This is a genomic window from Sphingobacteriia bacterium, assembly GCA_017304685.1.
GTDB lineage: Bacteria > Pseudomonadota > Alphaproteobacteria > Rickettsiales > 33-17 > JAFKLR01.
Genome location: JAFKLR010000003.1, coordinates 1,037,136 through 1,094,806 on the forward strand (window position 1 = coordinate 1,037,136; position 57,671 = coordinate 1,094,806).

Here is a 57,671-nt window from a genome sequence, read left to right on the forward strand (position 1 = left end):
TTTTCTTTAGTTATATTAAATGTATTATTAACATAATCTTCAATAAAAGGAATTTCCGCTCTTAATATAACTAAATCATTATATAATTTATAAGCTTCTTCATTTTCGTCTGCATAAATAATATTTTTCTTAACTAAATCAAACCAATCTAAAGGTCGGTGATGGCCTAAGTATTGTTCTAAATTTCTATTTTTGTAAGCGAAATAAATAGCACCATTTTTATGTTTTATATCTAAAAAAGGTATAATATTATTTGAAAACAGTTCCCAAAGCTTATTTTTTAAACTCTCTTCAATTATACCTTCGTTAATTACCTCAATATTATTATTATATTTAATAACCCTACCAGATAAATATATACCTGGAAGCTCTCCTAACATATTTTCTAATGGGTTATAACTTGTAATATCTCTACCTGTATTAATAACGGTAATGATGCTTGGGTTAAATTTTAATTTAGATAGTACAGTAATAACTTCATCACTAACAAAATGTGAAGATATAGCTCTATTAACTATTGTTCTATCACAATCTAAAGAAAATATGATACGATTATTTGGCTTAAAACCCTTTTCTAATAGATAGGATTTTAACTCATCTATTGAAATATTTTCTATTAGTTTGTTTTTTATATTCATTCCATTTTTCAATAAAATTTAAATAACTATCAATAACACAATATAAAACGATTTCAAATGTTTCTGGATAATGATGTAAATGTCTTTTTAATGTGGAAAGATTTACAATATATTCGGCAGCAGCACTTCTAATTTCAATTAAATATTTGTCTTCTTTTGTAATTTCAGCAAATTTTTCAATTGCTTTATCATTTATGTATTTTATCACATTAGGTTTAACGTATGAATCACTTACAAAAAATTTATTATCTTTAAAGTTCACCCTAATATTTTCTTTTAAATGGTTATAGTTTTCATTGCTAGAATATTTGTCACTTCTTAATTTTACAACCCAATGAAACCTTTTTATAAAATTGAGCCATTTACCTAAATCCCATGAAGGATCTTCATTATATTTGATATCCGATAAATCAATTAATTTAATATTATAGTTAATATCCATTGTTATATTAGGTGGGTGGAAGTCTCCATGAATCACTCTTTTATTATTAACTTCTGGCAGATCGTTTAGTATTGAAATAACATTTTTGGTCATTTTTTCAATAGAAGGAATGTAATTATGATGATTATAAATTATGTCTGTTTCCACTATTTCCTTAAGTGAAAGGCCCAATTTATGTATGGTATTATCCTTTATTAAATCTTTTATCCTTTCTTCTGCTCTATCTTTAAACATTCGTGTTTTAGAACTCTTGTTATTAACTTGAATGTCATATAGTTCCTTTAAAGCTAAAAAAACTTTTTCCTGAAATTCTATAAATTCATTGAGATTAAAATCATTATACAGTTTATTCACCGCATCATTTCCTGCATGTGGGTAATTTAAATATTCTGAAATTAATATATTATGTGATGATTCTTTATACATTAATGGTATAGAAGTTAAATTAAATGGCTGTAATAAATTTAAATTTTTTACTTCCAAATCAACTTTTTCACCGGTTTTAATAAATTTTTTCTTACCATCTGCATATTCAGCTATAAAATAAGAGCATTCAGTTGCTCCAAGCGTACTTACAGGAATTATAGTAAACTCTTTTTCCCCATTTTCTTTAAAATAACTAACTATTTGATTTTTATTTAATGGTTTATTATGCGCAAATGCATTAAAAGTTAATAATAATAGGAAATTAATAATCAGTAAAAGTGTTTTAAATGGCATCTAAAAACCTTTCAGTAAAAGGAATATTCTTATTATTTTCTGTAGTTCCTATCACTTTATAAATTAAACCAAGTAGTTTAACTTGATCATTTGGTTCCATTTCAGTTAAATTATAAACACCTAATAATCTTAATAAAAAGCAAGACTTTAGGTATTCCTCAATTTCATTTCTAATACTTAAACCATATTTTGCTTCTGCTAATTTTATCACTTTTTCCAAATATAGTTTTATATGTAAATTGGCTATTTCCTTTCTTACTTTATTTGTTCCAAATTTGTTTACATTATCCATATAAACATATTTTTCGCTAACTATAACCGCTGGATGGATTTCTTTATTACTAAAAGTTTTCATAGCAAAATTAATTGCTTTATTTCTTTTATTTAAATAATTGGAATAATATTTTGGATTAATATAATCAGCTAAAATGCTATTATATACTAAATAAATAACTGAATCTCCTAAAATGCTATTTTCTCCAAATGTTTCCAGATCTATATAATAAAAATTTAACTTATTATTATCTAAAATATCAGTAATAATATTCATTTCATGCCAATCGCCATGAGATAATGCAATCAATCTTTTATTAGCTGGATTTAGGTTATTATGTGCTTTTAATATCAGGTCCTCTAAAGTTTCTTTATAAGCGACTCCGTCAATAACCCATTTCTTTTTTACTAATTTATGCCAATTAATAATTTCATTATCTAATTTAACCTTACTCATGGTGTAAAAGCTTTCTAATCTACCTTCTACATTATCGAGCTTTTGTGTTTGAACCCTGTGAAAATAAAATTCATCATTCTTAGCTTTAGCTATTTTATAATGTAGTGTTTTAGTGGTTAAACCATACATTTGTTCAAATATTTTTTTAAAAAGCGGATAATAAGATTCTTTTTTATTTTCATTATTTTCAATCTCAGCTATTACGTCAATTAATACACCTTTATCTTTTTTAATTTCCTCAATATATGGCTGTACTAATAACGATATATCATCAGACAATACTAAAGCTTCCGACTGAATAACTGGTAGATAATGACTTGCTCTACTGCCATTAAAAAATTCATTTTTTCCTGCTTCTTTTTCAACTAACTTAATAAATTTTTTGCCTTTATTAGTAGTTATAATTGCGCTTATTCCACGTTGCTTAAATATTACTTTATAATTATTTTTACTATATGTGTAACCTGCTCGCTTTAGCATAGCATAAATTAAGTTTCTTACTGTAATCTCATCTTGTTGAATTTGTTTGAAAGAAGAGTCATTACTAAAATGAAATATTGCTGATGGACTTGAGTTAGCATTAATAAATATTAATAGAAAAATAATTAAAATATAACTGCATTTCCTTACATCAATCATTAGAAGCGTCCCGAATAAATAATATATTTTATTAATCTATATTAATATATTATTAAGTGATTTGAATTATATCAACACTTTATTTAAATAATCAGAAAATCTTTATTTTAACTTATATTATTGAATTTTAGTTTTCTGAGTAATCTCAAAATCCATTTCACCTTCATACCACAACATGTTTAACACTTTATCATTTAGAGGCTTCATACAAATTGAATCAATATTTTTTATAAAACATTCAGGATTTCCATCACATTCACGAATAAATTGTTTAACCTTGTTTATATTAAGAACTAAAAACTCTACAATTTCTTTATTTTTAAAATTAAATATGAAGTCTTTTGAAATTTTACAATCTTTTAAAAGTGTTTCTATAGCAATTGATTTGCTAATTAAATAATTTACATATTCTTTTTCTGATTTATTAAAGATATATTCAAATTCAATACCGCAATCAATAAGTAAAGTAACATCAAAGGAATGATCAATTAAAAATCTCATTTCTTCTTTACTATGTCGTTCGATTAAGAAAGCTGGTGAAACACCACATTTATTTATTAGGATTTTAACTTTATATGCTTTTAAAAGTAAAAGATGAAGTTTATCTTTATTTTCTAATGCATAAAAATATCTTATAGGAAAATTACAGTCAAATATTAAGGTTTCAAAATTACTGATATTGTGTAAAATTAGTTCTTTAATTTCTGGCACAATTTTTTGCCATTTTTGTTTGGAAACGAGCCTTATCGCTATTTCTTCTCTGTAAGATTTTTGTTCTTCTAAACTTTCAATTTTTCTAGTTAGCTTTTTGTTAAAGATATTTAAAGATTCAATTACTTGAGTAACTCCATTTTTTTCCCAACCTATTTCGTTAATGTGTATATCAAGTTTATTTATTACCTCATTAATTACCTGATCAATATATTCAATTATTTCTTTTCTAAGCTCTATAATGTTATTTACAGGAGCTGTAATAAAAACCTGAGGCTGTAGAATTATTTTAGCAGTTAAAAAATTTGGATTACGCTTAATATTAAGAATGTTATTTACAAACTGTTTAATTGCTAAAATAATATCCTCTTTATTTTTAGCCTGCTCTAAGCTTATATCACTTACAAGCGCTTTATGGATCTCTCGCTTTTGAAGAACGTTTAGGGTCATATAAACTCCTTCATTTAAAACTTTATAAAAAATCAATAAGTTATAAATATTTAATTATTTTTATTATATACATAGTCATTATAAGCATAAGGTATGCCAATTACAGACACTCCTATATAAGTCGTTGAGATATAATAAATAATAATTTTACTTGACCTTTTGAGCTTTTTTTTACATTATATAGGCAAAATTTATACCAATTTAGGGGAACTGTAATGGGAAAAGCAAAAACAGCTAGTAAAAACGACCCGACAACAAGGGAAAAAGCAAAAGATATTTTTTATAATGGCAAAAAAGTGAAACCTGTAAGATTCGTAAGTGAATCAGGAAGCTTTATGGCTGCTGAAGATGAAAGCGGAAATGTTATGACTGATGAAGAAGGCAACCCAATTCCTTGGTCAAATATTACAGCTTAATAGTTATTCTTTTAAGAATAATAAAAAACCCCACTCTAAGTGGGGTTTTTTATTATCAATTACTTGAGTAAATCTATTTTTCTAAATGAGCAACCTGACATATCGGGTTATAGCTTTTATGCCTATGGTCTTCCTCAATTGTTAAAGGAGCTTGTACAATTTCTCTAAATTGCACCTCTTTAGTTCTATATTTTTCCTTAGGATGCAGATCAGTTCTAGCATTTATAAGAGCTTGATATTCTTGAGCGCTAATATATTCATTCTCACAAATATAATTAATTAACTTATGATTAGAATTCCTAATTGCAACCCTTACTAGTCGATTCAAGTTACTTTTATCTTGAAGCTCAAAAAACTGATCTGCAGCTTCTTGAAGAAATTCATAAAAATGATTACTTTTAGCAAAATCATCAATTTTTTCTATTTTTTCTAACTGAACCCATGTTTTTTCGCAAAACTTTACTTCATTTTTCACTAACCACCACGCTTTGTCATAAGCTTCAAAGCTAAGAGCATAAGCTAAAAGAGAAAAACTAGTATCACTTACATTAAAGGAAAGCCTACGTAAGTTTTTTAAATGCTGCAAATGTTCTTTAGTACCAAATCTAATAATAGTTTTTAGGGTTTCTGGCTCAGGTGAAAGCTTTCCATTGATAATAGATTCACAAATTCTTTTAACATATTCAGCACTATTTTCTCTATTAAAAGAAGTAGTAACTTTTTGTTGGTCAATTTTAATAGACCTATTAAGTAATTCATCTATGTGTTTATCTTTTGCAGTCGCGGAAACATGCAAATTAGCTTGTAAAGGGTGTTTTCTTTCAAAGAAAACACTAGTGGAAGGCTTAATAAATTTCGAATCAAATACTTTTTTCGTAGCTTGCTTAAAAAGATTACTTAGCATAGAAACTCCTGAAAATTAGAAAAACAATAAATTTTAATTGAAAAACTTTTAGCACCCAATTGGAAGATCATGCTTAATATTCTTGTTATTAGCTTGATCATCTAATTTACTACGTTTTGACTTACTAAATTCTTTTTTATTAGTCATTTCACTGATTAATTTATCAACTAGATTACGTATATATCCTGGTATAATATATTTAGGAATTTCACCATTACCTTTTGTACACTCGTTTAAAGTATAATTTTCTATATATCTCCAATATAAAATTCTAGGCATACTATTAATTTTGAAATTAAAATCTGTATGAGCAATTTTATTAAATTTTTCTACAGATAGATTTTTAAAAGCTAATGTTAATATATTATAAGCTTTATCATTATTAACTTGCTGCTTACTTACATAATACACTAATTCATGTAAAACAGACATTCCTTGCTTATCCACAATAGCAGAATCTAATCCTAATTTTAAAAAATCTTCAACATATTCAGGCTTTAAAGCTTCTTGACCGTGATTAATCAAATGCCCTACACTCCTACCATCTACTCTAAAATTTATAACTTCCTTTAATAATTCTTTAGAAGAATTATTAAACAGATAATCTAATAATTCATAATGGCGTTTATTAAGTGTTATCTGAGTAATAGCAGCAAGAATTTCAATATCATTATTGACTCTGCTTTTTATTAATAACTCATTTAAAAAATTCTTAAAATATGAATCGTTCATATCTAAGTTACTAATATTTTTAAATATAGTTGTAATAGAATATCTTTCAATACGTGGGTCAATCATATCATGTTTTAACATCAACCATAAAACATCATATCTTTTATTAACAGAAGCTTTTAAAATAAGTGAAATTGAGGAATCCCTTGTTCGAGTTAATTTAAAGAGCTTTTCAAATTGTACTACTTCCCCTTTTTTACATAATAGATAATCAATAGTTTGCTCAGCTGCTTGTTCTTCAATTTCCCTTGCAATCATTGAATCCATTAGTTTACGACTTTTTGATGAAATGAAATCTTTTAAACCAAGGTTAGGTTTAGTTGTATGAAAAGCTATTTTTTGCATAGTTACAGGGAAAACAGTAGGCATAGAAGCACTATTAGATGCGAAAGTTTTTTCTACTAGTCTAGCAAATATTCTTTTCCCAATTTTACTTAACATGCTACCTCACAACTTAATTACATTACTTAAAATTTATAAAATTAATAATTTAGTACGTCAATTAAATTGTAATCAAAAGTTAAGTAATGAATTAATTTTGTGACTTATTTTTTAATAAAGTTGTTCCTAAAAGAGCGGTAATAATTAAACCTGATCCGAGAAATTGCTGGTTACTAGGGATTTCATTAAAAAAGATAAAACCAATTATTACACCAAACACTAATTCAAGATATTGAGAAGCAATCCCAAATTTTGGTAATATTCTTAATGATAATGAGAACAATAAAACTGCAAGCGGTGACATTATGCCTATAAATATTATTGGTATAAGGGATACTTTCCAATTTAAATTTAAATCTGAACCACTTAGTAAAAATAAGGTAACCGCACCAATTAAGTTACAGGTATTTAAAATATATGCGATTTCAAAATCATTATATACTTTTTGAAAATATATAATAAGTCGCGTGATAATGACCCAACTCATTATACTTACAAATAAAAATACTAAACCCATTTTACTTTGTAATTGCACAATATCTTCAGGATTTAAAAATACATAAGTTCCATATATAGCTAATAAAAAGCAGGCATAAAATCCTTTGTTTTTAGAGCCGGGTAATAACATATAAGTTAAAATAGGTGCGCATGAAAAAAATATTATATACCATGAGACCGGAATTTCTTTTAAACACAAAGCTTGTGTTAAGTTATGCGTTGTAATTGTAAAGAATATAGCGCACCAAATCCATAAAGGGATTTGATTAAATTTTCTAAAAGTTCTACGAGTTAAGTAGAATAGTGTAGAAAAGGCTACAATATAGCGCAATAAAAGGAATTGATTTATATTTGTTCCGCTTAAAGCTATTTTACAGAGCGTTGGAAGAAAAGCCCATAAAAAAGTAGCAGTTATACCTGCTGTAACACCTTTAAAAACACTCATTTACGCTTCAACTAAAAGTTTTTTTGGTAGCTTAAATTTAGTATTCTCAATTACACCTTCCATTGTAGAAACGGAAATAGTACCAGAAATTTCTTTTATACGCTCAATTACTTGTTCGACCAATATTTCAGGAGCAGAAGCACCTGCGGTTATACCTACAGCTTTTTTAACATTGCTAAACCATTCAGAAACTATACTTTCAGGACCTGAAATTAAATAGCTTCTAACCCCCATTTCTTCTCCTAGATCGCGAAGTCTATTAGAATTTGAGCTATTTTTAGCTCCTATTACAAGAATCAAATCCACCATATTTGACAAATCTTTTACTGCATTTTGGCGGTTTTGAGTAGCGTAACAAATGTCTTTTAAATTAGGGCCAATTATATTTGGAAACTTGTTTTTTAAAGCTTCAATAATTTCTTTTGTCTCATCAACACTTAAGGTAGTTTGAGTTACATAACCAACTTTATTGGGATCATTAATTTGAATTTTTTCCACATCACTTACTGACGATACAAGGGTAACAGGTTTATTTACTCTACCTGCAGTACCTATCACTTCAGGATGACCTTCATGACCGATAAGGATAATATCATACCCTTTAGCTTCTAAATTTTGAGCTTCTCTATGTACTTTGGTTACCAAAGGGCAAGTTGCATCTATAACATCAAGGTTACGAATTTCAGCGCCATTTTCAACTTCTTCAGCTACACCATGGGCACTAAAAATTGTTACAGCGCCTTCAGGAATTTCTGCCAATTCATCGACAAATATTGCTCCTTTTGAACGTAAACTTTCCACAACATATTTATTGTGAACAATCTCGTGTCTAACATAAACTGGAGGTCCATATTTTTTTAAAGCTTGTTCAACAATATCAATTGCTCTTTCAACACCTGCGCAAAAACCTCTAGGCTGCGCCAATATTACTTTCATTTTACGCTCCTTTTAAAAAATCAGAAGCCGAATTTTTCTTAATATAACTTTCTGATTGCATTTCGTTAAGCCTTGAAATAGTCCTTTGGAATTCAAAAGCCCCTTTTCCATCTAAATAAAGCTCTTCAGGCTTTGTATAAGCATTACAAATTAATAGCACATTATGATTATACATTTGATCAATAAGCATCATAAATCTTTTAGCTTCATTGTGCATTTCTAAGGACATTTTAGGGATATTATTAATAATTATCAAGGCAAATTTCTTACAAATTTCTATATAATCTAGCTGTGATAACGGATTTTCACATAATTCTTTGAAATCTGTTAAAAGAATATTTTTATATGTTTTTCTTAATTTAAGTTCTCTACCCATAACTTCTATAGCTACCGGTTCAAATTCTAAATCTTTAAATACATTTGCAACAATATCATTTAATTTAGTTTCATTTTGTACAAAATATACTTCTTTTAAGGCTTTTATCTTATTCATTCTATAATCTTCAGGACTTGTAAGATTATATACTTCCATTTTCATAAGTAATTGCTCAATAAAATTCCGAAAATGCTCTTTTCCATAGTCTTGCTTGTATAAATCTTCTGGTTCACGGTTAGACGTTACTACGAAAACCATACCTAATTTATAGAATTCTGCAAAAACTCTTGAAAGTATCATGGCGTCAGAAACATCTAAAAGATGCAATTCATCTAAGCAAATTATATCAAAATCTTTACAAAATTTCTCGGCTAAAGCTTGTATAGGATCTGTGATTCCGGTATTTCTATCTTTACTCTTATTTCTAATTACATGAAGGTTTTCATGAATAATTTTTATAAAATCATGAAAATGTATAAATAACTTTCTGTCAGTCTTTACAGATTCAAAAAAAAGCTTCATTAAAAAGGTCTTACCTTTACCTACTCCTCCATAAATATATAGACCCTTAGGAGATTCAATGCTTACGCTAAAAACTTTTCCTAAAATTTTATTAGTAATGCTTGTTTTTCTTTTTTGAAAATGGTCAAAGCGTTTTAGGAGATTATCTAAGGCAATGCTTAGATTTTCCTGCTCTTTATCAAAATTATAATTATTTTGTTTTAAATAATTTTTATATAAATTTCTAATTAATTCTGGCATTTTTATGATTTATTGTACAATATATTCTTCACTCCAATTAATAATATATTTAAAGTAAATCACCAATGCAAATTTTAGGTCATAAACAACAAATTGATTTAGTTTTAAACAGAATTACTGGCGAAAGACCTATTAATAGCTGGCTATTTACAGGCCCAAAGGGTATTGGAAAAGCTACAGCAGCAAAGTTTATTGCAACTAAAGTTTTAAAAACTACCAATATAATTCACCCTGAAATTCTCATTATAGATTCTGATTCTATTCAAAATAAACTTATACCTATTGAAAAAGTAAGAGAAGTTGGGGAGTTTGTGAAACTTACTAGTACAAACTCTGGATTCAAAATTATTATTATTGATGACATTGATTCAATAAGTATAAATGCTGCTAATGCACTTTTAAAGGTAGTGGAAGAACCAAAAACTAACGTTTTTATTTTTCTCATAAGCCATAATGTGCATAAAGTAATTAAAACTATTAAATCACGTTGTGCGATTATAAAATTTTTAGGACTTTCTTCTGATTTATGTACTCAGGTTTTAGACTCAACCCCAAATCTTCCTTCTAGTAATGAAATTATTGATTTAATGACTATAACCGATAATTGTCCGGGTAAAGTTGTAGAATTCATTAATACAAAAGCTTTAGATTTTTATTACAAATTAATTAGTATTATTCTAAATAATTCAAAAATTTTAGATATTAAATCGCTTCCAGAAATAAAACATGAAACTGGCTGGTTTTTAATTACAAGATTAATTAATATTTGTTTAAAATTACATTTAAATGTTCCAGTTACTCTTACCCATTTTGAGGAAGAAAATTTACCGAAAATAGCTAGTAACCTTGATAAATTTAATTTATTTAATTTATCTAATGAAGCTAATATATTACTAAATGATTTACAAAGAATTAATATGGATTATAATCAAGTTATTTTCTTAGTAACAAAGATGTTTGAAAGGAAACAATAGATATGTCGAATACCTTTTATATTACTACTCCAATTTATTACGTTAATGACGTTCCACATATTGGACATGCTTATACAAGTATAGCTGCAGATGTAATGGCCAGATACCACAGATTAAATGATGAGAAAGTATATTTTCTTACAGGTACAGACGAACATGGTCAAAAAGTTGCGAGCTCAAGCCAAAAAAATAATATGACCCCTCAAGAATTTACTGATTTTTATTCAGGTAAATTTCGTGAAATGTCAGGAAAATTAAATCTTTCAAATGATGATTTTATTAGAACTACTGAAAGCAGACATAAAAAAGCTGCGCAAGCCTTTTGGAATAAATTAAAAGATAATGGTCATATTTACCTTGGATCATACGCTGGCTGGTATGCAATAAGAGATGAAGCTTTTTATCAAGAGTCTGAACTTGTTGACGGTAAAGCTCCAACAGGTGCTCCTGTTGAATGGGTAGAAGAGCCAAGCTATTTCTTCTCATTATCAAAATTCCAAGACAAGTTACTTAAATTTTATGAAGAAAATCCTAATTTTATTTGGCCAAAATCTAGAAGAAATGAAGTAATAAGTTTTGTTAAATCTGGTTTAAAAGATCTTTCGGTTTCTCGTACAAGCTTTTCTTGGGGAGTACCTGTTCCTAATGACGAAAAACATGTAATGTATGTTTGGCTTGATGCTTTAACTAATTATATTTCTGCGCTTGGTTACCCTGATGAGAGTTCAGATCTTTATAAAAATTTCTGGGATAAAGCAGTGCATTTAGTAGGGAAAGATATTTTAAGATTCCATGCTGTATACTGGCCTGCTTTCTTAATGGCAGCTGACCTTCCTTTACCAAAACAAATTATAGCCCACGGATGGTGGACAAATGAAGGACAAAAAATTTCTAAATCTCTTGGCAATGTTATTAATCCATATGATTTAGTTAATTTTTTTGGCTTAGATCAAACCCGTTATTTTTTACTTCGTGAAGTACCATTTGGAAATGATGGAAATTATGCAAAGCTAAATGCTATTAGAAGAATTAATAGCGAATTATCAAATAACATAGGTAACTTAAGCCAACGCACCTTATCTTTCCTAAATAAAAATTGTGGCGGAATAATTCCAAATAAACGTGATGAAGATAATTTAAGTAACGAAGTTAAAAAACTAGTTGAAGAATATCACAAAAATTTTCTTAACCATGAATTCAGTGAAGCATTAGAAACAATAATTAACATTGGTAACCTTGCAAATGCATATATTGATGAAAAAGCTCCATGGAAATTAAAAAAAGAAAATCCAGAACTTATGGAACATTCACTTTACCATTTAATTTTCTCTATTAAAGTTATTGGTATTTTGCTTATTCCTTTCATGCCAAGCCTTGCAACTAATATGCTTGATTTACTTTCAATTCCAGAAAATGAAAGAAATTTCAAAAATATTTTCAACGAATTACAAACTGGTATCATCTTACCAGAACCTAAAGTAATTTTCCCTAAATTAGAAGAGCAAGAAGCAGTTATTTAACTGCTTCTTCGTCAACAAAAAATTTAAAATATCTTTTACATAAATTTTATTTTTACTTTTTATAAAATGAATTGTAATATTAATTATATAATTGATATTAAAGGTATTTTAACCATTAAATCATTATAAATATATAAAATTTCTTTTGCCTTATTTTAGAAATTTACTCGCCTTACTGTATAAATTAAATTTTACTTGGAGGGTTTATCATGAGTAACAGAACTAACAATTTAACTTTAGAAATAAGTTTAGATCAACAATTTCACAAAAAAAATGATGATGAAACGCATCAATATAAAATGCCTCTACATTCACATTTGTTAGATACGCCAGAGGATGATGAAAAAGCTGGTCGTATAGATGATTCCACACCTTATGCACCTGGCGCAGGTGGCGAAGTTGGTATCGGTAATAAAAGATAAGGAAATTATCTTTATAATAATTTATTTAATAATGGAGATTATTTATGAAATCTATATTTAAACGTTCCTTTTATGTAGCTTTAACATTAATTACTTTAAATGGTTTAGCTTCAGATTCAATAGCGCAACCTGCAAATAATGAAGATGTGGCAAAACATTTACAAACACTAACTCAATATGAAATTGATGGCTCATTTATTTTAAGTCAAGCTATCGATAACGTTAAAAATAAAGCATTAAAAGAAAAACTCACAAAAATGAAAGTTGAATGTGAGAGAAATATAAAAGACTTAGCAGCTTTAACTCATGAATATGGTAGAGAAGCACCTATTCATTCACGTGATTTTAAAGGATTCTTTATGCAAGGCTATGCAGCAATGCGTGGACTTGTTAGTGACAAAGGTGTAATGAGTGCTTTACATACTAATTCAAAATTAATTTTAAATGCTTTTGAGGAAGCTTTAAATTCTGATTTACCAGACCATGTAAAAACTAGATTACAAAGAATTTATAATACTAAAAAATCCCATTTAGATTACTTTGCAAGCCAAATGTAACTAAATAAATTAAAATAGGCTGGTAATTCTAACTAGCCTATTTTAATTTATTTATTAGCTAAAATCTTTTCAACCTCAGTATAACAATATTCAAAATTGAAAGCATCACCAGGCGATTGTCGTAAAAAATCTTCAAATAAAGGTTGAAGTTTAATTGATAAATCAACTTCGGGGTCGCTTCCTTTTTTATAAGCACCAATTCTTATAATTTCATTCATATCATTATAAGTTGCCATAATTTGACGTGATTTTTGAACTAGCGCATATTCTTCTTTAGTATTACATCCAGGCATTGTACGAGAAATACTTTTAAGAACGTTTATTGCTGGAAATCTTCCTCTTTCTGCTATTTCTCTATCTAATATAATATGCCCATCTAATATACCTCTAACAGCATCGGAGATAGGCTCATTCGTATCATCCCCTTCGACAAGTACACTAAATAATCCTGTAATATTACCTTGTTCTGAAGTTCCAGGCCCTGCTCTTTCTAATAATTTTGGTAATTCAGAGAATACTGTTGGCGTATAACCTTTTGTAGCTGGGGGCTCACCACATGATAAACCTATTTCTCTTTGAGCCATCGCAAACCTGGTTACACTATCCATCATAAGCAAAACTTCTTTTCCTTGATCTCTAAAATATTCAGCAACCGACATACTTAAAAACGCTGCTTGCTTTCTAAGTAATGGAGATTCATCACTAGTTGCAACTATTACTACAGCATTTTTTAAACCTTCAGGCCCTAAGTATTCTTCTATAAATTCCTTAAGCTCTCTTCCTCTTTCTCCAATGAGTCCAATTACCTTAACATCCGCTTTAGAATATTTCGTAATCATTGCAAGTAGCATTGATTTTCCAACACCAGATCCTGCAAAAATACCCATCCTTTGGCCATAGCAACAGGTTGTAAAAGTATTTAGTGATTTAATTCCTAAATCTAATTTTCCTTCAACTCTCCTTCTTTTATGCGAAGAAGGTGGATGAGCTTTTAAATTATAAGCAAGATTACCAAATTTAATTCCACCTAATTCATCAATTGGTTCTGCATTTGCATTAAGAATTCTACCAAGCCATGAATCATGTGGAAAACAATTACCTTGCTCAGATAAAAATTCAATTTTATTACCAGCGGCAATTCCTTGAACATCTTCATAAGGAATAAGCTTAACTTTATTATTTTCAATACCTACAACTTCACAAAGTATTTTATGATTTTGATGCGCTTCAATTAAGCACCTTGCACCAATTCCTGCAATTCCAGCAAGTCCTTCTCCTTCAATTAAAAGCCCTTTAACTGAAGTAACAAGTCCATATATTTTATAATTTGGAATGCTATTAATATCACTGCCAAGCTGGGTGAAATCAACCATTTATTACTCTTTAAAATTATTTATCAAAAATAAATTTATTCTAAAATGAGTAAAATTAAAAGAAGTTTTAATATTTATAAAAAGAGTTTTGCATAAATATTATATACAAAACTCTTTAAAGATCATGTAGTTTCAAGCTGTTGAACTACTTTGAAATCAATTTTATAAACGTCAAATAAACCTGAAGTGTAGAAAATAATTATTAGAATTATCCCCACAATTTTTAGTAAAAATCCTGCCTTTGCCATATCTTTACCATTCAAATGGTCATTGATAAATACAAATGAATTTGGAGGAGTTGCAATTGCAAGCATAAATGAAAGAGATAGAGTAAAGGTCGCAATTAACGATACAATTAATGGATTAAAACCAAGCGCAATACATAAAGCTGCCATAATTGGTATTACAGAAACTGATAAAGCCGTATTATTTATAAACTCAGTGATAATAGCTATAACAATTACGGAAATTAATATAAAACTTAATTGTGTAATTTTACCATTAGCTTTTACAAAATTGCCGATAACTTTGAAAATTTCTAAGTAATTTATTGCACTACTAATTGCTATACCACCACCAAATAATAATAAAATTCCCCAGGGTAGTTTTTCAGTATCTTTCCATTCTAAGAGAAATTTACCTTTCGTTAAATTAATAGGCGTTACAAATAATAACAATCCACAGAATACAGCAATAATTTCATCATTTATTTCAAAAGTTGTGGCATTAGCTAAAAACGGCCTTACAATCCAAAGAAAAATTGTAAATAAGAAAATAACTAATACTTTTACTTGGCTATTAGTTAAAAAATATTCTGCAAATTCTTCTTTAATGTAATGATCTAATGAATCGAATCTAAATTTTGAGCGAAAAAGTATTTTCGTTAGAATTATCCAACCTGCAAATAGCATTATTACTGAAAATGGGATACCAAAATATAACCATTTAACAAAACTTATATCTACTTCAAAAGATTCAGCAAAAAAACTTGCAAGAATAATATTTGGTGGACTACCTATTACAGTTGCAGTTCCTCCAATAGTAGCCGCATATGGAATACTAAGTAATAAACTTGTAATAAAATTAGTTTTATATTTATTGTCTTCAACAGTATTTCCAAGCATATTTATTATACTAATAGCAATTGGAAGCATCATCATACAAGCTGCTGTATTACTCATCCACATACTTAAAAAATACGTAGCAGACATCATACCTAATACTACTTTACTTGGATCAAAACCTATTACTTTTATAGCTCTGTATGCAATAAAACTATGAAGATTATGCTTTTCTAGCGCAATAGCTATAAAGAAACCTCCCATGAATAAAAATATATAAGGGTTACCATAAGCGCTAAAAGTATCGTATGAACTTAACACACCTGTTACAGGATAAAGTACTGCTGGTAAAAGAGCAGTCACAGCGTATGGTACCGGCTCAAATACCCACCAAATAATCATAAAGCTCGTACAAGCAAGAAATTTCCATACGGGTAGTGGAATTATATCTGGATTTGGAGTTAACATAAGGCTTGTAAAAACTAATGGACCTAAGAATAAACCAATTAGCTTAGTATAAGAAATGTATTTTTGCATTTTAACCAGTGAATAATATTTACACTTATTAAAATTTAAATACATTTTTCAAATTATTACAAGGAATTTATTTTAAAGTTCTACTTTCATAAGGTAAGTTTTATAAATCAATTTTTTGATTTCTAACTAGACATTATTTGTTATATAAGCTATCCTAAATTACATAATTCTTAATAATTTAACTAACTATGACTAACAAAACTCCTCTTAAATCTCTTATTATTGGAGCTATAGGTATCGTCTATGGTGATATTGGTACTAGCCCTTTATATGCTTTAAAAAATTGCTTTTTAATAGGTAATTTGCCCGTAAATGACATGAATATACTTGGACTAATTAGTATGTTTATTTGGACGTTATTTTTAGTCGTAACGATAAAATATGTTTGCTTAATTTTAACTATAAATAATCAAGGTGAAGGTGGAACATTAGTCATATCCTCACTTTGCCGCAAATTAAAAATAGGAAAATATCGAATTTTTCCTCTTGCTCTTGGAATAATTGCAACTTCTTTATTTTTTGGCGAAGGAATTATTACCCCTGCCATTTCTGTTTTAAGTGCGCTTGAAGGAATAGAGGTAATTTCTCCATCACTTGAACCTTATATAATGCCGTTTTCCTTAGTTATTCTAACTCTTCTTTTCTTTTTTCAAAAACACGGCACTGGAAAAATAGGTTTATTTTTTGGTCCTATAATGGTTTTATGGTTTATTACTTTAAGTATTTTAGGTATCTATAACATCTTTCAAATGCCAGAAATATTAAAAGCTTTCAATCCATATTATATTGTTAATTTTATGATCAATAATGGTTTCACCGGTCTTTTAACTATTGGTGGAATTATATTAGTTATTACAGGTGTAGAAGCGTTATATGCTGACCTTGGTCATTTTGATAGATTTTCCATCTCTCTTTCATGGCACCTTTTTATTTTTCCTGCTCTTATTTTAAATTACTTAGGTCAAGGCGCTCTCTTATTAAACTCACCTGAAGCAATAACAAACCCATTTTATCATTTAGTGCCAGAAACACTTTTATACCCCTTAATTATATTCGCCTCTATTGCCACAATAATTGCTTCTCAATCGGTTATTTCAGGAGTATTTTCAATTGCGTGGCAAGCAACTTTAAGAAATTATTTGCCGAAAATGAAGGTAGTTTTTACCTCTTCTAAAATGGGGCAAGTTTATCTTCCAGTTGTAAATTATATACTTTATTTCCTGACTATAGGCGCTGTACTTAAATTTAAAACTTCGGAAAACTTAGCGGTTGCTTACGGTTTAAGTGTAGCTGGGGTTATGCTAATTAGTACAATTTTAGCATTCCTTCTTGCTTGGAAAGAATGGAAATGGAATAAATTTAAACTAGGTTGTCTTTTTATTCCTTTATTTTTCTTAGACACTACATTTGTTTTAACCAATTTTATTAAATTGTTTGAGGGTGCGTGGTATACAGTTTTAATAAGCGCAATAGTAACTTACACTATAACAGTTTGGATTAAAGGTAATGCCTTAATAAAATATAAAAACTTACTTATCAATAAACATTTAGATACATATTTACCAAATTACCAACAAGGATTTCCTATTCATTTACCGCACACTGCAATATTTATGAGTAAATTTATTCATAAAATACCTAATTCCTTACTAATACATTTAAAACATAATAAATTATTACATAATAAAATTATTTTTATTTCAATTTGTCCTCAAAGCGTTCCACGTGTCTCTCTAGAAAAAAAATTTACTGTAGAGAGAATTAATATTAATTGGTTTAGAATATTAGTAAACGTTGGCTTTAAAGAGATCATTGATTTCGATAAAATGATTGAAGTTGCAAGAGAACATCATATTTTAGGTGAGCAGGAAGAAGTTTCAATTTTCTTTAGTCGTAGTATTCCTATCTCTTCTACATCAGGAACTTTAAATGGGTTTTCAGAAAGATTTTACATTTTCTTATATAATAACGCTCTTTCACCTCATGAGTTTTATAAAATCCCACACGATCAAGTAGTAGAACTTGGGGTCAGATTTCAAATATAATTTTTGAAACGTAAGATTTAAACTATATTAAATAATTCTTTAAAATTCTTTGTAGTAATTTCTGCCACTTCATTTACATCAACTTCTTTTAATCCAGCTAAAAATTCGACTACATGTTTTGTATACCCAGGTTCATTACGTTTGCCACGATGAGGCGTTGGCGCAAGATATGGAGCATCAGTTTCAACTAATAAATTTTTAAGAGAAACGTTTTTTATTGTTGCTTGTAATTCTTTAGCATTTTTAAAAGTTATAATACCTGAAACAGAGATATAAATACCTAATTCTAAAGCAGCTTCACATAAATTTTGAGTACCTGTAAAGCAATGAAGAAGCCCTTTAAACTTCCCTTTTTTCATTTCTTCTCTAAGTATATTTATTGTATCCTCTTCAGCATCACGCGTATGAATAATCACCGGCTTACCAGTTAAACGCGCTGCTTCAATATGATTTTTAAAACTTTGAATTTGTTTATCTTTATCAAAAGGTTCATGGTAGTAATCAAGCCCTGTTTCTCCAAAACCTATTACCTTTGAATGATTAGATAGTTCTAATAATTTTTCAACGCTTACAATTTCTGCTTCTATTACATTACAAGGATGAACTCCAACCGAACAATAAATATTACTATATTTTTCGGCTATCTGTTTAATTTCCTCAAACTCCGAAAGACGAGTGCAAATTGTTTGCATTATTTTTACACCGTTTTCTTCAGCTCTATTTAAAACTTCAGAAAAATCATTTGCAAAATCATCAAAATTTAAGTGGCAATGGGAATCAACTATGAACATATCTTATTAATGTAATTAATTATTTTTTAGGGATTATATAGTGGGGCAATTAAGCTGTAAATATAATGATATAATTACTTATATAAAATCATTTAACATATTGAATACTCATAAAAATTAAGAGTAATTTGACAGAAAATTTTTGATTTGTTAATTTAGGCTTATGTATAAACTTTTACTGGAATTTGAGTTTATACATATCTTACTAATAATATCTGCGCAGATAAAACATAAGATTTTAATTTAATTAAAATAGGCTAGCCTATGCCAAAATCACTTCATGATTTATGGTTATTTTCTAACCCCAAGCGCTTTTTCTTCGAGTTTTTTCACTTCATCTCTTAGACGAGCAGCTTTTTCGAATTCAAGATCAGATGCAAGTTGTAACATTTCTTTGCGTTTTTTATCAATAAGTTTACCAAGTTCATCGATATTAATTTCATCATCTTTAGATCTGGTAAAGTTAGAATGTTCTGAAATATATTTGCTAATAGATGCAGGATTAATACCATGTGTTTTATTGTATTCCATCTGTAATTCTCTTCGCCTTTTGGTTTCACTAACCGCTTTGTCAATCGATTTAGTAATATTATCGGCGTAAAGAATTACTCTACCATTAAGATTTCTAGCAGCGCGTCCAATCGTCTGAATAAGAGAAGTTTCTGACCTTAAGAAACCTTCTTTATCAGCATCGAGGATGGCAACCAATGCGCATTCCGGTATATCAAGCCCTTCTCTAAGAAGGTTAATACCTACAATTATATCGACGTCCCCTCTTCTTAAATTATTTATAATCTCAACTCTTTCTAAAGTTTGAATATCAGAATGTAAATATGACACTTTAAGGCCTATATTACTTAAATAACCTGTTAAATCCTCAGCCATTTTTTTAGTTAAAGTTGTGACTAAAACTCTTTCGCCTTTTTGTACAGCATCATGGCATTCTTTAAGCAAATCATCAACTTGGTGAGTTGCAGGTTTAATAATACAAAGTGGGTCAATAAGTCCTGTTGGGCGAATAACTTGCTCAACATATTTTCCACCTGTTAGTTCAAGTTCATATTTACCAGGTGTTGCTGAAACAAAAACAGTAGTTCCTCTTAATTCATTCCATTCTTCAAATTTAAGTGGCCTGTTATCTAGTGCTGAAGGTAATCTAAACCCATGCTCTACAAGCGTTGTTTTACGCGATCTATCACCATTATACATCCCTCCGATTTGTGAAACTGTAACATGGCTTTCATCAATAAAATATAGTGTATCTTTTGGTAAATATTCAAACAACGTCGGTGGTGGGTCACCCGGTCTTCTACCTGAAAGGAATCTTGAATAGTTTTCAATACCCTTACAACTACCTGTTTCAATCATCATTTCAATATCAAACTGAGTTCTTTGCTCTAACCTTTGCGCTTCAAGTAATTTTTGAATTGTTCTAAAATGATCTAACCTATCTACTAGCTCATGCTTAATATTTGTAATTGCTCTTTGCATTGTATCAACTGGTGTAACATAATGCGAACTTGAATAAATTACTGCTTGTTTAAGCTTAGCTTCTTTTTTACCAGTAATAATGTCAAATTCAGCGATATAATCTATCTCATCACCAAAGAAACAAATTGACCAACCTTTCTCAGAATAGTGAGCGGGAATAACATCGACATTTTCTCCTCTTACTCTAAAAGTACCGCGCTTAGCTTCAAAATCATTACGGTTATATTGAAGTGCAACTAATCTTTTTATAAATTCTTCTCTATTTAACTTTTCACCTTGCTTAATGTGCACGGCCATACCTGAATAAAGGTCGGGCGAGCCAAGACCATAAATACAAGAAACAGAAGAAACTATAATACAATCTCTTCTTTCAAGAGCGGAGCGTGTGGCCGAATGTCGCATAAGATCAATCTGCTCATTTATTTGCGCAGTTTTTTCAATATAAACATCTGATCTTGGAATATAAGCCTCTGGCTGATAATAGTCATAATATGAAACGAAATATTCAACTGCATTATGAGAAAAAAAGGTTTTCATTTCATTATATAATTGAGCAGCAAGTGTTTTATTATGCGCCATTATAAGAGCTGGACGTTGTAACCTTTCAATAACATTGGCCATAGTAAAAGTTTTACCAGAACCGGTAACACCAAGCAAAACTTGGTTTCTTTCCCCTTTTAAAATACCTTCACAAAGTTGATCAATTGCCTTTGGCTGATCCCCTGCTGGTTTGTATTCAGATTCAATTTTAAATTTATTGTGCAATGTCATAAAAGGTAATCAAAACTTATTAGTAATATTTAATACTAACATGGCTTTTTAAAGCAAGAAAAGTCTTTTTAGCTTAACCCTATCTAAAAAATAACATTTTTATAAAGATTTAGTTAAGGATTGACAATTTATTAATAATTATGTATGTTAACTTAAAATTTTATAAGGTTAAATTATGACTAAATTTGTTGATTATGTAAAATATCATCAGGAAAAAATATTAAAGTTAGAAGATATTCATATCACTGAAGGTCCTAACACCATACGTCTCTATTCAGTAGTATCAAATGTTGATTTAGAAGTTATTCAAAAAGAAGGTTTAAAATCAAAGCTTCAGTTAAGTAAAGAAGGTAAAGTAAAAGTTCCCAATTATAATTTTTTTTACGAACGAACCTGATTTTATTTATTTTCAATATATTCCTGAAGAAAGATTAAAATATTTTTCGGATGTAAATATGGTATCGATTTTAGTCAATGTTAGTAAAACTTTTGTTTTTAACAGGGAATTTAGACCCCATTCCGATTTAAGAAGTTATATATCCTCTGCACATAGCCTTGAAGAATATATAGCTAATAAACAACAAGCAAATGAGTTAAGAAAAGATCTAATGCCTGGAAAATATATAATATTTCATCCTTTAAGTTCCATACCATTTAGTGTCAGCGTAAATGATAAGAGAGTTCAAGGAGACAAAAATAGCCTTTATTTGTACTTAAACGAAGTATTAGTCCATGAGAATATAATTCCTCCACAATTATTAGCATTTCATCCAAAACAAATAAATTTAGAGGAAAATTATGGAATTAAATTTAATGATGATTTTTCCCAAAAAGATATATTTTCTGCATCATTACCAACTAATTATCGTGCACAAATAACCTCAAATTATTTTAAAGAATCAGAGGTAAGAAATGAAAATGGTTTATTTAGATTTGTAAATAAAGCTACAGATCAAAAACATAAAAACGTTCTACAAAATGACTGGTATACAAGTTTTGCTGAAAAGATAAAAATGAATCAAGGACTTCGTAGCAAACTATAAGATTTAATAGTGTAATAGCCTTAATTATACATTTTCTTTAAGCGTTTCAATTAATACTTTCATATCATCATTTAATTCTATTTCAAACTGCATTGGTTCATTAGTTTCTGGGTGAATGAACCCTAGGCTAAACGCATGTAAAGCTTGACGTTTGAAGGTTTCGATTGAAACTTTAACTTCTTCTGGAAGAGCTTGCACTCCCTTACCTCTCTTACTTCCATAAGTTTTATCGCCTATAATAGAATGGCCTATATGAGTCATATGAACCCTAATTTGGTGAGTTCTACCAGTTTTAAGGCTACATTCAACTAATGAAAATCTATCATCTAAATAAATTTCAATTACTTTATATTCAGTAATTGCTTCCCTTCCTCCAGATTTCACAACTTTCATTTTTGTGCGGTTAATTCTATCTCTTGCAATTTGGGTTGTAATTACTCCCTTTTTAGGAGAAGGTACACCATAAACCAGCGCATAATATTTTCTAGAAAGTTCACGAGTTTTTAATTGATTTGATAATGAATGATGAGCTTTATCATTTTTTGCAATAATCATAAGTCCACTTGTATCTTTATCAAGTCTATGCACAATACCCGGACGTAATATACCGCCAACCCCAGATAAATTATCACCAACATATGCAACTAACTCATTAACAAGTGTATCTTGATAATTACCAGCACCTGGGTGCACAGTAACAAAGGGCGGTTTATTTATAACAATTAAATCCTCATCTTCAAATATAACATCAAAACTTTGGCTATTTTTTGGGATTATATTAGTTGGTTCTGGCGCAGGAAGATTTACAACAATTTCACTTATATTTGAAAATTTTTGCGAAGGGTCTTTTATTATAATATTATCAACTAAAACTTTTTCATCATTAATAAGTTTTTGAATTCTAGACCTTGAAATATTTTTTTCAATTAATAGTTCACTTAAAATCTTGTCTAACCTCTCTCTACTTGGTAAAATTATATGATTAAACTTTAAAATGTTATCCATATGCATCATAATGACAATATTAATAAAGAGATCGACTCAAAATACCTAAAAGGTTTAAGAGTTATTGTAGCTGTAATGTCAATTGTCCTTGCCGTTGGTAGCATGACTCTACTTGGCTTAGTTTTTTTTAAGTTAACTAAAAATACTACGGAGGCAAAACTAGTCGAATGTTTAACAAAAGTAAACAAAATTGTACTACCTGAGGGTACCGAACAAGTTTTAATTAGTTATGGTAAGATATTAGTTGTTAAGAAAGAAGGAAAGGAAAAGGTGATTATAGATTTCGATCCATGTAAGGTAAAATAAAGAATGCGAATAGAATCAAATAAACCTGTAACTTCAGTTTCAGGGGTAAATAAAGGTAGTAAAAACAAAGGTGGAACTGGCTTTTCAGATGCACTTAGCAAAGCCCAAGCAGAAAAGCTTTCAAGCCAGCAAAATATTCAGGCCACACAAAGCATCTTTATTATTCCCGATATAGCCGATGAATTAACTAAAGAAAAGAAAAAGCGTGTAATTTCAAACGCTAGAGATGTGTTAAAGGAATTAAATAGCCTCAAAACTGCTCTTTTAAATGGTCGCTTAAGTGAGGAAAATTTGATTAATATTGAGAATCAATTACTTAAGTTAAAAGAGGAAAATTCTGACGATCCTAAATTAATTCAAATAATCAATGATATAGAAATTAGAGCGGCAGTTGAATTGACAAAATTTGGTAAATAAGTTGAACGGTAATAAAATACATGTTAATATGTTACTTAGGTATATATTAATGTGTTAATAAGCAATGCATCCAGATTTAAAATTTAATAAAATCAAGAACTTATTGATTAAACTAATCGATGATTATGAGATTAATGTTAGTCACATAGGTAAAAATTTAGCATTTTTTACTGAAAATGTTGAAGAACTTAAGGCTGAAGCTTTAAGCGAATATATAAAGAATAATGATTTAAGCATAAGTAAGACTAAGGAGCTTAGAAAAAGGCTTGATTTCCATCTTAGCACTGCTTTCTTAACTCAGCTTTCTGATGATGAAGAAACCTATATTGAATTAATTACCTCTGATCTTTATAGCTATATTACCTTTTCTATGGAAATGGTAGTTATGGCTTTCAGATTATTAGAAAAAGTTTCAAAAAACAAAATTTTAGAACTTAAAAATGACCGACGTAGCTTTGAAAGTTTAAAGAAAATTGTTAATAAAATGGTACAGGGTGATTCTTTAACCGAAGCTGAAAGCTTTGCGATATTTAGCAACTATAAGACTATTGAAAAAAATATTGGTAGTATTATCAATAATTTAAAAGAACATTACAGTGAGGAATTCAGAATCAACTTATTTAAATTTAAAGTTAATGATGATTTCTTTAAATACGTTACAACCAACTCGGTAAATGATGAAAATTACGATGTTAGTTTTGACGAGCATTTAACTAATATTGCCACTATTTACAAGAACTTAATTGATAAAAATCTTATTTCTTGTATAAGTGATTATTATATAAGTAAAGATACTAAAACGAGCCATATATCGAACGATGAAAGATCGAGTGAATTTTTACAAACTCTTTTAGTCGCAAATCATTAATAAAAGGTAGGGTTTTATGCCTCGCGTAAAAAAATTAAATTACCAAAAATTAAATGCTGAAGATAAGAAGAAATATCAGTTTGGTGCATTAGTCGCAACTTATATGCAACAAATGACTTCAGAAAAAGGATTGGACGCCTCTACCCTCTTTAGATTAATGAAATTTAAGGAAGAGTTACAACATATCCCTTCTTATTGGGATAAAGATGCAGTTTTCATGGCAGGGTTTGATAACGTTGACCGTAAAAATAAAAACTATGGCGAATTATTTAGAAATAATCCTGAAGATATAAATAATGCTAAAATCGCTCTTTTAAATACCTTATTAAGTACAATACATCCTTATCTCGATCATGTCGAAGAAGGTTTAGAAGAAAAAGGAATTTTAGAAAAATTTAAAAAACATCATGCTATTAGGTTATTTACGGAAGCTCAAGGTACAGATTACTTCTTGACTCCTGAATATAATCAATATGCAAGTCCTTTATCTTCATCAGATATGTTTGCTATTACTATAATAAAATATTCAATATTTTTCTCAATGAAAGCTCCAAGCGCATTAACAAGTGGTTATATTGATTATATTGCAAAACCTTTACTTAACCTTACTGGCTTAAGTGATGACACTAAAAAAGTTATTGGTGATTTCTTAGATGTTCCAAAATACGCTTTAAAACCTTTAGATATAGCAGCCAATATTTCCCTCAGTACAGTTTCATTTGTGCAAGCACAAGTAGCTCTTGCTAATGCCGTTCAGTACGAACATATGCCATTATTAAAAGCATCTGAGAAAGTAAAAGAAATTACAACAACATGGCTTGAACTAAGAGAAGAAAATAAAGAAGAAGAAAAAGCAAAAACAAGATTTAATAGATTTAAAAAGCAAAAAAATATTGATAACGTTGATACTAATAAATTTGCTGAAATTGAAAGCGACCATCCTACTTTCCAACAAGCTAATCGTGATTTGTTAAATAAGACATATACTAAGGCTTTCGATAGAAATTTCCGCACCCGTCTTGAAGCTCAGCGTAAAGAAGCTCGAAAAGGTCACGGCAGACAGAATCCATAATACAAATTATATTTATAATATTTAGATAGAGTAATTATATTATTTATAATTACACTATCTGTTTTTAAAGACTAACATAAGATTGTGTTAATTTTTTTTGTACCATTTCCGTTACTGGTTCTTTAGAAAGTGTATTATTAAATATTGGGACTATATTAGAAGTGCTTAAAGTATCTTTAATAAACCTTTTGTTATAAATTGACCTCAATAACATTCCTAAAATAACAGATAAAGCAAACAAACATACCATTTGAACAGCAAAATTAAACCATTTTATTGGATTAGGATTAGGGTTTGTTCGATTAGAATCATTATTATTTACTGGATTTAAATTATTTTCTGTAGTTTCAGGAACATTAGTAATTTTATTAATTTTAAGTTTACCCTTAGAATATAAAGATAATTGTTTAGCTAAATCATCAGCATCTTTATTAGATAAGTCTAAGTAATCAATTGGTGTTTTCTTATTATTATCAACCGGGTTGCAATCAAAATCTAGGCTTTCCATTAATTGTATAAATAAATTAAACACTAAATTACGAGCATTAATTTTTAAATTACTTTCTTTTACCTTACCTGTTTCTTGGCTTGCTTGCTGATAAATATCATTGTAAATATCAATTATAAGATGAAAGGCCGTTTTGTTCTCATCATCAGGCTTATTAAGCTTAATTCCGCTATCCCTTAACAATATTAGAATATCTATATAATTTTTTCCCAACACAATATTATTCATGGTCTTTTGATTAAAAATGCCAATTATAAGGTAATGTAAAAGTGTCCCATTATTATATTTAGTGTTTAAATAATCAACTTTCTTTTCAGGCTTAATTTTATTGAGAAGCAATTTAACTTCATCTATCCACCCATTTTGAACAGCTCTTAGAATTAGTAGAGGAGAGGTTCTGTGATATTCGTAGTTTAAAATTTCTTCATCTTTCAATTGTTCTTTAAAAAATGTTTGTATTTCTAAGTTTTCGTTACTGCTCCTTTGAATATTTGCCCAGTCTTGAAGGAGATTATACCTATCCTCAACTGATAAATTAGGATTAATATAAATTTCTTTAGCTTGGTTCATCATGATTAGAAAACCTATTTATTTATTAATTAAATTACTAATTATCCATTAAAAGTACGATATATCTAAGTTATTTATTAATCAAATAAATTATTAATTTATAACCCTATTATAGGATTTATAAAGATTTAGCCTTTTTGTTTGAAATTCCTTAAGATTTGATAATATTGATATATAAATATTTTTTAATTAATATTTATTAATTTATTAACTATACATTGACTTTTAACCCTTTTTTAGCTATTATTAATTAAATTATTTTATATTGATGGTATTGATTATGGCAATGGCTAAAGATTGTTACACTATTACTAGTGATTATGAAGAAAATTTTTTATTTATTAATAACAAGAGTGTCGATGCAAAGAGTGATAAAGTAGAAGTAACAAATTTACAAGATTTGAATAACCTTACTCAACTTATAAATTTAGATTTATCAGATGTTTCTAATTTTGATGATTTATCATATATAAGCAAATTAAGGCAACTTGAAAAATTAGCTTTAAACAATTGGGATAAAATAAAAAATAAAAATTTATTAAATGAATTGACTAACTTAGAAACTCTTAGAATTATCGGAGATAGTTTCAATATTTCGGATATTACGAAGCTTACTAAATTAAAATACTTATACTTTTCTTTTAAAGATATAGAAGGATTAGACCAATTAAAGCATTTTAACGACCTTACTTCATTACATTTTAATAGCAAAATTACTGATATTAAAAATATACCTTCTTTACCGAATTTAAAATCTTTAACACTTAATTTTTATAATGATTATACTAAAATTTCTTCTAATGATATCAAAGATTTAAAAACTCAGTTCCCTAAATTAGAAAAATTAAATTTAATAGCCACTGAGTTACCTCGTAGAAATACAGCAGAATATAAAAACTTTATATTAGCAATGAAAGAACTGCAAAATAATGGTGTAGAAATTAGATATTTACCCGATGAAGTTTTAAATGATATTAATAAAAAGTTTGATCTAAAAACCATTCTTACATATGTAGGATTAAGCTTATCAATGGCTATGCTAGTTTTTGTAAGTGATCGTTTATTTAAAACTAACGTTATACCAAAATGTTTTAATGCTTGCGTTAATACTTTTAAAAATGGTTTTAATCATAGGAAAAATTTTGAAAAAGTAACTGAAAAAACAGTTGAAGTAATAAACCGCCAGGCTTGATTTTATCAAAAATATCTTTTCTTTATATTTTATAAACTTTTTACTTGTAGATAATACGCTTTTGTAATTTAATGCACATTCTATTTAAAACTAAAGCCACTTTTTCTTTTTAAAATATTTATATGGCACCCAGGAGGAAATGCACATAAATATTAGGGCAGCAGGATATCCACCAAACCATTTTAATTCAGGCATAAATTCAAAATTCATACCATAAATACTTGCTATCAAAGTAGGAGGCATAAACACTACAGATAATAAGGAAAAAATTTTAATTATATTATTTTGTTCGATATTAATTAACCCTAGAAGGGCATCAAGCAGAAAACTTACTTTATTTGAAAGGAAAGTTGAATGATCACTTAGCGCAGAAATATCTTTTAAAAAGATTTTTAGGTTTTTACCAACACTATCCTCATTATCCATTACACTTGATTGTGATAAAAATATAATCATACGACTAATTGTAATTAGGCTTTCTCGAATTTTTGATACTGAGTTACCCATATTATTTATTTCTTTAAGAATCATTTTATGATTTGGTTTATTTTTATTATTTATATTTGAATTTAAAATATATTTATTTTGATCATCTAGGTTATGTCCAATCTCTTCTAAAAAGGAAGCAGCTTCATTAATAATCTTTCTTAAGAATACTAATAGTAGTGATAAGCCAGCGTTAGAATTGGTAAGGTAATATTTTTCTGAATCAGAATTTAAACTATCATAAAGATAGTTACTTTCAAAATCACGAATAGTAATTAATATTTTATTTACAAGTACAAAAGTTAAAACTTTTGCTTCAAGTAAATTTGCATTTCCTTTTTGACTATGATAGAGGGTAATTGACATGTAAATTGCTTTATTTTCTTCATAGAGCCTATTTGAAATAAATATACTTTGAGTTTCTTCTGCTGTAGGAATATTAATTTTTAAAAGATCTTCTAGTTTTTTTTCTTCTTCAATATTAATTTTAATTAAATCTATCCATAGTGTATTTGTAGGAATATTGTCAGTCTCATTTAAAGGGATTTGTTTTATTCCATCATTAGGAACTTTTACATATATTATCATGAGTACAATTCTAATAAGTTGTTATGTAATTGAGTATAATTATTATCAGTTAATTATTTGTTAATTTTTAAATTAAGTAAATATATGATTTCATATATTTAAATATTGTGTAAAATTAATTAATATCTTACAATTTAAAAATATAACTAAACAATTTTAGGTTAAAAATGGAAAAATCATTATTAGTGTGGATAGTTTTTTTAAGTGTTGTTTTAATCATGCTAATTCTTGATTTAGGCTTATTAAATAAGAAAGGTACAATACCTTCAGTTAAAAAAAGTATATGGATTTCCTTTTTTTATATTTTTATAGGTTTTTCATTTAGTTTTTGGATATGGAACCAAATGGGTTTAATCGCTGCTAAGGAATACTTAACAGGATTTATTATCGAAAAAACTTTATCCTTAGATAATGTTTTTGTTATATCAGTAATATTTACCTTTTTCAATATACCTTCAAAGTATCAACATCGTGTTTTATTCTGGGGAATTCTTGGAGTAATAATATTACGAGCAATAATGATAGGTATTGGGGCAGTTGTTATTAAACAATATCAGTGGATAATGTATATATTCTCTGTGTTTTTAATTTATACAGGAATTAAAATGTTCAATTCAGGAGCTTACCAGCCTGACATTAAAAATAATTTATTATATAAGCTAGTTTCTAAATATTTTCGCGTCACTCATGAACTACATGAAGAAAAATTTTTGGTTAGACTACCAATAAACGGAGAAAAAACGGCCTTATATTTAACACCATTAATGTTAAGTTTAATTATGATAGAATTCGTAGACTTAATTTTTGCTGTTGATAGCGTGCCTGCAATTTTTGCTATAACTAACGATCCGTATATTGTGTATACTAGTAATATATTTGCAATATTAGGTTTAAGATCATTATATTTTGCTTTAGATGCAATTATAACTAAATTTAAATATTTAAAACATGCATTATCAATTGTCCTAATATTCATAGGATCTAAAATTTTTATTAATGATATTTTTAATATAGATAAATTCCCTCCTCATATTTCATTACTAGTTACTTTAACTTTAATTATAGGTGGGATTATTTATTCTGTTGTTAAAACAAAAAATGAAGAATTAAAATAACAATAGAATATTTTACTAATTACCGACATAATAGTATATTATGCAAGGTTTCGTTTATCTTTTATAAATAAAACCAATTCTATAATTTTCTATTTAATAATTATAAGAGCTTTAATTTTTAATTGCCTTTTAACTGTTTATTAACTACTATATTTTCATTATTAATAAATCAAATTACATTATTTTATGAAATCTAGTAATTTAAATAATCATACCTTATCTGAAAAATTTAATATTCTCCTTGCACCTCAAAGGTTAAAAAGAAAAGAAGTAACAAAATTAAGGTTTTTAAAATTCATCGATCAACATAGTAGAAACCTGATTTACTGCCTTGAACGCTCTCATGGATTGGATTATTTATATTTAATACAAGAAAAACTTTCTGAACATAGTTTTAAGCTTCTTCTTTTATCTAATAATGGAAAATTATTTGAAGATGTACTATATGCATTTTATAAGATGAATGATAAATTTAGTAAGACTTCACTATCTGATGATGACCAGATTGAAATTTTTAGAATATTTCTTGAAATTAATGAAGATTTTTTCACAACTAAATTTGAAAAATTTTGTGACTATTTAAGCAATGATCCTAATTTTACTAAAAGTGACATTATTAGAAATTTTGATATTGCTAAACAAAGTTATACCCACGAGGTTTTGTCAAAAAGTAGCAATACTTCCACTCAAAAGCTTCCCGATCCATTTACCTTAAAAATTAAAAACAAACTTCTTAATGTTCATATAGAACCTAAAGATTTAAATAAAAAAGAATTAGAAGAATATGAATTAGATAATTTTATTAAACTACATAAAGAAAATTTAATTAAATGCTTTGCAGAGTTTAACGGGATAGAATACACATTATTTTTGCATCAAAATTTATCAGAATATTATTTTAAGGAAATAGTTTTATCTAATAATGGCGAAATATTTAAATATATGCTTTATAAATTCTATAATATGCGCAATGATCCTACAACAATGGAATATTGTAGCGACTCTGCTCAGGTTGAAGTATTTAAAATATTCCTTTCAATAAACGCCTATTTTTTTGTAGATAAATTTAATGAATTCCTAAAGAATTTTTCCTCATTAAGTAATCCGCTATCAAATATTATAAATAACTTTAATGCGGCAATAACAGCTTATAATAATGAAAAATTTGAGGTTAAAGATCATAACACTCAAGAACAATTAACTAACTCAGCAGGTTTTTATAGATAAGTTATTTTGTATATCTATTAAAATAGCTTTATCTAAACCTTCTGTATTATATCGAGCATAACTTCTACCTATTTTAAGTTCAGAACCTTTAGCGTCATTAACAAGTCCTGGCGCTATAACTTCTAACTTAAATCCTAGTTTTTCTGCAAGTTTTGCACTTCGTAAATTTTCATCATTACAGTTTATTTCTAAACGTTTAATACCTATATGTTCAAAAGCGTATATTGTTAATACAGAAATAGCTTCACGCATATAACCTTTTCTTTGTTCACTTTCTCTACACCAATAGCCCATTTTTGCAGAAGGTACTCGCCAGTTAATGTCATGTAAAGCGCAACTGCCGAGAAATTTCTCTTCTTGAAAAATTATAAATTGAAATTCTTTTCTTAAAATAAAATTAGCAAAAAACATTCTGTAAGTTTTTTCAATATCATTTGCTTCATTTATATTATGCGCCCAACCAAACCATTCTTTCAGTTGGTCTATTGTTTCTAAAAAAGCTTCGTATGCCATTTTACCGTCTCCTGGCATACATGGTCTTATAAACAAGTTTTTAGTTTTAATACTAAATGGTAAATTAAGGAGTATTGGGTCTTTAATAGTCATATAATCCCTGAGTGTAATTTTACTTCAGCATAAAGCTGTAACCATTTAAATTTAAATAGTTACAGTTATAAGAGCTATGATTTTATACTAAATGCTAAGCTTATATCTTACCGCAGCATTGTTTATATTTCTTACCGGATCCACAAGGACATATTTCATTACGCCCTACTTTATTCCCATACATTCCTGAAGGTGCTGGCCTTACGTCCACTGGTTCATTTGGCGCAACCATTGACATTGGCCCCTTGAGCGGTTGATTACGTATATTCTCATTACGTTCAACTGTTATTTCCATATGGCCAATTCTTTGAATAACTATTACTCTTAAATGGTCAAGCATAGCTTTAAATAAATTAAACGCCTCTTTCTTATATTCAATCAATGGATCTTTCTGTCCATATGCTCTAAGCCCAATTCCTTGACGTAAATGATCGAGCATAAGTAAATGGTCTTTCCATAATTGGTCAAGAGTAAGAAGTAAGAATCTTTTCTCTGCAAAACGCATAATTTCATCGTTATATTGCTTTTCTAAACGCTTAAAAGATTCAATAGCAAGGTTTATTATTTCTGCTTCAGTTTTTTCAAAAGTTAAACCTTCTCTACCCTTTAAATCATTTAGACCAATTTCTTCACCAAGTAATGCTTTAAGATCTTTTGAAAGATTTTCAAAATCCCAATTTTCGATTAACTCTCTCTCAGAAATATATCTTCCTATAATTTCTTGAACGTTTTCAATTAACATATTTTGAATAACTTCCGATACATCATTTGATGCAATAATATCTCTTCTTTGTTCGTAAATAACAACCCTTTGCTCGTTCATTACATCGTCATATCTTAAAAGAGTTTTACGAATATCATAGTTACGGGCTTCAACACGTTGCTGCGCTTTTTGTAAAGCTTTAGTTACCCACGGATGTGATATTGCAACACCTTCTTCCATACCAAGACGTTTCATAGTTTCAGCAAGTCTATCTGAACCAAATATACGCATTAAATCATCTTCAAGCGAAAGGAAGAATTTAGTTCTACCAGGGTCACCTTGTCGACCAGAACGACCTCTTAATTGGTTATCAATACGTCTACTTTCATGACGTTCTGTACCAACAACTAATAATCCACCGGCTTCTAATACTTCTTGTTTTTCACGATGATAATCTGAAGTTACCTTTGCTGTAACTCTTTTAATTTCTTCCTGATCGGTAAGATCTATTGTTGCATTTTTAATGCTCATTTCCAAATTACCACCGAGCATAATATCAGTACCACGGCCTGCCATATTGGTTGCAATCATTACCGCTCCTTTACGACCAGCCTGAGCAATTATTTGTGCTTCTTGCTCATGATATTTAGCATTTAAAACTTGGTGAGCTATTTTTTCCTTTTGAAGCATTGAAGAAATAAGTTCTGATTTTTCAATACTAGTAGTACCAACAAGAATAGGCTGCCCTGCTTTATTACGGTCTTTAATTAGCTTTATAATTGCGTTATATTTCTCATTTGAGGTTCTATAAACTTCATCATCCTCATCAATTCTTTTAACTGGTAAATTAGTAGGAATTTCTACTACTTTTAAATTGTAAATTTCTCTAAACTCTGAGGCTTCAGTCATCGCTGTACCAGTCATTCCGGCTAATTTTTCATAAAGCCTAAAATAATTTTGGTAAGTTATTGAAGCAAGAGTTTGGTTTTCATTTTTAATAGAAACATTCTCTTTAGCCTCTAATGCTTGATGAAGCCCTTCAGAATAACGTCTACCATCCATTATACGGCCAGTGAATTCATCAATAATTAATACTTCTTTATTTTTAACTATATAATCCACATCTCTAGTAAACATTAAATGAGCTCTTAAAGCCTGATTTGTATGATGAAGATAAGTTATATTTCCAACTTCATATAAACCACCTTCCATGATTCCTTGTTCATTTAACCATTCTTCAACAAAATGGTTACCTTCATCGGTTAAATAGATACCTCTACTTTTTTCATCTTTTTCGTAATGCTCAGGTTTTAAATATGGAATAAGCTTATTAATTTTTATGTATAGTTCTGAATGATCGTCTGTTGGGCCAGAAATAATTAAAGGAGTTCTTGCTTCGTCAATAAGAATAGAATCTACTTCGTCAACAATTGCGTATTTTAATTTTCTTTGTACAATTGTACTAGGGTCATATTTCATATTATCTCTAAGATAATCAAAACCAAATTCATGGTTAGATCCATAGGTAATATCCGCTTTATAAGCTAATTGTCTTTCTTCTTCTGTAATTCCACCTGAAATATAGCCAACTGTCAGCCCTAAAAATTCGTGAATTTTACTCATCCATTTCGCATCTCTTTGTACAAGGTAATCGTTAACTGTAACAATGTGAACACCTTCACCAGTTAAAGCATTTAAATAAGCTGGTAATGTTGATACTAATGTTTTACCTTCCCCTGTACGCATTTCAGAGATCATACCTCTATGAAGTACTATTCCACCTATTAATTGAACATCATAATGTCTTTGTCCTAATGTTCTTTTAGCAGCTTCACGAACGGTTGCAAAAGCCTCTGGTAAAATATCATCTAATGTTTCGCCAGCCTTTAGACGATTTTTAAGTTTTTCAGTTTGCCCTTTTAAGTCGTTATCACTAAGTCGTGAAATTTTAGGTTCAAGCTCATTAATTTCAACTACTGTTTTCTTAATAGAATTTAAAACTCTTTGATTAGGGGTGCCGAAAATTTTATTAGCTAGGGCTATGAACATTATTTCTCCTTGCAAGTATGACTTATATTATATTAGACTCTTTTATAACAAAAATTTCGTAAAATTACAGAAAAAATACTGTATTTTTTGTGAAAAATACTCTAAAAGTATAAAAACTACGAATTTAATTATTTAAGAGGTTATATATAATGTTTAAAAATTTTGCAATATTTTCTCTACCACTTGTGCTTGCAACAACTGTTAGTTTAAATGCAATAGCAGCTGATGATGTCGTAGCTGAATATAATGATGTTAAAATTACAAAGAAGCAAGTTGAAGACAAATTAAAAATGTTCGGTGGTGGAAACTTACCAAATGGTATTAAATCTTTTGACGATTTCCCAAAAGAAGCACAACATAATATTGCAAGAAGCTTTGCTCTCTCTCAAATAATTTTAAAAGAAGCAGAAAATAACGGCTTTAAAGAAACAAATGAAATTAAACAAGAATATGAAGAACTTAAAAAAACTATTATTCAAAAACATTTCTTAAAATCTATTATTGAGCCTGAAATTACTGATAAGAAAGTAAAAGATGCTTATAAAGAAATTACTATGCAAATAGAAAATCAAGAAGAAAGAAAAGTTAAGCATATTCTAGTAAAAACTGAAGATGAAATTAAACAAGTAATTAAAGAACTAGATAAGAAAGGTAAAAACTTTGCTGAAGTAGCAAAAAAACATACCGTTGATACTGCAAGTAAAGAAAAAGGTGGTGATTTAGGTTATATGAGACATGGTCAAATGATTCCTGAATTTGAAAAAGTTGCTTTTGAAACTAAAGTTGGCACAATGTCAGAACCTTTTAAAACTGATTTCGGTTGGCACATTTTAGCAGTTGAAGATGCAAGAAAAATTAAAGCTCCAAGCTTTGAAGAACTTCAACCAAATCTTAAACAAAACCTTCAGGAAAAAGCTATAAATAATTATATGGAAGGCTTAAATAAGAAGTATAACTTAAAAGTGAATATTCAAATTGAACCTTCAGCTTCAGCAGGACAATAATAAAAAATTAGGCCCTAGATTTAATTTAGGGCCTAATTTTTTAAATAATAAATTCTCAATTTTTTTTAATCCTCATGCAAGGATAAAAATTGAGAGATATCACTTTTTTATCTTTTCAACGTTATTTCACTTAAGTATTATTGTACCTATTTTCTTTGAATTGTTTCAAAACCAAATTATAATAAAAGAAACTCAGACTGAACAAATTGTATATATAAATTTTGAACAAAAAACTGAAGTACCTCATGCTAAACATGAAAAAGATTTACATGAAGCACCTAAAACTATTACTAAAAATAAACAAGAACAATATCAGCAAAAAAAGGAAGTTAAAAAGCTTTCTAAATCCCAAATAAAAGATATGACGAAAAAATATGAAGATAAAATTTCTCATGCAATTGCTGTTGTGCTGGAAAAACATATTGATGAACATGAAAATCTCCAAGGCGAATTTGTTGTGGAATTAAAAGTGGAAAGAAATGGCATTGTTAAAGGAATGAGGCTGATTCAAGAAACTGATGATGAAAAAAATAACTATGAATTCTTAGATATTTTAAAGGAACTTGGAAAATTTGACCCTATTCCTAAAGCCTTCCCGGAAATGAGAGAATATAAATTCCACGTACCTGTATATATTGAATAAAATATGAAAGGATAAAAAGTAGAGTCAATTATTAAACTCTACCTTTTTTATTATTTTGTATAATAATCAAACTCAATATGAGATGCATATGTATGATTACCAATATCTTGCCCTTCAGGAATATTAATTGTATCTATACATTCCAAAAGTTCTGCTACATCCGCTTTATTAAAATTTGCTGACATTTCATAATGCACTTTTGTATATTCACCATCTTCATCTTTTAAATAAATATTTCCAGCACTGGAATTGAAAAATCTTGCAAGTTCAGCATGATTATTTTCTTTGTCCCTAATAATTATTTCAGTTTCAGATGGCTCTTGCTGAACTGATTTAAAATTAACTGTTAATTTTTCTCCGATATTATCCTTATATTGAATAGTATTATTACAATAGGAGTAATAACCTGTTATATTTGTTGGGAATGATATATGGTAAAAAGTGGAAACACCTTCTGCCTTTAAGCTATCTTCTGGAATATTTCTAACTTCCGTAAGGATTTTTTGAATTAACTCTTCATCACTAATTTTATTAAATTGCTCATTAAGTATTTTATCAGTGATCTTAAACCCCACACCATTATGAGTGTATTTTTTATACTCTTCTTGATTTAATGGAATCGAATATTTCCAGGACACTTCTTTATTATCAAATATTATATGGTAACGCATAAAAATCTTTATTATTAGTTAATTAGTAAAATAATATTAAGTATTATATACTTTATTTTATAATTAACAATTATAAAAAACCTTTGCCTTTCAAGACTTTATTAAAAACACCTTTAAACCGAATCGTTAAAGTTTTTTAGTGAATTTTGCTTAATAATATAGTAAAATTTTATATTCCAAGAACTTATCAAATTACCAAAGTTTAATTTAACATTAAAAGGAGGAAAGGATGATAGGAATATTAGTGGCTAATTCATCAGATTGTAAATTATATACTTATTCAAAACCTAACCATTTCACCTTACTTAAGCATCTTACTCATGAAGAAAGTCGTATGAAAATTGTAGATTTAGTGGATGATGATAGAGGAAGACCTGATAAACCGTTTTCAAGTACTAGAGTAACTTATGAACCTAATACCGACCCTAAAGAAAAAGAGTGGGATAAATTTGCAAAAGAAATTGCTAACTGCATAAAATCTGAGCAAGATAATTTTGATAAAATGATTCTCATAGCATCTCCGAAATTCGAAGGTATATTAAAACATAAATTAGATAAAAAAATTATTGATAAGGTTAGTAAAACCTTGACTAAAGATCTATTAAACATGCCTGAACAAGAAATGCTATTATATATAGAAGAACATATAAGTTAATATTAGAAAAGATCAAATTAATCAGTTCTTAAACTGATTAATTTAATTTTTATTATATTTAAATTGCTACAACTTATGGAACTTGCGCTTGAGGTTGATGAGGTTGCTCTATTTGCTCTCTATTTGACTCACATTCAAAGGCATCAACAAATCTAAATTATTATGGCGAGCATCTCTAAGCCCAAATAGAGAATTATTATTGGGCAAATATTCATATGCGATATTTTCCCTATTAGCTAAATTATCGTAATAAACACTTACAGTATTAAGAATTCTAGATTCTCTATCATTATTTCCTTCTTCGTTCCCCGTCAATTTATTACAAACCTTTTTAATTGCCGAAATAATTAATGATGGTGCTACTGCATAAAAAGCAAAAGTAAAATAATTTGATTTACCAAACACTTTAATATTTCCAATTAAATTTGCAGATCCTAAGCGATTGGAAAATCTAAATGGATCAATAATACTTCTAAAAAAGTCTGAAAAACTAACAAAATTAAAAGGATTAATAAACGCGAAAGGCTTTATAATCTTACCAGTTAATAATTCTTTCATACAATTAACATAATTCTTAGGGCCACCAAGGAACTTAGATAGGGTGTGTATATCAAAAAATATTCCACCATAGTAATTTAATGGCAACACAATAGCTTGGGTAACTGGAAAATAATATGAAATTGCTATTAACGGTATATTTAATAATGTACTGATACCAAAAACTTTTAATTCCCTCATTTTGCTTGCCCTATGTATTTTAGAAAATGTAAATACCTCATATGCAGTTTGTAGGAAAATTATGGATGGCACAGGAAACCTTAGAAATGATCGACTTTGCCCTGTGAATAATTTCAAACTATTAATTAAAAGCGATTTAATTACTAAACTAGAATATCTAAAGTTTTTTATATATTTACTTCTATTAGACGCTACTAAAAATAAAATCGAATGAAGCGTTGTAACTTCAGCGATTCCCGTTTCAAATAATGATTTTATTCTGAATTGACCATGCTTAACTGGAAGTAAAAGTATAAAATAAGGCTTTACAATTTTTTTAAAATTCTCTTTGTTCCTTGTTTTTACCCATTTACCAAAATTGTAAAGCGATTGGATAGGCATTGCAATCGCCAAAATTGACATTCTTAAAATTACAGGAAATATTTTTAAAATATTGACGAAAAAGAAGAAGTATTTTACAATATGTGAGATTCTTTCAATTCCATTTTCTAATTTCTTAATTCCTCTAGCAAGCTTCGTATTATCAATATATTTTAATATTGGAATAATTTCATCAACTTTTCTTTGAAATAATTCTGTATTTCTAATAATTCTTTCTTGCTCACGCGGATCTTGAATTTGAGGTTGTTGCAGGTTAACCACTTGCTGCCATACAGCTTGTGACCACTCTCTTTGAGCTGCTCTTCCTGCCTGATTAAAATCTAGTTCATTTTTATCTTTTAATTTTTCTAGGTTTGATAATATTTTACTTTTATTCCACCCTAAATTATCCTGCATTTCTTTTAAAAGCTTTTTATTAGGTGTTACTAAATCTATAAAAATTTGATGCGGGGGGTCAGTAAAATTTTTATCTTTATCAAATAATTTATCAATATTTTCTTGCTGAGATAATTCATAAAAATTTTGTTGATTGCCAAAGTTTTTAAAAGAAGCATAGTGGTTAATTAAACATATTTCTAAAAAATCTATGACCCATTTACGGCAATGACTAAAGTTAATATCTACTACTTCTTCATTTTTATTGAATCTAAATCTTTTATTAAAATTAGTATATTTATCTGGAGAAATCAGTATTTCAAAAAATGTATCTTTATCGTCATTAGTTAATTCACTTAAATCAATTTCGCCGCTTCTTTCTATCTTATTCAATTTATTAATTAAGTTTTTAGCATATTTCTCAAAATTTTCATAAGAATCAAAAGAATTTACTGGAAAGTATTCAAGAGTTAAAAATAATTCCAAATAGTTTTTTGCAACTAACATTTCATTATGTTCATCTGGATTATTTCTATAATTTTCAAAAACATAATATTTTTCTTGCATAAAAATTCTACTTTTATATTTTAAGTTGAAATTGTTATACATTTAATATTATTAATTGTCAAAATAATCTTTACTTTTTGTTAACTTATGTCATGCTTACTTTATGGAATATATAAAGTACCCTAAGATTTATCTAAGCAAATTTAAAACATATCTTTTGCATTTATGATAATTTTCTATATTTTATAATAAAAACAAAGTGGATGTAGAATGCAAAACGATAACCTGATTAATTTCCTTGTCGATCTTAATAATTTAGCTACAAGCAAGGGTGCAAGCAGCGCGGATAGTATTATTGTTGACGATACCGCAGAACAAATTTCTGTCAGAAATGGTAAAGTTGATCAAGCTGAATATTCCAGGAATCAAACCTGTGCTTTAAGAGTGTTTGTGGGTAAAAAACATGCCATGGTCTCAACAAGTGATTTTGATAAAACAAGCATGGACACTTTAGTAGAAAGAGCTATAAGCATGGCTAAGGAAGCTCCGGAAGATAATTTTAGTCGCATTGCTGAATCTCATGAAATAACTAAAATTAATCATGAATTAGAACTGTTTGATGACACAAAAATCAGCCAAGAAAAAATGAAGGAACTAGCCTTAAGAGCTGAAAATTCTGCTTATGAAATTGAAGGTGTTACAAATAGTGATGGTGCAAATTTTTCTCAAAATAAATCATATTTTGCTCTTGCAACAACTAATGGATTTGTTAAAAGTTCAGCTTCAAGCAATTTTGCTATCAGTTGTTCAGTTGTTGCTGGCAAAGATCAGGCAATGGAAACCGATTATGACTTTTCAAGTAAAAGATTTTTCACTGATTTAAGCCAACCTGAGAAAATTGGTCAAACTGCAGGCATTCGTGCGTTAACAAAACTTAACCCTAAAAAAATCCAAACCTTTGAAGGGCCAGTTTTATTTCCAAATAGATTTGCTTCGTCACTAATAAGCCAATTTGCAGGTAGTATTAATGGGGCTACTATTGCAAGGGGGACAAGTTTCCTTAAAAATGAATTTAATAAACAAATTTTTGACTCTAATATTAATATTTATGATGACCCTCTTATTAAACGTGGTGTAGTTTCCAGAAGCTTTGATGCTGAAGGATTAGAATGTAGAAAAACTACAATTGTTGAAAGAGGAGTTTTAAAGTCTTGGTTATTAGATATTAGATCTGCTAATCAATTAGGTTTAGCTTCTACTGCTCATGCAAGTCGTGGAATTAGTACAAACCCTTATCCTACAAATAGTAATTTTTATTTGGAACCAAGTAAAACAACAATTGATGAGTTAGTGGCAGGTATTAAAAAGGGTATTATAATTACCGGATTATTTGGCGGTGGTGTAAATATACTTACTGGAAATTTTAGCCAAGGTGCTTCGGGTCTCTATGTTGAAAATGGTGAAATCATGTTCCCTGTTAGCGAATTTACAATTGCCTCGAATTTAAAAGATATGTTTAAGTCCATGCAAATCGCAAATGACCTTGAAATGAAATATGCAATTAATTCACCTTCAGTGTTAATTGAAAAAATGACTATAGCTGGAACTTAAGAACAAATGGAATTCTCCAACCTACACCTTTTAAAAATGCTTTTTGGCAAATATATTTTTAAATATAAAAGAAATATTATTCTTGCCATAATTGCTATGGTTATTGTAGCTGCAGGTAATGGCGCTAATGCATATATGATTCGCCCAATGCTAGATCATATTTTTATTAGTAAAAATCCGAGCATGCTATACTCAATAACTTTTATTGTATTTGGTATTTCTGTATCTAAAGGGTTGGCAGCTTATTTCCAGAGTTTTTTAATGAAAACTTTGGGGCAAAAAATTATAACTGACATGCAGGTCGATTTATACAGGCATTTAATATATTCTGATTTAGCGCTTATTAATAGCTTTTCTACAGGAAAATTAATTTCAAGATTTACTATTGATATTAATACAATGCGTTCATCTGTATCAGTAATTTTAACTGGTATCGCTAGAGACTTTTTATCAATAGTATTTTTAATTGGAGTAATGTTTTACCAAAATTGGTTCTTATCATTAATTGCTTTTACAGTGTTTCCGTTATTAATTTATCCAGTTTTAAGACTTGGTAAAAGAATGCGTAAAATAGCTATTAGAACTCAAGAAGAGTTAGGAACTTATACAGTACAACTTGATGAAACATTTAAGAATATTAGAATAATAAAATCTTATGCTAATGAAGAATACGAAATTTCAAAAGCTAAAGGGATTATTGATTCTATATTAAATTTATTTATTAAAGCTGCACGTACTGAATCACTCTCTTCACCAATTATGGAATCAATAAGTGGGATCGCAATCGCACTTGTTATTTGGTACGGAGGTTTGGAAGTCATAAATGGAACTACAACAGCAGGAAGCTTCTTCTCATTTATAGCTGCTTTAATTATGGCTTATAAACCTATTAAAACTCTTACTGATTTAAACACTAACTTACAAGAAGGTTTAGCAGCTTCAAAACGTTTCTTTACTCTTCTTAATACTAAACCAACCATCACTTCTTTACCTACAGCTCATAAATTAGAAGTACTAAACGGTAATATTGAAATTAAAAACATTACATTTGATTACCCGAATGGCAAAAATATTTTAAATAATTTCAGCTTAAACATTCCTGCAGGAAAAACTGTAGCACTAGTTGGTGAATCAGGAAGTGGTAAATCAACTATTATAAATTTATTACTTAGACTATATGATTGTAATAGTGGTGAAATTTTAATTGATAACCAGGAAATTAAAGACGTTACTTTAAAATCACTTAGAGATAATATATCTATTGTAACTCAAGAAGTTGCTATTTTTGATGATACAATTATTAATAATATAGCTTATGGTAGATTTAATGCTTCAGAAGAAGAAATAATTGAAGCAAGTAAAGCAGCTGCAGCTAGTGTTTTTATTGAACATTTACCACATAAATATCAAGAATTAGTTGGTCATTCTGGCATTAAACTTTCAGGTGGCCAAAGACAAAGAATTGCAATTGCAAGAGCAATTCTTAAAAATGCCCCAATAATGATTCTTGATGAAGCAACTTCAAGCCTCGATAACATTACTGAAGCCCAAATAACCGAAAATCTTAAAGCTATTAGAAAAGGTAAAACTACTATTATTGTAGCTCATAGACTTTCAACTATAATTAATGCTGATGTTATTTTTGTAATGAAAAATGGTAATGTTATTGAAAGTGGTACTCATGAAGCACTTATAAATAAAAGTACTTATTATAAAAAACTTTATACTCAAGCAAGTGAAAATGAATAGAGATATATTTGAAGACAAAGTTTTATTTTTGAAAAGATTACATTACTTAAGCGTTCATCGTGGTTCTAAGGAATCAGATTTTGTATTAACAAAATTTGCAAATACTGAACTTCCTCATTTAAACGATAGTGAACTTAAAATATATTACGATTTTTTAAACGAAGACGATAACGATATTATGAATTGGGTAATGAAAAAAATTACCTATCCTATGCAATATAATTTTATCATGCAAAAAATATATTCACTTTTAGATTTATAAAAATGAATAGTAAGGAATACGTAAACTATATTATTGAACTACTTTCACCTTTTGGAAGTATTACCGCTCGTGCTATGTTTGGCGGCCATAGTATTTATAAAAATAGCGTAATAATTGGTTTAATTATAGATGATGAGCTATATTTTAAAACTAATTTAACTACTGAAAAGAATTATGAAAAATATGATTCAGAACCTTTTACTTATGATGGCAAAGATAAGAAAGTAAAAATGCCTTATTGGAAAGTGCCAATTGAAATAATGGAAGATCAGGATTTATTACAAATCTGGCTTGATAAAGCTTATGAAGTTTCAATTAATTCCAAAAAGAAATAACTTCATTGTTTTACCATGAATTTTTAAAATCAGTAGCGTTATTACTTTTGTAAAAATCCCTAATTTCGCTTTTTCTAAGGGTACGAGTTGCCCCATTATTACCAGCAATATTTTTTTCAAACTTAGTATTATCATCACCTTCAAAGTATTTATTAAACTCTTTATCAAATTTTTCTTCATCGGTGTGAGCATATAATCTTAACTTTTTATCGTCTTTATCTGTAAATTTAATTTCTTCACCACCATCTTCATAACGTATACTTTCAAATTCACGTGAAGGTGCTAAAAGCATATCTTCAAGTTTATTATATTCATTTTGTGCTAAATCTGCTTTACCAAGTCTATCAAGTAATTTTAATTGATCCTTATCTATTATTTGATCTGCACCATTATGGTCAGTAAAGTGAAGTTGGTTCATACGTTCAAAATTTCCAGCAAATGTTCTTGCATCCGAGCCATCCCATGAATTACCACCCATCCAGCCAACATACATTGCACCTTTTCTACCGCCTTTAGCAATTCTTTTGTGAAGGTCAAAGCTTGCAGCTTTTGTTGCAGCGTTTGCAGCATCGACCGCTGCAAGCTTGAAGGCTCCTTGACCCATCTTATCAACAATATCAATACCTCCGCCGCTACCATAGCTAAATGCCATACCACTTAATTGTTTAGCAATTGTACTTACTATAAAGCTTGCAAAATAGAATATGACCACCATAAAGAGAAGTGTTCCACCCTCTTCTGATTTTGGCACTTGTTTCACTAAGAAATAATCAATTAAATCCTGATCATGCTGATAACTTAGCCACCAGCCTCTTTTTGCTCTATCTCCTTCATCGGCCAGTGAATCACCATTTAAGGTTAACATACTGTCTCCACCAATTGCTTTTATTCGTGCAGGCGAAGGGATAAGAAATGGAAGGTCTATATATCTAAACCCTCTACATCTATAAGGTTTACACATTACGTTTGAATAAGGGTCAAAATAATAACTTGGAATGTCTATAACTCGCATTATAGGTGTAATTTGCACTTTCCAATTATAAAGCGGTATTAAATCTGTTCCACCAATTCTTACCCAGCAAACTGGAAAACCTAAGTTTCTTTTAAATTGATCTAAAACTACATCCCGGAAAAATCCATAAAAACTAAGAATAATAATTATTTGCATAAAGTTTGCAATTAATACCTTTAACCACCCACCTATTATATAACTTTGAAATGTTCTTTTAAATAAGACAAATGGAATAAAGAAAGGAGCAATTGATATTAGGAATCCTATTGCAAGATATGATAAACAATATATTAAAGCTGCATAGCCGACAGCAAAGGCTAGTATAATTACACATATACCAAATATGATGAAGAATAGTAATCCAACACCGAAATCAGTAAATATTATACCGACGATTTTATTAAACACACCGTCATTAGCAATTGAAGTTAAAATATCTCCAAAAACTCCTCCTGCGTTACCTGAATAACCAACCATTATAGAGGCTAAACTTAAAACACCATCAAGAAAGACTGTGTAAAGATGATTATTAAAGAAATTCCAGCTTTGTTCACTTATAACTGCTACTACTATTCCTACTTTAGTGCACATTAATACAAATTCACCAGTGGTTCCCTTAATCATTCCCATGGTAAATAATAATCCGTAGAAAGCGATATAAACTATGAGCAACGCTTGTAAAATTAATACATAATCAATATTTGTTCTTATACCTTCATAAACTGTACGAGTTGCTTTTTTTACATGATCTTCTACATGTTTTGTTAAAAGGGCTATTGGATCATTTATATCTTTTTGAAATCCACTACGAAGTACGAGTTGGTACCCTCCTTTATTCATCTCATAAAAACTATCAACAATTTTAAAATATATTTTTTTCCCACCATATCGTTGCGCTTCCTCAGCAGGAACCACAATACCACCCGCAGGCTCCCCATTATAAGTAGGACAAGTAGCTCCAGAGTCTGAGTCACATCCCAAATGATAAATCTTACTCTTTTCATCCTGGTAGACAGGATTACTCATTTTAGTAACGTTAACATTTGGATCATCACTTGTAAGAAGCATATAAAGCCCTGCTCCTTTAACATATTTTGCCTGGTCATGGAACCAATGCGAAACAGAATCACCTGAAGTATTTTTAACAATTATAATTAAATCTTCGCTACCACTTACAATTTGGCCAGAATCAACCCAAGAATTTGTTTGAGTTACAGGATATGTACCAATTTTTGCCTCTACATTTTTAGTAGCTAGTATAGCAAATTCTTTAAATTGACCAAAGTTATCGGCAGAAATGCATTTATATGTTGTATCACATGATGATAAAACTATACAAATTAAAAAAGCTAGAATGAATTTTACACTTTGTTTTAACATATATTTTTAAATTCCATTATTCGTCTTTTTTTCCACCTTTCTTATCAGCCATTTTCACTAAATCTTTTAACCCTGCTTTACCACCGGTCATAATTGCAACTGCAATAGATTTAACACGACCAAAAACAGTTTCTAATGCCTGATTGGCACCACTGCCACCTCTATGTAATCCAAAGAAAGTTCTTGATAACGATTCTGAGAAACCAACAAATTGTTGTAATACTTTTATTATCATAAGGAAGCCCACAGCTTGTAAAAATAAGCGATAATATATTAAAAATTGCTCTTTTACAGCAGAGTCATTTACAGGCGGACCTCCAATGAACCATGCCACCATGTCCATACCTTCAGCTCGATAAAATTTAAGGGTTGCTAGTTTAATTTTAATAAAGCCAAAAATAACTAAATAAATTTCTAACGCATCTTTCCAGCATATGTCTCTACCAAATAATTGAGTACTAATCATAAGCATTATGTATATTATTACAATAGTACCTATTATTAATATTGCTGGTTGAAAGGCCATAAATGTAGTTAATTTCCACCATTCAGTATATAAACTTTCTGTCGTTTTAAATAATAAGAATATAAAAAATAAAGGTGCGAGCGAAATTAAAAACGCTGTACATACCATCATAATACAATAAATAAGGAAAATTCTTACCATCACCATAATGATAACATATAAAGCATAGCCTATTAGTGCTATAATTAGTATTCCAAATGGTCCTAATAATAATAAAGACGCTATCCTTACTCCCATATAAGGGCTTAAGAAACGGTAAAAAGTATCATCCATCCAAGAAAATGGCGTTGAGAATTCATCAACCATTGAAGCTTTTCGGATTAATGTGTCAGTACCAGTTTCAAAAATCACAAACATATGATCATGGAAAAACTCCCAACTACTTGAAGAAATTAAAAATCCAATTAAAGTTATTTTTAACAACTTTATGGTAAATTCCATTAAAGGTTCTTTCACCATACCAAGTAGATATGCAAGAGCGTACATTATGAGAGATAAAGTGACTGCAGCTTTAACAATTAATTGAAAGCGTGTATCTCCTATTGTCCTTGTATATGTATTTCTAACGGTCTCATATACTTTCCTTTTTAAAGGAATTATAAAATCATTATAACCACTGGTCCAGCCTGTATATGAACGCACCTTACTGATATTAACTGTATATTGATCTAAGTTATCATTATAATCAGTATCTACTATTTTAAACCAAATAGTCCCGCTTTTTTTAGGAACTATTTCATTACCGCCAATTATTGGTTCATACTCAATTATTTGATCTTGTTTTTTAGCTTCTTCAACATCAAATCCATCATTATTTAAATTTAATCCTGCATCAGCTATAACTATTCTCATCATTTCGCCATTACGTGCTAAATTTGTATGACGTTCAATTTTTAATGTATAGTTACCGACAAAATGTTTAGCATTTTTGAAAAATGACTTGTCTAACTTAAAGTTTAATGTCCCACTTGAAGGAGCCTTAAAGTAATGCAATATCTTTGAATCATCTTCTTTACTATAAAAATATTTATTTGTAAAAGCGCCTGTAGAAACAAATGGATGTTCTGCAGGTTTAATAGTTTGTTGATTATTAACAGATATTGCTAAGCCTCTGCCATCATAATGGAAACAGTTTTTATAATATGTATCATTATCCGGTAGATATTGCATTGTAGGAGGAGGTGAAGGAGTTGTGTTTGCCTCAAGTGCACTTTTTACTAAAGGTGCATAAACATCTTTATAATATTGATAATATGGATTATCAGGTAGTTTATTACGACAATATCCGAAAGCTGAAATAAAAGCTTGATCTGGATTTGCAATTGGTGCCCTTAATATTTGATTTTTAAAAGTATCAAATTCTGTTTCCTTATTCGGTGGATTGTTAACATATTCCGGATTTACATATTTATAATATTCATCGTCAAAACCTGCTACTGATCTGAATTTTACACTTTCATTGTTAAGCCTTTTGATAACAATTAAATCACCAACTTTAACATCTAGCGGCACATTACTATCACTAACATTTTTTTGAGCATCAAAATTGACAGTTACATAATGATCAATTTGTTTTAAATATATTTCTCCGGTTACATTAATACCTATTTTGTTAATTGCATTTGGATCAACATCAGGGTCTGGATTGTCATCAGGATTGGTGTATACTGGACCTTGTTGAGACTGATTACTTACTAAAATATCCATGGTCGGTTGCCATTTACCACGTTGGAATTTTTCAGGTTTAGGTTTACCGGTAATTACATCAAAATATTCAGGTATATTACTACAATCTGACAGTATCTGACATTCATTTAATGGATCACTTCTTTCAATAACTAATATCCCGTCTGATCTTACAAAATATGTTTGTTGCTCAGTAATACCAGGTGTTGGTGGTGAATAACAATGTTCTTTGACAGTGTCGCAAGCATTAAGTGCTAACATTACTGTTGGAAGTAATATAGATTTTAGAATATTAAATTTATATTTTCTATTTTTTGTCATATATATATTTCTAAAAGCCCCAAATACTTACTCTCTTAACCTAACTATTTTTACTTAATGTTTCTTTAACTAACTTAAATAAGCCTGATTTAATTACTTTAGCTTGATCATCAGTTAAACCATACTCATTTCTGAGCGAATCAAATATATTTTCAAATGTATTTTGTAATTCTTCTGTATTATTTGCATCGATTTGAATACCCTTAAATTGCTCAAGAATATTTTCTTGTATATCTGTATACATACCATATTCTTTCTCTTCTTCTTCTTTAAATAATGTATCTTGATGCTCTTTATACATTTCATCAAGTACATTGGTGGCGTCTTTATATGAGTCATCAACACCTTTTTGCTCTAATGTAGATTTAACTTTTTCTAGAGTTGCTTCAATTTTTTCTGATGCGTTAACATCATTTGCTGCATCATTAATGTCACTGTATAGCGTATGTAAATTATCAAAATGCTCTCTCTCTTTATCCAGCGCATTAAAGAAATTGTCAGTATAAGTACTTTGAATTTCTGTAAATCTTTGCATTTTTTCTTCTTTAAGGTTTTCCTCTCTCACTAAAGAAGTATAATAATTAGCTTCTCCTTGTGATTGTAAGTATTGGTCAAGTGACACATTTGATATACCTTTTTGTGTCATTTCTTCAAATTTTTGTTTTTCAAATTCATATCTTTCATTTCTTGCATCAACAGCTTCTTGAGATAATTTACTGTTGGCTCTACTAATTAAACCATTAAAACTATCATGCAATTTATCATTATTTTCTTGAATTTCTTGATATAAAGTGTTGGCACCTTGGATATCGCCATTGCTTAATTTTTCAACAAGTTCTGCATATTTAGCTTTATTTTCTAAAATCCCTCTTTTAACTGAATTCATATCCTGACTAAATACCGGGCTAAACGAATCATTGTTTATACCATGTAAATTAGAGGTATTTAATCTATCATTAAGCATATCGTTCTGCATAGAAAGCGCATTCATCTGCTTTTTTAAATCTGCTTCTATATTATTAGTACCTGATAATCCTCCTAATTTATCTCTTAATGAATCAATAGGATTATTATTTAGTCCATCTCCTCCTAATCTTCCTTGATTTCTTCTTGCCATTCTATCTTGGACATCGCCTACTATTCTTCCACCAAGTATTTTACCTAAACTTAAGGTTTCACTAAAAATTGTTTTCATCCCACCAAATAAGCTATCTGCAGCAGCAAACGCTCCACCTTGACTACCAGCAGCACCAACGTTACCAAGACCACCCGATAAGAAAACTTGAGTAAGTGTTTGTGCAAGATTGCTTACAAAAGTTACATATCCATCAAATACCATTGTAATAATTAAAATAGTTAAAGCTGGGATAAAATATTTTATTAACATTACCGCTATTCCTAAGAAGCCACCAAAATTATCCGCTCCCCAAGCCATAAAGCCCCAGAAACAAATCATTCTTTCAATTTCAACTACAAACGGTATATAGCCAAGCGGCCCTAAATTTAATTCTATTGGAAAAGCACATTTAAAACATAAATGTAAGTTCATTAAAAAGTTGGTATAAAGCACTAAGAAGATTTGATTAATTACGTATAAACCAATTACAAGTAATCCTGGTTCTAGAGCAACCCTTAATACGATAGTCATATATTTTTCAAATTTATCTTTTAGCATTTCATATTTAAATAATAGAAATGGAATAAAAAATGGTGAAATAGCAAGTAACATACATATTAACAATATACTAAAAATATACATTACTAATGCTCTAAAGAAACCTTTTAGGAAAGTAATACATGCCCATACTACAACGGCAAATACTAATATACCTGCAGGGCTTAGTAAAATAGCGAAAGTTCTACCTACAACTTCAGGATGGAACATTAAAGCAAGAGAATTATCGAGGAAGAAAAATGGATTATCTTGGAAAAGTCTATTACCAAACATTCTATCGGTATCTATAGCTTTCGCTAAGAAACCCGGAATACTTAGTATACCTTCAAAGAAATAGTAACTATAAACATCCCAACTATTCGGGCTTATAAGAGTAACAACAATTCCTAGTTTTGTAAGCTTCATTGCAACTTCTGAAGCAGACATTTGTTCTAGTCCCATAGTAAATTTAACACCAATCACTGCCATCCACAAAATGATAACTGAAATTACTATAGTCGCAAAACCAGTATCTTTTACAATACCCTTAAACATTGTTTGCATTGCTTTTTGAGAATGTTCTTTAACTGTCCTTATGATAGGCATATAAAGCTTTGCAGCTCCTTCAGAAAAACCTTTCGTTTCAACGTTAACACTTATACTACCTTCATATTCAGTCAGATTTGTATCAGGCTTCTCTTTTATTTGCATCCAAATTCGTCCACCTGAATCTGTATGAATTCTATCGCTGTCATTTCTACTTTCTTTTAAATTTTCATGTCTTTCCGCATTTGAAAGAAGATCAGTATTTATATTAGGATCACATCCTTTTGGATTTGTAGTAGAATCACAGTTAACAATAGCCATTTCAACGCCATTATTTGAATCGGTTATATTAACTTTATTTCTAAGCACTCTAACATATACTATAGGATCTATATCTGCCCAATCATTTGTTAGATTTTTTTTAAATGTTAAACATCCATCTTGGTGCGCTATTCTTTGTCTAGTTTCATAATATGGTTTTAAATAATCAGCTTTGTCATCGTCAGATAATTGATCGAGCTTACGATAGTCTTCAGTAAGCGCTGAATTTTCCGCAAGACTTAAGGAACCATCCGCATTTAATTTTGTGGCGTTACCTACTATCCAATTACATGAACCGTTGATACAGTAAACAAAATGTCTTGCAAGAGTTTGCCTAATCCATTCATCTTCATCTTTATTAATTTCTCTCGCGTATTCTTTTTTATTCTTAATCCAATCTTCATTTTTTGCATTTAAAACGGTAGTTATTTTGAAAAGTTTTGTTTTATCAAAATAAACTTCTTCACCAGCCTTAAGAATAGTTATTGTAATTAAATCACCAAAATGAACTCTATCTTCATCCCTACATAAAGAATGATGTGTAACCTTGGCAATAGGATCATAAATTGGAGCAACACCTATAAAGTCTCCCGGGCCTTCGGTATGAAAAAGTATTCTTTTACCAATATAACCACCTTTATGAGCGCTATATTCACCAGTTGCATATGCTTGCTCATAATCACCGTTCTCTGGTTTGGTAAATAAGTTAGGACCTGTAAAATAATAACCCGATATTGATTTAATTGTGATGTTAGAATCGGGGTCAGCATTAGCAAAGCTATTAGTTACCCAAGGAGAAATATCAGCATTTTCATCTGGAACCTGAATTTGTAAAAGGTTACCTCTCATATCTCTGTATTCTTTAGTAATAGTATTACTTAACCCATTAGCACGAATTATAATATTTGATACTGTAGTTGCTCTTACCCTACCATCTTTAATATCATCGTTAGCTACTGGAGGCAGGCAGAATTCTTCCATAAAAGGAATAGGCGGAGTACATTGGGTTAAGCTTATTACAACCCCTATATATATTAAAAATTTCCGTACTAAACTTACCATCATGTATCCTATTCTTCTTGAACTGAGCTTGAAGGTCCGTCACCGTCGCCGCCTTTTTTATTACTATTAGGGTCCCCTCTTTTAGTTTTCTTTTTACCGAGCTTATCTTTTAATTTACCAAATTGATTACCTAATTGATTTGTTAGCTGTCCTGCTACTTGATCAAACAGCGCGGTACCACTGACTGCCATTGCACCTCCCATCGTTGGCGCTCCCGCAAGATCTTGCGCTATTGAATCGACCATTCCTATGAAGAAATAAAATAAAAATGTAAATAATATACACGATAATAAACTATTCATAGCGTTAATACAGGCCTGCCAGAAATCATCTGGCGCTCCTGAAGTAGCACTATTCATATGTTGCATTAAATAACCAAAACTATTTCGACATTCAGTTTGTTTTTCTGGAGATAAAGTTGAGTCAACTTCTAGAGTCCACATTGTAACGCCACCTTTTGCTTTATCATAACCAAATATGCTATTAACAAACTGCGTCATATTAGTACTTGCATCTGTATCTTTGACGTATTTACAACTTGGGAATATAACATTATCCATTATTGTGAACATGAAAGCACAAAATGCCATTAATACCATTGGGTGAATAACATTACTCATTAAAGCAGACAGCCAACCATCATACATTCGTTTCGTAGCATTAAATAATGCCATAGGCACAAAGATAGGAGCAAGGAATGCCACAAGTGTAATTGCAATGATTGAAATTAAAAATGAATGCACTACGTGAATAATTACCGAAATAAATAACATTATAAAAAGCAAAATCAACAATACTATAATAAAGAATATAGGATTAAACATGACTGCAAATAACGTTGCCACAGATCCAATAATATTAACACCTTGACGCGCAATTGTATTCAAACCAAAATAGTAGGCTATTCTACAATCAATATAATCCCAAACTTGATAATGTTTCATACTAATCATTCTACCTGCTGCATCTTCTACTGAAGACGGATATAAACTAGCATCAAATACACATAATCCATTAGCAGAACCTGACATGATTGCAATTTGCGAAAGTGAAAGAGCGGCATCTAAAAATGTATTAAATATAAAATCTACACCATGTTTTACTTCACCGTTAATGGTAAAACCTACAGAAAAGTAGGTTACAAGAATCATTTTATTTATAAATAAAAATATCTCACCCTTTTGCGCAGGTTGAGAAGATAGTGATATTTTAATACCAAAAAACATTACATATAAAATTAATAATGCTTGTACAGTAGATCTTAAATTGTTCTGAAATCTACTTAAAACTGTAACACAAGCATCACTACCATTTCCTAAGAAAAATGTTCTTACGGCTTGTACTACGCAATCTACTAACGGTCCTGTTATTGGTATAAATGACTGTGAATATTGGGAATTACCTTTTCCACATAGTTCACTATTTATATAACATTTATCGGAAGATGACACAGTAGCAACAGGTGGAGTACGATATTTACAACCTACTGTCCTATAACCAAGAGTCATGAGCCATTGGATACACATCATGTCACCAATTTCTCTTGCCCTAAAACTAACTATAGTTCCAGGAGGATTATATGGCTCATCATTGACTCTAAGCGCCATTGCTTTTGGATCAGAAGTATCAAATAAACCAAAAAATGAAGGAGTATAAGTCGCTTTAATCGCCCCTCCAGGTGGAACAGGAGTATTACAAGTTTCTTTAGTTTCGCCACCACGTGAATCAATCATTCTAAAATCATGCGAAAGCCAATAATAAATTCCGAAAGTCGCTAAAATATTTATTATACGATCAAAACCATAACGCGGAATACAACTATCATCATTTCTATCAGCTTTAACGTTAAAGATACTATCTTCATCAGCAAAAGCAGTAGTAATATTATGCGATAATATAGAAAAAATTAATGATATAATTATAAGGAGTTTTTTCATAATTTATTCTCTACCTACTCTTTTATAAAATTCAGGTAACCAATCATCTGGGTTATCTCCTACTTCTTTTCTAATTTGTTCTACTAGTAATACTGTTTCTGATCTACCAGATAGAACATTTATAACATTTGTCATACCACTTAAATTAATCCTTGCAACTACTGCATCGTTGCCTTGCTTAATAAGGAAATATCTACTACCTGGATCAGTAGTTTTAATAAGAGTAAATTCTCTCTCTGATAGCATAAAAGAAGTACGATAAACTTCTGTCGCCTTTAAATTAGGTAAAAATATTTGTGTAGCAGTTTGCTGTATTAATGTATCGCTAATAGCACTTTTACTTGCATCTTCCACGCTTTGAGTTGCAAATACAACAAAGGTATTTAACTTTCTAAGTACTTTAAGCCAATCTTTAATTTTTGGAGCAAATACGGGATTATCGATAAGGGCCCAAGCTTCATCAAGCACTATCATTGAAGGAGTGCCATCAAGTGAAATATTAATTCTGTGGAATAAATACGATAAAACAGGTGCCAAACAGATACTATCCTTTAGTAATTCACCCATTTCAAAACCAAAAACTTTTGCTTCATCAAAATTCACATTATCTTCATGATTATCGAACACTTGAGCATGGGAACCAGTTCCATACCACATAGTAAGTCTTGAAGCTACACTTCCTGGAGTTGCTATTCCTAAGAAAGGAGCTATATTACTTAATTTTCTGTCATGAGGCTCTAACTTATAATTTCCACTTACTGCTGAGGTTAAAAGAGCTATATCTTCTGCAGTTATTGCTTCACCATTTACGGTGACTAATAATTTTAATAAATCTAGTAAAAAATTCCTATTTGTTGGTGTATCTGGTAATTTAAATGGATTAAAACCACATTTACTTGCCGTATTAATTAAATTGTATTTACCGCCTATTGCTCTGATAAATATTTCGGCGCCTCTATCTTTATCAAAGAAAAACATACGACATTTAAATTTCTGTGCTTGAGCGCATAAGAAATTCATGAGTACTGTTTTACCAGCTCCTGTTGGACCAATAATTACAGTATGTCCAACATCTCTTAAATGAAAATTGAAATAATACGGTGTACCAGAAGTAGTATCTAACACTGTTACATGCTCACCCCAATGATTACCATGTTTTTTTCCAACTGGGTAATTGTGTAAAGAAGCAAATGAAGCCAAATTTAAAGTAGTTATTTTAGAACTTCTAGAGATAAACTCATTATTGCCAGGTAATTGCGCCCAAAAGCAGGCTTCCATATTAAATTTTTCTCTTATCGGAGTCATGCCTGCGTTAGATAGCTCTACAGATGCCATTGAAAGCGCATTTTCAAGTAATTTCGGTGAGTTTTCCACACACATTACTGTTAAATGATGGTCCCCAAAACCTATATCTCCACTCATTGCCATATCTTGAGCTGCTGTAATTTCAACTGCTTGGGAAACAGCTTTATCGCCAGCATTTAATAATCTATTTAATTGGCGCTGCATTTCTTCAATTGCAATTTGTCTATTAATAAATACAAATGATTGACTTAAAACAAATTCAAATGGCATTTGTAGAAACCCATCTAGCATACCTGAAAAGGTTCGTGGTCCGTATTCTTTTATACTAACCATACCAGCGTATTTACTACCTGTCGCTCCTCTAATTTCAAAAGACTTTGCACCAAAAAAATGTCTTACTGTGGTTATATATTTATCAATGTCCATTGTGGGAGTAAAATAATGAGCCTCATTATCACTCCAATTCACTATCTTAGATAAAAACTCTACTATCTCTGAATGCATACCTTCAGGTCTTTGGATTACTCCTAAAACTTTTGGTCCGTAACTACTTAATGAATTTAATACACGTGAAGTTGCTTCTTCAAGCTCTTCATATGCATCTCTCATTCCTCTTTCCCAAGCTTTTTTGTCTGTTTTTTGTTTAAACTTTTCAAAAATATGCTCTACTATTGCGGCACCTTTAGTATCAGATTTTCTAATAATAGAGACGTAGATCTCATTTACGAAAGCTTGATTATCTTTATGCTTTTTTTTCCATTCATCATCTACATAAGTAACAAAATCTTTTTTTACTTTAATATTTGGATCAATTGTTTGTTCATTTTGATCAATAACATTTTGTTTACGTCTAATTACATGAAAATATAAAGCTAGAGTACCGGTGGCTAAACCTTTAAACAAACCGTTTCTTAAATTTTTCTTTATATCAAGGTCAGCATCATCTGCTGTTTCAAAAGAAAATCCGCTAAGTTTTATAACTTTTATTAATTCATCTTTTTTAGTTAAAATGGTATTTCTATTCCAATGGCATCTATAATTAATAAACTCACTTACAGACACTTCTCTTCTTATGTATTTGTCATATCTTGTTTTTTCTATTGATAAGCCAGCCATTAAATTTTAACTCTGTTAGAATGGGTCATAAGAATTAGCACCATGAAAAATTTTGTTTTTACATCTATTACATTTTTTCATTTTGACCATAAACAAATCCATAAATCTAGGCTCTTTAAAAGATAATATATATCCTAAGAAGTGCATAAACACCGCTCCAAATATAGCTTTAAATTTATTGTCAAAATTTATGAAGAGTAAAAGAGCAAAGAAAAAATTTACTGCAAAATAATTATAAGGTACCCCCAACATCATAGCTGGTCGAGTTAAACCAACGAACAAAGGATCTGTTTCTATATTACCATCTGACATAATGCTTTAGTATTATTTTCAACAATATTAATATTTTTATATTTAATTTTAAGATATTTATCAAAAGATTCAAGGTTTAATTTTACAAAACCAATAATTTAAGGATAAATTTTAAAACTATAGCTTTTTAGCTTACTTTTTATATCATTCCAAAATTTATTTAAATTCCAAGTTGGGTTTATAACTATTAAACCACATTTTTTCATTCCACTAGAGTTTTGCTCAATATTATCAAACTCCGTAATTAAATAAATATAATTTTTAGTTAATTGATTGATATTATCAAGAAAACTATCAACTATTTCTTCATCTTTTATAGGAAACCAAATAATAATTGTTGGGGTAGAAAATTTTTTCAATAATTTTTCTAACGCCGTCTTAATTTGAATAAATTCATTTTTTTCTTCAAAAGCAGGATCAATAAT

The 57,671-nt window shown here is 29.3% G+C and carries 49 protein-coding genes (2 of these 49 cut by a window edge); 22 read left to right on the forward strand and 27 right to left on the reverse strand.

The features are described from left to right. The 4 genes from J0H68_04835 to J0H68_04850 form a co-directional block, all read right to left on the reverse strand. Nucleotides 1–638, reverse strand: partial view of an HAD hydrolase family protein gene (locus tag J0H68_04835; GenBank protein MBN8828012.1) — the 5' portion only. Its footprint begins 400 nt before the window's first position; the window shows 638 of its 1,038 coding nt (coding positions 1–638); its start codon is at nucleotides 636–638; its stop codon lies off the left edge, out of view. Continuing rightward, complete coding sequence (locus J0H68_04840; GenBank protein ID MBN8828013.1) at nucleotides 595–1,800, reverse strand: hypothetical protein; 1,206 nt, start codon at nucleotides 1,798–1,800, stop codon at nucleotides 595–597. The genes J0H68_04835 and J0H68_04840 overlap by 44 nt, the downstream gene beginning before the upstream one ends. Beyond that, nucleotides 1,790–3,169: a hypothetical protein gene (locus J0H68_04845; protein MBN8828014.1), complete on the reverse strand. Its 1,380-nt coding sequence runs from the start codon at nucleotides 3,167–3,169 to the stop codon at nucleotides 1,790–1,792. The genes J0H68_04840 and J0H68_04845 overlap by 11 nt, the downstream gene beginning before the upstream one ends. A gap of 117 nt (nucleotides 3,170–3,286) precedes the next feature. After that, complete coding sequence (locus J0H68_04850) at nucleotides 3,287–4,330, reverse strand: hypothetical protein (GenBank protein ID MBN8828015.1); 1,044 nt, start codon at nucleotides 4,328–4,330, stop codon at nucleotides 3,287–3,289. A 215-nt stretch (nucleotides 4,331–4,545) separates the two neighbouring features. Between J0H68_04850 and J0H68_04855 the strand changes: the two genes are divergently transcribed. Continuing rightward, nucleotides 4,546–4,746 carry a hypothetical protein gene (locus tag J0H68_04855; protein MBN8828016.1) on the forward strand — a complete coding sequence of 67 codons (201 nt, stop codon included), beginning with the start codon at nucleotides 4,546–4,548 and terminating at the stop codon, nucleotides 4,744–4,746. 73 nt (nucleotides 4,747–4,819) lie between these two features. Here J0H68_04855 and J0H68_04860 read toward each other — a convergent pair whose 3' ends face one another. The 5 genes from J0H68_04860 to zapE form a co-directional block, all read right to left on the reverse strand. Further along, nucleotides 4,820–5,650, reverse strand: coding sequence for a hypothetical protein (locus tag J0H68_04860; GenBank protein ID MBN8828017.1), 831 nt, complete (start codon nucleotides 5,648–5,650; stop codon nucleotides 4,820–4,822). A gap of 48 nt (nucleotides 5,651–5,698) precedes the next feature. After that, entirely contained in the window at nucleotides 5,699–6,823 is a 1,125-nt protein-coding gene (locus tag J0H68_04865; GenBank protein MBN8828018.1) for a hypothetical protein, read from the reverse strand. A gap of 91 nt (nucleotides 6,824–6,914) precedes the next feature. Then, nucleotides 6,915–7,766, reverse strand: coding sequence for a DMT family transporter (locus J0H68_04870; protein ID MBN8828019.1), 852 nt, complete (start codon nucleotides 7,764–7,766; stop codon nucleotides 6,915–6,917). Continuing rightward, entirely contained in the window at nucleotides 7,767–8,702 is a 936-nt protein-coding gene (gene ispH, locus J0H68_04875) for a 4-hydroxy-3-methylbut-2-enyl diphosphate reductase (GenBank protein MBN8828020.1), read from the reverse strand. It lies immediately after the preceding gene. Between the two features lies 1 nt (nucleotide 8,703). Continuing rightward, nucleotides 8,704–9,840: a cell division protein ZapE gene (gene zapE / locus J0H68_04880; GenBank protein MBN8828021.1), complete on the reverse strand. Its 1,137-nt coding sequence runs from the start codon at nucleotides 9,838–9,840 to the stop codon at nucleotides 8,704–8,706. Nucleotides 9,841–9,905: 65 nt separating this feature from the next. Between zapE and J0H68_04885 the strand changes: the two genes are divergently transcribed. The 4 genes from J0H68_04885 to J0H68_04900 all read left to right on the forward strand — a co-directional run bounded on the left by J0H68_04885 (nucleotide 9,906) and on the right by J0H68_04900 (nucleotide 13,313). Further along, on the forward strand, nucleotides 9,906–10,814 hold the full coding sequence (locus J0H68_04885; protein MBN8828022.1) for an AAA family ATPase: 909 nt from the start codon (nucleotides 9,906–9,908) through the stop codon (nucleotides 10,812–10,814). A 2-nt stretch (nucleotides 10,815–10,816) separates the two neighbouring features. After that, complete coding sequence (locus J0H68_04890) at nucleotides 10,817–12,334, forward strand: methionine--tRNA ligase (GenBank protein ID MBN8828023.1); 1,518 nt, start codon at nucleotides 10,817–10,819, stop codon at nucleotides 12,332–12,334. Nucleotides 12,335–12,543: 209 nt separating this feature from the next. Beyond that, nucleotides 12,544–12,756, forward strand: coding sequence for a hypothetical protein (locus J0H68_04895; GenBank protein ID MBN8828024.1), 213 nt, complete (start codon nucleotides 12,544–12,546; stop codon nucleotides 12,754–12,756). Between the two features lie 44 nt (nucleotides 12,757–12,800). After that, nucleotides 12,801–13,313 carry a DUF2383 domain-containing protein gene (locus tag J0H68_04900; GenBank protein ID MBN8828025.1) on the forward strand — a complete coding sequence of 171 codons (513 nt, stop codon included), beginning with the start codon at nucleotides 12,801–12,803 and terminating at the stop codon, nucleotides 13,311–13,313. A gap of 47 nt (nucleotides 13,314–13,360) precedes the next feature. Here J0H68_04900 and fliI read toward each other — a convergent pair whose 3' ends face one another. Both fliI and J0H68_04910 read right to left on the reverse strand, forming a co-directional pair. Then, on the reverse strand, nucleotides 13,361–14,686 hold the full coding sequence (gene fliI / locus J0H68_04905; protein MBN8828026.1) for a flagellar protein export ATPase FliI: 1,326 nt from the start codon (nucleotides 14,684–14,686) through the stop codon (nucleotides 13,361–13,363). A gap of 122 nt (nucleotides 14,687–14,808) precedes the next feature. Beyond that, nucleotides 14,809–16,284 carry a DASS family sodium-coupled anion symporter gene (locus J0H68_04910; protein ID MBN8828027.1) on the reverse strand — a complete coding sequence of 492 codons (1,476 nt, stop codon included), beginning with the start codon at nucleotides 16,282–16,284 and terminating at the stop codon, nucleotides 14,809–14,811. Nucleotides 16,285–16,472: 188 nt separating this feature from the next. Between J0H68_04910 and J0H68_04915 the strand changes: the two genes are divergently transcribed. Next, a complete protein-coding gene (locus J0H68_04915; protein MBN8828028.1) occupies nucleotides 16,473–18,329 on the forward strand; it encodes a KUP/HAK/KT family potassium transporter in 1,857 nt (618 codons plus the stop codon). Between the two features lie 17 nt (nucleotides 18,330–18,346). On the opposite strand, the gene J0H68_04920 is transcribed toward J0H68_04915, so the two are convergent. Then, nucleotides 18,347–19,120, reverse strand: coding sequence for a TatD family hydrolase (locus J0H68_04920; protein ID MBN8828029.1), 774 nt, complete (start codon nucleotides 19,118–19,120; stop codon nucleotides 18,347–18,349). A 291-nt stretch (nucleotides 19,121–19,411) separates the two neighbouring features. After that, nucleotides 19,412–21,382: an excinuclease ABC subunit UvrB gene (gene uvrB / locus J0H68_04925; protein ID MBN8828030.1), complete on the reverse strand. Its 1,971-nt coding sequence runs from the start codon at nucleotides 21,380–21,382 to the stop codon at nucleotides 19,412–19,414. A gap of 175 nt (nucleotides 21,383–21,557) precedes the next feature. Between uvrB and J0H68_04930 the strand changes: the two genes are divergently transcribed. Together J0H68_04930 and J0H68_04935 are read left to right on the forward strand one after the other, a co-directional pair. Next, entirely contained in the window at nucleotides 21,558–21,779 is a 222-nt protein-coding gene (locus tag J0H68_04930; protein MBN8828031.1) for a hypothetical protein, read from the forward strand. A 58-nt stretch (nucleotides 21,780–21,837) separates the two neighbouring features. Then, nucleotides 21,838–22,425, forward strand: coding sequence for a hypothetical protein (locus tag J0H68_04935; GenBank protein MBN8828032.1), 588 nt, complete (start codon nucleotides 21,838–21,840; stop codon nucleotides 22,423–22,425). Nucleotides 22,426–22,449: 24 nt separating this feature from the next. On the opposite strand, the gene J0H68_04940 is transcribed toward J0H68_04935, so the two are convergent. Beyond that, the gene (locus tag J0H68_04940) at nucleotides 22,450–23,430 is read right to left on the reverse strand and encodes an RluA family pseudouridine synthase (protein ID MBN8828033.1); all 981 of its coding nucleotides are present in this window, start codon (nucleotides 23,428–23,430) and stop codon (nucleotides 22,450–22,452) included. Here J0H68_04940 and J0H68_04945 point away from each other — a divergent pair, their 5' ends adjacent. The 4 genes from J0H68_04945 (at nucleotide 23,431) to J0H68_04960 (ending at nucleotide 26,093) form a co-directional block, all read left to right on the forward strand. After that, complete coding sequence (locus J0H68_04945) at nucleotides 23,431–23,736, forward strand: hypothetical protein (protein ID MBN8828034.1); 306 nt, start codon at nucleotides 23,431–23,433, stop codon at nucleotides 23,734–23,736. Between the two features lie 3 nt (nucleotides 23,737–23,739). Then, nucleotides 23,740–24,153 carry a flagellar assembly protein FliX gene (locus tag J0H68_04950; GenBank protein MBN8828035.1) on the forward strand — a complete coding sequence of 138 codons (414 nt, stop codon included), beginning with the start codon at nucleotides 23,740–23,742 and terminating at the stop codon, nucleotides 24,151–24,153. Between the two features lie 64 nt (nucleotides 24,154–24,217). After that, nucleotides 24,218–25,021, forward strand: a complete 804-nt coding sequence (locus J0H68_04955) for a hypothetical protein (protein ID MBN8828036.1) — start codon at nucleotides 24,218–24,220, stop codon at nucleotides 25,019–25,021. A 16-nt stretch (nucleotides 25,022–25,037) separates the two neighbouring features. Continuing rightward, nucleotides 25,038–26,093: a hypothetical protein gene (locus tag J0H68_04960; protein MBN8828037.1), complete on the forward strand. Its 1,056-nt coding sequence runs from the start codon at nucleotides 25,038–25,040 to the stop codon at nucleotides 26,091–26,093. A 64-nt stretch (nucleotides 26,094–26,157) separates the two neighbouring features. On the opposite strand, the gene J0H68_04965 is transcribed toward J0H68_04960, so the two are convergent. Beyond that, nucleotides 26,158–27,174 carry a hypothetical protein gene (locus J0H68_04965; protein MBN8828038.1) on the reverse strand — a complete coding sequence of 339 codons (1,017 nt, stop codon included), beginning with the start codon at nucleotides 27,172–27,174 and terminating at the stop codon, nucleotides 26,158–26,160. 277 nt (nucleotides 27,175–27,451) lie between these two features. Between J0H68_04965 and J0H68_04970 the strand changes: the two genes are divergently transcribed. Continuing rightward, nucleotides 27,452–28,363: a hypothetical protein gene (locus J0H68_04970; GenBank protein ID MBN8828039.1), complete on the forward strand. Its 912-nt coding sequence runs from the start codon at nucleotides 27,452–27,454 to the stop codon at nucleotides 28,361–28,363. Nucleotides 28,364–28,453: 90 nt separating this feature from the next. Here the strand turns inward: J0H68_04970 and J0H68_04975 are convergent, their stop codons facing one another. Continuing rightward, nucleotides 28,454–29,437 carry a magnesium transporter gene (locus J0H68_04975; protein MBN8828040.1) on the reverse strand — a complete coding sequence of 328 codons (984 nt, stop codon included), beginning with the start codon at nucleotides 29,435–29,437 and terminating at the stop codon, nucleotides 28,454–28,456. Between the two features lie 167 nt (nucleotides 29,438–29,604). On the opposite strand from J0H68_04975, the gene J0H68_04980 reads away from it, so the two are divergent. Together J0H68_04980 and J0H68_04985 are read left to right on the forward strand one after the other, a co-directional pair. Continuing rightward, nucleotides 29,605–30,552 carry a TerC family protein gene (locus J0H68_04980; protein MBN8828041.1) on the forward strand — a complete coding sequence of 316 codons (948 nt, stop codon included), beginning with the start codon at nucleotides 29,605–29,607 and terminating at the stop codon, nucleotides 30,550–30,552. Between the two features lie 186 nt (nucleotides 30,553–30,738). Then, a complete protein-coding gene (locus J0H68_04985) occupies nucleotides 30,739–31,779 on the forward strand; it encodes a hypothetical protein (GenBank protein ID MBN8828042.1) in 1,041 nt (346 codons plus the stop codon). Here J0H68_04985 and J0H68_04990 read toward each other — a convergent pair. Continuing rightward, nucleotides 31,759–32,385, reverse strand: a complete 627-nt coding sequence (locus tag J0H68_04990; GenBank protein MBN8828043.1) for a GNAT family N-acetyltransferase — start codon at nucleotides 32,383–32,385, stop codon at nucleotides 31,759–31,761. The genes J0H68_04985 and J0H68_04990 overlap by 21 nt on opposite strands. A gap of 100 nt (nucleotides 32,386–32,485) precedes the next feature. Next, on the reverse strand, nucleotides 32,486–35,137 hold the full coding sequence (gene secA, locus J0H68_04995; GenBank protein MBN8828044.1) for a preprotein translocase subunit SecA: 2,652 nt from the start codon (nucleotides 35,135–35,137) through the stop codon (nucleotides 32,486–32,488). 149 nt (nucleotides 35,138–35,286) lie between these two features. Here secA and J0H68_05000 point away from each other — a divergent pair, with 149 nt between their 5' ends. Further along, entirely contained in the window at nucleotides 35,287–36,141 is an 855-nt protein-coding gene (locus J0H68_05000) for a peptidylprolyl isomerase (protein MBN8828045.1), read from the forward strand. Beyond that, entirely contained in the window at nucleotides 36,113–36,784 is a 672-nt protein-coding gene (locus tag J0H68_05005) for a hypothetical protein (GenBank protein ID MBN8828046.1), read from the forward strand. The genes J0H68_05000 and J0H68_05005 overlap by 29 nt, the downstream gene beginning before the upstream one ends. A gap of 50 nt (nucleotides 36,785–36,834) precedes the next feature. Here J0H68_05005 and J0H68_05010 read toward each other — a convergent pair whose 3' ends face one another. Continuing rightward, nucleotides 36,835–37,455: a hypothetical protein gene (locus J0H68_05010; protein MBN8828047.1), complete on the reverse strand. Its 621-nt coding sequence runs from the start codon at nucleotides 37,453–37,455 to the stop codon at nucleotides 36,835–36,837. 229 nt (nucleotides 37,456–37,684) lie between these two features. Between J0H68_05010 and J0H68_05015 the strand changes: the two genes are divergently transcribed. Further along, nucleotides 37,685–38,110, forward strand: a complete 426-nt coding sequence (locus tag J0H68_05015; protein ID MBN8828048.1) for a host attachment protein — start codon at nucleotides 37,685–37,687, stop codon at nucleotides 38,108–38,110. 108 nt (nucleotides 38,111–38,218) lie between these two features. On the opposite strand, the gene J0H68_05020 is transcribed toward J0H68_05015, so the two are convergent. Continuing rightward, the gene (locus J0H68_05020; protein MBN8828049.1) at nucleotides 38,219–40,171 is read right to left on the reverse strand and encodes a hypothetical protein; all 1,953 of its coding nucleotides are present in this window, start codon (nucleotides 40,169–40,171) and stop codon (nucleotides 38,219–38,221) included. Nucleotides 40,172–40,381: 210 nt separating this feature from the next. Between J0H68_05020 and J0H68_05025 the strand changes: the two genes are divergently transcribed. Genes J0H68_05025 through J0H68_05040 form a run of 4 tightly spaced genes read left to right on the forward strand, consistent with a single transcriptional unit; the run spans nucleotide 40,382 to nucleotide 44,068 of the window. Continuing rightward, nucleotides 40,382–41,722 carry a TldD/PmbA family protein gene (locus J0H68_05025; GenBank protein MBN8828050.1) on the forward strand — a complete coding sequence of 447 codons (1,341 nt, stop codon included), beginning with the start codon at nucleotides 40,382–40,384 and terminating at the stop codon, nucleotides 41,720–41,722. A gap of 36 nt (nucleotides 41,723–41,758) precedes the next feature. Beyond that, nucleotides 41,759–43,471: an ATP-binding cassette domain-containing protein gene (locus J0H68_05030; protein ID MBN8828051.1), complete on the forward strand. Its 1,713-nt coding sequence runs from the start codon at nucleotides 41,759–41,761 to the stop codon at nucleotides 43,469–43,471. Continuing rightward, nucleotides 43,464–43,733, forward strand: a complete 270-nt coding sequence (locus tag J0H68_05035; protein MBN8828052.1) for a succinate dehydrogenase assembly factor 2 — start codon at nucleotides 43,464–43,466, stop codon at nucleotides 43,731–43,733. The genes J0H68_05030 and J0H68_05035 overlap by 8 nt, the downstream gene beginning before the upstream one ends. 2 nt (nucleotides 43,734–43,735) lie before the next feature. Then, nucleotides 43,736–44,068 carry a TfoX/Sxy family protein gene (locus J0H68_05040; GenBank protein MBN8828053.1) on the forward strand — a complete coding sequence of 111 codons (333 nt, stop codon included), beginning with the start codon at nucleotides 43,736–43,738 and terminating at the stop codon, nucleotides 44,066–44,068. A gap of 10 nt (nucleotides 44,069–44,078) precedes the next feature. Here the strand turns inward: J0H68_05040 and J0H68_05045 are convergent, their stop codons facing one another. The 7 genes from J0H68_05045 to J0H68_05075 form a co-directional block, all read right to left on the reverse strand. Next, the gene (locus J0H68_05045; GenBank protein MBN8828054.1) at nucleotides 44,079–46,460 is read right to left on the reverse strand and encodes a type IV secretion system protein; all 2,382 of its coding nucleotides are present in this window, start codon (nucleotides 46,458–46,460) and stop codon (nucleotides 44,079–44,081) included. A 16-nt stretch (nucleotides 46,461–46,476) separates the two neighbouring features. Further along, nucleotides 46,477–48,993 carry a type IV secretion system protein gene (locus J0H68_05050; protein ID MBN8828055.1) on the reverse strand — a complete coding sequence of 839 codons (2,517 nt, stop codon included), beginning with the start codon at nucleotides 48,991–48,993 and terminating at the stop codon, nucleotides 46,477–46,479. A gap of 40 nt (nucleotides 48,994–49,033) precedes the next feature. Further along, entirely contained in the window at nucleotides 49,034–52,579 is a 3,546-nt protein-coding gene (locus J0H68_05055) for a type IV secretion system protein (protein MBN8828056.1), read from the reverse strand. 5 nt (nucleotides 52,580–52,584) lie between these two features. Further along, a complete protein-coding gene (locus J0H68_05060; GenBank protein MBN8828057.1) occupies nucleotides 52,585–54,513 on the reverse strand; it encodes a type IV secretion system protein in 1,929 nt (642 codons plus the stop codon). 3 nt (nucleotides 54,514–54,516) lie between these two features. Then, nucleotides 54,517–56,934 (reverse strand): VirB4 family type IV secretion/conjugal transfer ATPase, encoded by a 2,418-nt coding sequence (locus J0H68_05065; GenBank protein MBN8828058.1) that lies wholly within the window; start codon nucleotides 56,932–56,934, stop codon nucleotides 54,517–54,519. Between the two features lie 15 nt (nucleotides 56,935–56,949). Beyond that, nucleotides 56,950–57,246 (reverse strand): VirB3 family type IV secretion system protein, encoded by a 297-nt coding sequence (locus J0H68_05070; GenBank protein MBN8828059.1) that lies wholly within the window; start codon nucleotides 57,244–57,246, stop codon nucleotides 56,950–56,952. Between the two features lie 98 nt (nucleotides 57,247–57,344). Next, nucleotides 57,345–57,671 carry the final stretch of a 23S rRNA (adenine(2030)-N(6))-methyltransferase RlmJ gene (locus J0H68_05075; GenBank protein ID MBN8828060.1) on the reverse strand. The gene runs 468 nt beyond the window's last position, so the window shows 327 of its 795 coding nt (coding positions 469–795); its start codon lies off the right edge, out of view; its stop codon occupies nucleotides 57,345–57,347.

Excerpts from the sequence above, each read along its gene's own strand:
- J0H68_04945 (MBN8828034.1), top strand. The coding sequence starts at position 23,431 with ATGCATCATAATGACAATATTAATAAAGAGATCGACTCAAAATACCTA.
- J0H68_04860 (MBN8828017.1), bottom strand. The coding sequence starts at position 5,650 with ATGCTAAGTAATCTTTTTAAGCAAGCTACGAAAAAAGTATTTGATTCG.
- J0H68_05055 (MBN8828056.1), bottom strand. The coding sequence starts at position 52,579 with ATGATGGTAAGTTTAGTACGGAAATTTTTAATATATATAGGGGTTGTA.
- J0H68_04940 (MBN8828033.1), bottom strand. The coding sequence starts at position 23,430 with ATGGATAACATTTTAAAGTTTAATCATATAATTTTACCAAGTAGAGAG.
- J0H68_05040 (MBN8828053.1), top strand. The coding sequence starts at position 43,736 with ATGAATAGTAAGGAATACGTAAACTATATTATTGAACTACTTTCACCT.
- J0H68_04910 (MBN8828027.1), bottom strand. The coding sequence starts at position 16,284 with ATGCAAAAATACATTTCTTATACTAAGCTAATTGGTTTATTCTTAGGT.
- J0H68_05015 (MBN8828048.1), top strand. The coding sequence starts at position 37,685 with ATGATAGGAATATTAGTGGCTAATTCATCAGATTGTAAATTATATACT.
- J0H68_05020 (MBN8828049.1), bottom strand. The coding sequence starts at position 40,171 with ATGCAAGAAAAATATTATGTTTTTGAAAATTATAGAAATAATCCAGAT.
- J0H68_04900 (MBN8828025.1), top strand. The coding sequence starts at position 12,801 with ATGAAATCTATATTTAAACGTTCCTTTTATGTAGCTTTAACATTAATT.
- J0H68_05060 (MBN8828057.1), bottom strand. The coding sequence starts at position 54,513 with ATGAAAAAACTCCTTATAATTATATCATTAATTTTTTCTATATTATCG.
- J0H68_04845 (MBN8828014.1), bottom strand. The coding sequence starts at position 3,169 with ATGATTGATGTAAGGAAATGCAGTTATATTTTAATTATTTTTCTATTA.
- secA (MBN8828044.1), bottom strand. The coding sequence starts at position 35,137 with ATGTTCATAGCCCTAGCTAATAAAATTTTCGGCACCCCTAATCAAAGA.
- fliI (MBN8828026.1), bottom strand. The coding sequence starts at position 14,686 with ATGGTTGATTTCACCCAGCTTGGCAGTGATATTAATAGCATTCCAAAT.
- J0H68_05025 (MBN8828050.1), top strand. The coding sequence starts at position 40,382 with ATGCAAAACGATAACCTGATTAATTTCCTTGTCGATCTTAATAATTTA.
- J0H68_05035 (MBN8828052.1), top strand. The coding sequence starts at position 43,464 with ATGAATAGAGATATATTTGAAGACAAAGTTTTATTTTTGAAAAGATTA.
- J0H68_04970 (MBN8828039.1), top strand. The coding sequence starts at position 27,452 with ATGGCAATGGCTAAAGATTGTTACACTATTACTAGTGATTATGAAGAA.
- J0H68_04850 (MBN8828015.1), bottom strand. The coding sequence starts at position 4,330 with ATGACCCTAAACGTTCTTCAAAAGCGAGAGATCCATAAAGCGCTTGTA.
- J0H68_05000 (MBN8828045.1), top strand. The coding sequence starts at position 35,287 with ATGTTTAAAAATTTTGCAATATTTTCTCTACCACTTGTGCTTGCAACA.
- J0H68_05030 (MBN8828051.1), top strand. The coding sequence starts at position 41,759 with ATGCTTTTTGGCAAATATATTTTTAAATATAAAAGAAATATTATTCTT.
- J0H68_04985 (MBN8828042.1), top strand. The coding sequence starts at position 30,739 with ATGAAATCTAGTAATTTAAATAATCATACCTTATCTGAAAAATTTAAT.
- J0H68_04865 (MBN8828018.1), bottom strand. The coding sequence starts at position 6,823 with ATGTTAAGTAAAATTGGGAAAAGAATATTTGCTAGACTAGTAGAAAAA.
- J0H68_04885 (MBN8828022.1), top strand. The coding sequence starts at position 9,906 with ATGCAAATTTTAGGTCATAAACAACAAATTGATTTAGTTTTAAACAGA.
- J0H68_04870 (MBN8828019.1), bottom strand. The coding sequence starts at position 7,766 with ATGAGTGTTTTTAAAGGTGTTACAGCAGGTATAACTGCTACTTTTTTA.
- uvrB (MBN8828030.1), bottom strand. The coding sequence starts at position 21,382 with ATGACATTGCACAATAAATTTAAAATTGAATCTGAATACAAACCAGCA.
- J0H68_04895 (MBN8828024.1), top strand. The coding sequence starts at position 12,544 with ATGAGTAACAGAACTAACAATTTAACTTTAGAAATAAGTTTAGATCAA.
- J0H68_04840 (MBN8828013.1), bottom strand. The coding sequence starts at position 1,800 with ATGCCATTTAAAACACTTTTACTGATTATTAATTTCCTATTATTATTA.
- J0H68_05050 (MBN8828055.1), bottom strand. The coding sequence starts at position 48,993 with ATGACAAAAAATAGAAAATATAAATTTAATATTCTAAAATCTATATTA.
- J0H68_04960 (MBN8828037.1), top strand. The coding sequence starts at position 25,038 with ATGCCTCGCGTAAAAAAATTAAATTACCAAAAATTAAATGCTGAAGAT.
- J0H68_04950 (MBN8828035.1), top strand. The coding sequence starts at position 23,740 with ATGCGAATAGAATCAAATAAACCTGTAACTTCAGTTTCAGGGGTAAAT.
- zapE (MBN8828021.1), bottom strand. The coding sequence starts at position 9,840 with ATGCCAGAATTAATTAGAAATTTATATAAAAATTATTTAAAACAAAAT.
- J0H68_05065 (MBN8828058.1), bottom strand. The coding sequence starts at position 56,934 with ATGGCTGGCTTATCAATAGAAAAAACAAGATATGACAAATACATAAGA.
- J0H68_04980 (MBN8828041.1), top strand. The coding sequence starts at position 29,605 with ATGGAAAAATCATTATTAGTGTGGATAGTTTTTTTAAGTGTTGTTTTA.
- J0H68_05070 (MBN8828059.1), bottom strand. The coding sequence starts at position 57,246 with ATGTCAGATGGTAATATAGAAACAGATCCTTTGTTCGTTGGTTTAACT.
- ispH (MBN8828020.1), bottom strand. The coding sequence starts at position 8,702 with ATGAAAGTAATATTGGCGCAGCCTAGAGGTTTTTGCGCAGGTGTTGAA.
- J0H68_04955 (MBN8828036.1), top strand. The coding sequence starts at position 24,218 with ATGCATCCAGATTTAAAATTTAATAAAATCAAGAACTTATTGATTAAA.
- J0H68_04890 (MBN8828023.1), top strand. The coding sequence starts at position 10,817 with ATGTCGAATACCTTTTATATTACTACTCCAATTTATTACGTTAATGAC.
- J0H68_04965 (MBN8828038.1), bottom strand. The coding sequence starts at position 27,174 with ATGATGAACCAAGCTAAAGAAATTTATATTAATCCTAATTTATCAGTT.
- J0H68_05010 (MBN8828047.1), bottom strand. The coding sequence starts at position 37,455 with ATGCGTTACCATATAATATTTGATAATAAAGAAGTGTCCTGGAAATAT.
- J0H68_04855 (MBN8828016.1), top strand. The coding sequence starts at position 4,546 with ATGGGAAAAGCAAAAACAGCTAGTAAAAACGACCCGACAACAAGGGAA.
- J0H68_04915 (MBN8828028.1), top strand. The coding sequence starts at position 16,473 with ATGACTAACAAAACTCCTCTTAAATCTCTTATTATTGGAGCTATAGGT.
- J0H68_04935 (MBN8828032.1), top strand. The coding sequence starts at position 21,838 with ATGGTATCGATTTTAGTCAATGTTAGTAAAACTTTTGTTTTTAACAGG.
- J0H68_04975 (MBN8828040.1), bottom strand. The coding sequence starts at position 29,437 with ATGATAATATATGTAAAAGTTCCTAATGATGGAATAAAACAAATCCCT.
- J0H68_05045 (MBN8828054.1), bottom strand. The coding sequence starts at position 46,460 with ATGTTAAAACAAAGTGTAAAATTCATTCTAGCTTTTTTAATTTGTATA.
- J0H68_04990 (MBN8828043.1), bottom strand. The coding sequence starts at position 32,385 with ATGACTATTAAAGACCCAATACTCCTTAATTTACCATTTAGTATTAAA.
- J0H68_04920 (MBN8828029.1), bottom strand. The coding sequence starts at position 19,120 with ATGTTCATAGTTGATTCCCATTGCCACTTAAATTTTGATGATTTTGCA.
- J0H68_04930 (MBN8828031.1), top strand. The coding sequence starts at position 21,558 with ATGACTAAATTTGTTGATTATGTAAAATATCATCAGGAAAAAATATTA.